The sequence below is a fragment of the Streptomyces sp. NPDC040405 genome (assembly GCF_055595765.1).
Window position 1 is genome coordinate 707,111 of record NZ_JBVIVI010000003.1, and the last position, 55,816, is coordinate 762,926.

A 55,816-nucleotide genomic window follows, 5' to 3' on the forward strand; every position below is an offset into this window, starting at 1 on the left:
CGAGCGGACGGGATCGGGGCGGACGGGGCGGCTAGCGGCCCCGGTCGAGCTGGCCGCGCGCGTAACGGCGCAGTCTTTCGTAGCCCAGGAGCATGCCCTGCGTATCGAGGGTCACCCGGTACGAGGCCATGATGGTCATGGTGTCCGGCACCCGCTCCAGCTCCACCACTTCCACATCGGCCAGCCATCCGTCCTGTGTCGGCTGCAGCGCGGATACGGACTCCGGAGCGGTGCCCAGCAACTCGCCGAGCTGCTGGGCCGCGCCACGCATCGCCTGGGCCGCGGGAACCCGGCGCGGCCGGTCGTTCGTCTCCGGGGTGTCCGGATCATTGCTCGTCATGGTCCTACCGTGCCAAGTCGGCGGAGGCTGTGGAGTGCGGATCGCCAAAGCGCCCGACCGGCAGATCCTCCAGCAAGGTGGCGAGCGCGCCGGTGACGAGCGCGCACACCTCGTCCGGATCGGCCTCGGCGAGCGATTCCTTGCCCACCACCACCCGCATCAGGCCGATGCCCAGCAGCCAGGAAAGCGCCAGGTCCGCGCGGAGTCCGCGGTCCTCGGAGCTGCTCAGGGTGGCCAGCACCCGGGCGTAGTCGTCCCCTATCTCGCGCGCCGCGGTACCGATCTCGTCGCCGCTGCCGACGGAGCGCAGCAAAGTGGCCAGCGCACGGTCCTGCCTGGCCCGGTCGCCGCGGCCGAGCATGCCGCGCAGCGCGGTCTCGAACAGCTCCCCGGGCGGGGTGGTGTGCAGCTGTTCCTGGCCATCGTGCGCCACCACCTCCCCGAACAGGGCCTTCTTCGAGCCGAAGTAGCGGAACAGCAGCGCCTGGTTGACCCCGGCGCGCTCCGCGATGTCGCGTACGGTGGCCCGTTCGTACCCCCGTTCGGCGAACAGGGCCGACGCCGCCTCCAGCAGCATCCGCCGGGTGCCCCGCGCGTCCCGCCGAGGTGTTTGCGGTGTGGTTCCACCCATCATCCACTCCTGTCGTCGGCCGACCGCCCCACCCCTCGCCACCTGTTCGTTCCGTCGGAGCGTCAGAACACCGGCCGAGAGGCGCCGTTGACCGTATCAAGGGGACCGCCCTAGCTTTGTAAGCACGTGCTTACGCCAGGGAGGTCACGATGACCACAGCGGAGACGACACCTATCGCCTATCCCTTCAACGACCCCGCGGGCCTGGATCTGTCCGCGGCCTACGAGGAAGCGCGCCACCGCCCCGGACTGCTCCGGGTGCGCCTGCGGTACGGCGAACCCGCCTGGCTGGCCACCCGGTACGCCGACGCCCGGCTGGTCCTCGGCGACCGGCGGTTCAGCCGCGCGGAGGCCCTGAAGCGGGACACACCGCGGCAGGGCGAGGGACAGATGGACGGCGGCATCCTGAGCATGGACCCGCCCGACCACACCCGGCTGCGCACCCTCGTGGCCAAGGCGTTCACCGTCCACCAGGTGGAGAAACTCCGGCCGTACGTCAGCGAGTTGACGCACTCGCTGCTGGACGAGCTGGAGGCCGCCGGACCGCCCGCCGACCTCGTGGACCGCTACGCCCTGCCCATCCCGGTCGCCGTCATCTGCCGGCTGCTGGGCGTGCCGGAGGAGGACCGGCCGAAGTTCCGGGTGTGGAGCGACGCCGCCCTGTCCACCAGCTCGCTGACCGCGGCGCAGTGGGAGGGCAACCGCGAGGAACTGCGCGCGTACATGGCCCGGTTGGTGCGGGAACACCGGGAAGCCCCGCGCGACGACATCATGACCTCCCTGATCGAGGCGCGGGACCAGGGCGACCGGCTCTCCGAGCTGGAACTCGTCGATCTGTGCGTCGGCATCCTCGTCGCCGGGCACGAGACCACGGCCACCCAGATCCCCAACTTCGTGATGGCGCTGCTCGACCACCCCGACGAGTTACGCCGACTGCGCGAGGAGCCCGAGCTGATCAAGGGCACCGTCGAGGAGCTGATGCGGTTCGTCCCGCTCGGCGTCGGCGCCTCCCAGGCCCGCTACGCCACCGAGGACATCGAGGTGGGCGGCACCCTGGTACGGGCCGGGGAACCCGTCCTGGTGGCCGTCGGCTCGGCCAACCGCGACGCCCTGCGCTTCGACGAACCGGGCAGGCTGAACGTCGCCCGCCCCGCCACCCAGCACCTGGGATTCGGCCACGGGGTGCACCACTGCCTGGGCGCGCCACTGGCCCGTCTGGAGCTGCAGGAGGCCCTCGGCGCGCTCGTCGGCCGCTTCCCGAACCTGCACCTGGCCGGGGACGTGGTGTGGAAGGACCAGATGCTGGTTCGGGGGCCGCGGGTCATGCCGGTGGGGTGGTGAGCCGGATGACGTGGAAGGCCGAGGTCGACGGCGGCCGGTGCATGGCGTCCGGCATGTGCGCCGGGATCGCGCCCGATCTGTTCGTCCTCGACGACGAGCGGGCGCGTCCGCTGAGCGGGGAGGTTCCGGAGGAAGAACGTGTGCTGGACGTGGCGGATTCCTGTCCGGCGATGGCCATCACCATCGTCGACGCGGCCGCGACGGTGGTCGGGCCGCGTCCCTGAGGGCTTACGGAGCGGAGGGCGGCGGGGAGGACGCGGCGGGCGGAGTGGTGACCCCGCCGGCCCCGCTCGCCGCCCCCGCCCCCAGCCCGGCACCGTTCACCACGTTCGGGTCGAGGCTCTGTTCGCCCCCGTTGTCCGCCGTGCTCACGGAGTTGGGCGGGGCCGTGGGCTTGGACGTGCCGACGATGAACGTGGGCTCGCCCGGGGCGGGCTGGGGCGGCTTGGTGAAGTCCGGACCCTGGGTCGGGGTGGTGGTGATCTGAGAGACGGCGGAGTCGAAGTTGACCATCCCCGTCTTCTCCATCTGGGTGATGTGGTCGAGCACGGTGTTGTTGGCCTGGACCGCGAGCCTGCGCACCAGCGAGTTCTTGGTGGTCTGCCGGATCTTGGCGATGGAGCTGAAGATCTGGCCGTGGGTAACGCGCAGGATGTTCGCGTAGTACGTGTCGAAGTCCTTGCCGGTCTTCGCGTTCATCGTGTCGATGAAGCCCTGCTGTTGTGGCGTGGGCTTGTTGGGCAGGACGATGCCGAGCTTGGGGGCGACGTCCCGGCTGATGGCGTCCAGCAGCTGATGGCCGTCGAGCAGGTGCTTGCCGGCGGTCTTGATCTGCTCGGTCGTCCCCTTCTGGAGCCCGATTTTTCCGGCCGGGTACTCCCACAGCCCGGCCAGCCGCACCTTGACCACGAAGTCCCTGTCGGCCCCGCTGAGCGGTCCGAACTGATTGTTCTGCATCTTCGAGAGGTTCGTGGCTGATTCCTGCGTCAGCCCCGTCATCACGGGGGAGACGATCACGGCGAGGGTGACCACTACCGAGCCGATGAGCAGTGAGGTGCCTGTCACAAAGTACCGTGATCGCATGGAGCCTCCTGGCGGGGACCGCTTGTCGTTGTACGGAGCAGTTGTCGCGTAGAGCCGGCGTCAGTTGATGGCCGACACCGGTGAATACGGACCGTTCACTTCCGTCGCTCAAACATCTTGCCGGTTTTTACCCGCTCTTGGGTGGACGCGCCCTGACCTGTGAGGTCGCTACGATCTCGGCGTGGCCCTCTTCCGCATCGAGCGTCCCTCGCCCCATTCCGCCGACGAGACCTGGCGGCGGCTGACCCAGTGGCAGCGGCACGGCGCGTACGTGCCGTTGAGCACCGTCGCCGTGCGGACCGAGGGGCCGACGCGGGTGGGGACGGTGGTGGTGGCACGCACCGGGGTGGGCCGGGCCGGGTTCGACGACCCCATGGAAGTGGTGCGCTGGGAGCCACCGGGCGGCGGACGGCCGGGATGCTGCCGACTGGAGAAGCGCGGCTCCGTGGTGCTGGGCTGGGCCGAGATCGAGGTCTGGGCCCGCGGGGAGCGGTCGTGCGTGGTCTGGCGGGAGGAGGCGCGGGTGGCGGGGCTGCCGCGGGTGCTGGACGCGCCGACCGCCCGGGCCGGGCGCCGGATCTTCGGCCGGGTGCTGCGCGGACTGCTGGAGGAGTGAGCCCCGGCCGGTTACCCCGCGCGCGTGGCGAAGGCGTCCGCGCGGATATGGGTCAGCGGAGTGGCGGCCACCCGGTACCGCCCGTTGGGCACCCGGCTCGACTTGGTGACGCGGACGGTGAGCGGGCCCGCCCACTCGTACCCGTGTTCCTCCGCGTGCCGCATCAGGCTGTCCGTCAGGGTCTGGCCCGCCTGCTTGCCGTGCCGGGACAGCTCCTCGTACACCTCGTCGGCCAGTTCGACGTCGTAGGCGTTGGGCACGACCACCCGGCTCGAACTGCACACCACCGCCTGGCTGTCGCATTCCTCTCGGAGGGCGCCCAGCAGTTCCACCGGCTCGGTGTGGAACACCTTGGCGAGCAGTGCGTCCTCGAAGCGCTCTATGGCTCGTTCGATCCGGGTGAATGTGTCCATGCTCACGCGGGTGCCCGAAAAGCAGCGGATGTATGTGCACGACTACGGTCGGCACATACATCCGCGCCCTGGGTGAGCATGGGGGAAAGTGCTCAGCCGGCGGCGCGGCTGAGCAGGGTCTTGACCCCGGTGGCGGTCAGCGTGACCGCTTCCGGGGCACCCGCGTCGATGGTCAGGGAAAGCTCCTCGGAGGGCCAGCCCTGAGCCAGCGCGCCCAGCGGCACCTGGTGGTAACGCTCGATCTGCGGCAGCGCCTGGTGCATGCGCTCCGGGGTGGTGAAGACGGGCACCAGCTGGGCGCCGTCCTCCTGCTGGAACACCGGCAGGGTCACCGCCTGCGGGTCGGTGTTCTCGGCACTCTCGGCGGCGGGAAGCAGTACCTCACTGCCGGCGAGGGTGTTCAGCGCGGACTCGTCGGCACGGTCCGCGGCCAGCTCGCTGAGGGCGTGCTGGGTGGCGGTAACGGCGTTGTCGTCGGGAAGAGCAGTCATGATTCCGTCCAAGATCGGTATGTGCGAGTGGCCGTGCCCGGGAGCGGGCGTCCTGGCCACGGCTGGCTCGAATACCCGGTTGTACGGCACTCACACATCCCGTGGCGGAGAGTTTTCGATGTACCGCTCAGGTTCCGCGATACGCCGTGTAGTTCCGGAAGAGCAGATAGGTGTCGAGGATGTCGGAGGACGCGCTCTCGACAGACCGGTAGATGCCCCACTTGGGCCGCTGGTAGTCGCCCTGGTCCGGCATCTTCACGTTCGACATGCTGCCCTGCACCGCGACCGGGGCGCCGGAACCGGTGCCGTTACGGGCCGTGAACGTGGCCTTGCCGCTGGACCCGATGGTCAGCTTCCACTCGATGGTGATCCACTTGTTGCGCAGCGGCGAGAGATCGGTGGCGGCGATGTCCGGCGAGCCGGAGTTGGCGTACGCCCGGGCCCGCAGCGTCTCCTTGCCGCCACTGCGGCCGAGGTCCAGCGTGAGGTACGGGCCGCCGTTGTCGACCGGGGTCTTGGTCTGGAAGATGTGCGTGAATTTGCTGGTGCCGTGCAGCGAGGACGGCATGTACATCTCGTACGAGAGGGTCCAGGTCTCCCCGTCCCGCATCTTCAGCTTCGTACCGCCCTGCACCATCCCCTTGGACTCGGTGCGCTGGCGGTCGCCGCCGCCGGTGGTGTCCCGGTCGTCCTTCCAGATGTTGAAGCGGTAGTGGTCGCCGCCTTCGATCACGACATAGTCCCGGTCGGGGTGCTGATTGCCGCGGTCGGCCTCGATGCCCTCGAAGGCTTTGAGTCCGACGCCGGACGGGCTGGGGTTCCAGACCAGTTGCGGCGCCCGGGCGGCCGCGGCGGCCGGGGAGGCGCCCGACGTCAGCTGCCCGAGGAGGGGCACGCCGACGGCCGTGGCGGTCATGGAGCCGAGTAACGTCCGACGACTGAAACCGCGTGGAGCAGAGTCTTCTGCCATGTGAGGTCCCTGTGGAGGAGGTCGGAGGAGCAGGGAAAGCGTCGATCCCGCCGGTATGCGCGGGCGTGGCGCGTACATACGATGGACTGGACCATTGGGGTCGTCAAGGCTCGCGACACGGTTATTCATCCCATGTCTTGGTAACGACCTCGGCGGCCGCTCCCGGAAGGGGAGCGGCCGCCGAGGCCGGAAACGCGCGCCGCGGACGCGAAACTGAGTGAATGTCAGATCGTGGCGGCGTCGATGACGAAGCGGTAGCGGACATCGCTGGAGAGCACCCGCTCGAACGCCGTGTTGATCTCCTCGGCCCGGATGGTCTCGATCTCGGCCCCCACCCCGTGCTCGGCGCAGAAGTCGAGCATCTCCTGCGTCTCGGCGATGCCGCCGATGAACGAACCGGCGAGGGTACGGCGGCCCATGACCACCGAGAAGAGGTTGAGCGAGATGGGCTCCTCCGGCAGGCCCACGTTCACCAGCGCGCCGTCCGTCTTCAGCAGCTTCAGGTACGCGCCGAAGTCCAGCGGCGCGGACACCGTGGACAGGATGATGTCGAAGCTCTCGTCCAGCTCCTCGAAGGTCTTCGGGTCGCTGGTCGCGTAGTAGTGGTCGGCGCCGAGCCGCAGCCCGTCGTCCTTCTTGCGCAGCGACTGGCTCAGTACGGTGACCTCGGCGCCCATCGCGTGCGCGAGCTTGACGGCGACGTGGCCGAGGCCGCCCATGCCGAGGACGGCGACCTTGCTGCCCGGCCCGGCGTTCCAGTGGCGCAGCGGGGAGTACGTGGTGACGCCCGCGCACAGCAGCGGGGCGGCCACGTCCAGCGGCAGCGCGTCCGGGATGCGCACGACGTAGTTCTCGTCGACGACGATGCCCGCGGAGTAGCCGCCGTAGGTGGTCTCGCCGTACTTGTCGGTGGCGGCGTACGTGGCGGTGTTGCCCTCGGCGCAGTACTGCTCCAGACCCTTGCGGCAGTTCTCGCAGCGGCGGCAGGAGTCCACGAAGCAGCCGACGCCCACCCGGTCGCCGACGGCGTACCGGGTGACACCGGACCCGACCTCGGTGACAACACCCGCGATCTCATGGCCCGGCACCAGCGGGAAGGGCACCTCGCTCCAGCCCTCGCGGACCTGGTGGATGTCCGAGTGGCAGATGCCCGAGTACTTGATGTCGATGACCACGTCGAACTCGCCGGCCGGGCGGCGCTCGATCGTGGTGCGCTCCAGCGGGGCCTTGGGGGCAGGTGCGGCGTACGCGGCAACGGTACTCATGGGGCGTATCTCTCCTTGCAGTGGTTCCGTGCCCGGCCGCCTTTGATTCCTTGGCCGAACACGATGGCAAGGGTGCCAAGGTGAGGCAGGAGTGGCCAAAAGTGCTATGAACCTGCGAGGATGGTGGCTAGCGGGGGAGGAACGCCCCGAGCGGGCCGCCGGTGGCGCCGACGACCCGCCGGGAAGCAGGAGAACGTCCCCGGTCAGACGGCTCCGCTCGGGCCCGTGGCGACCGGATCGGTGGCGTCGGCCGCGGCGTTCAGATCGCGGTTCAGGGTCTCCGGGGTCATCAGGGTCGTGAGGAGGCTCACCGCCGCGACCACCGACATATAGACCGCGACCGGTATCCAGGAGCCGGTGAACGCGGTGAGCAGGGCGCTGCAGAGCAACGGTGCGACGCCACCGCCGATCACCGACGAGAACTCCCGGCCCAGGGCGACCCCGGCGTAGCGGTAGCGGTTTCCGAACAGCTCGGGGAAGTAGCTCATGTGCACGCCGACCAGTCCCTGGCAGGCCAGGATGAAGCCGACCGCGACCGCCACCACGATGGCCACCTTCGAGCCGGAGTTCAGCGCGATGAACGTCGGGGCGGGCAGCAGCACCATGGCGCTGAGGATCAACGTACACACCGGGCGCCGTCCGATGCGGTCCGACAGGGTGCCGAACGCGATGGCCGCCACGCCGCCGCACAGGGAGCCCAGCAGCAGCACCTCGGGCACGAAGCTCTTCTCGACGCCCACGCTGGACACCAGGTAGGAGGCCATGAACACCTGGTAGGTGTACGACTGCGTGCTGACCCCGAAGTTCATGAGGATCACCAGCAGCAGGGGCTTGCGGCCGTGCTTGAAGACCTCCTTGACCGGTGAGGCGGGCCGCTCGTGCTGGGCCTTCAGCTCCTGGAACACCGGGCTCTCGTGCAGCTTGCGGCGCATGATCATGGCGGCCGCGGTCACCAGGATGCTGCTGGCGAAGACCACCCGCCAGCCCCAGGACATCAGGGCGTCATCGGGGAGTTGCTGGGCGAGCATCCAGGCCACCGCGCCCAGCGCGGTGCCGAGCGCCGCCCCCGTCATGACCAGGGATGACAACCTGCCGCGCCGCCCTGGGGCGGCCGTTTCGGTGAGCAAGGTGGCGCCTCCGGCCTGCTCGGCGCCCGCGCCGAAGCCCTGGGCCATGCGGCAGATCAGCAGCAGGATCGGGGCGAGGATGCCCACCGTTCCGTACGTCGGGAGCAGACCGATGGCGAGGGTGGAGCCGCCCATCAGGAAGAGGGTGGCGATCAGTACCCACTTGCGGCCCAGGCGGTCCCCGAAACGGGAGAAGAAGAGCCCGCCCAGCGGCCGGGCGGCGAAGCCGACGGCGTAGGTGCTGAAGCTGGCGAGCAGGCCCACGGACGCCGAGACATTGGGGAAGAACAGATCGCTGAAGATCAGCGCCGAGGCGGTGCCGTAGATGACGAAGTCGTACTGTTCGAGCGCGGTGCCGACCAGACCGGCCCAGGCCGCGCGGCGTACCGCTTGTGGGTCGGCGGGCGGCTCACCGGGCGGGGCGGTGGCGGGTGGCGGGGGAGTGGCGGTGTTGCTCTCCATGATCCATGCCTCCTTGAACGGATCGGTTCCGGAGCGGAATCGGGCAGGGCGAAGCAGGGGCAGTGGCGGGGACGGGGGACGAAGGGGGAGGGGACGGGGGTTTCAGGGGGCCCTGAACGGGCCTTACCGGGAGCCGCAGGCGTCGGCCGCCGCCGCGGCGGGGCCGTGCCGGACGATGAGGTCGATGAGTTCGGCGATCCGGGCGACGAAGGCCGGATGGTCCGTCAGGCCGTCGCCGAGCAGCCCGCTCTCCAATACGGCCTCGACGAACGCGGTACGGGGCCCGGCGGGCGCGCGCCGGGCGAGATCGGCGAGCGGTTCGCGCGCCGGATCGGCCATGGCGGCCGCCTGGGGCCCGGGTGAGAAGCCGGACGGCGGTGCCACACAGCACAGATACGCGGCCACGGTCAGCGCCAGATGGTGGGGCATCCGCCCGGCCCGCAGATGGAGCAGGGCCGGTTCCGGCACCCGCTGGCGGAGCTTGACCGAGCCGTCCGAGCCGACCTGCCGGGTGCGGTGGCCCAGCGCGGTGTTGGCCCAGCGGTCGAACAACTGCCGTATGTAGTCCTCCAGTTGGATGTCGGCGGGCACGGTGAGGCTCGGCAGATAGTCGTCGTGGAGCACCTGGCGCGCGGCCTCGGCGACGAACGGCCGGGCGATGGCGTCCGGGATGGTCTCCCGCCCGTCCAGCGCGCCGAGATAGGCGATGAGCGAATGGGTGCCGTTGAGCAGCCGCAGCTTCAGCAGCTCGTACGGTTCCACATCGTCCGTGAACAGCGCCCCGCCGTGTTCCCAGCGCGGGCGGCCCGCGGCGAAGCGGTCCTCCATGACCCACATGGAGAAGGGTTCGGCCGGTACGGGGACGGCGTCGCGCACCCCGAGGCGGTCGGCGACCGCGTCACGGTACACATCGGTGGTGGCGGGGACGATCCGGTCGACCATGGAGCTGGGGAACGTCACCGAACGCGTCAGCCACGGCAGCAGCTCCTCGCGTTCCGCCGCCGGAAGCGCCTCGGCGAACTCGTGCACCAGCCGCCGGGTCTGGGATCCGTTGCCCACCAGGTTGTCGCAGCTGAGGACCGTCAGCGGCCGGGCATGGGTGCGTACGCGGCGCTGCAGCCCGCGCACGATCCGCCCGATGGTGGTCCGGGGCGGGCCGTCACCGCGCAGATCGGCCCGTACCGCCGGGGAGTCGAGATCGAGTCCATGGGTGCGCGGGGAGAAGGTGTAGCCGTGCTCGGTTACGGTGAGGGTGACGATGGCCGTGCCGGGCGCGGCCAGCGCGTCCTGGACCTCTTCCGGCTGTTCCGCGGCCACCAGCGCCCCGGTGTGCACCGCGGGCACGGTGACCCGTGTGCCGGAGGGGGAGATCTCCACCACCGCGTAGCGCAGTTGCTGCTCGCGCAGCGCCCGGGCCACCGTGGCCGAGCGGCCCGCGACCCCGAGAATGCCCCAGGGGCCGTCGGTGTGGTCCAGCGCGGCCGCGGTGTGCACGGCCTGGTGGGCGCGGTGGAAGTTGCCGAGCCCCAGATGCACGATGCCGGTCTCGGTGGGCGGCCGCCTCGGTGTGAGGACGGACGCGGTGGTGGTGCGGTCGAGGCGCGGCAGACGCGCCGGGGTGGCCAATGCCGAGGGCTGCCTGGTCATTCGGGGAGTCCTCACCAATCCGTCATCGAGCCGTCGCGCCGTCGCGCGACCGGCAGGTAGGCGGGTTCGTACGGGAAGCGGGCGGCGACCGTTTCGTCCACCTCGACGCCGAGGCCGGGCCGGTCGCCCGGGTGCAGATGGCCGTCGGCGTAGGACCACGCGTGCCCGAACACCTCGTGCACGACGGGCTCGTAGCCCATGTACTCCTGGATGGCGAAGTTCGGCGTGGCCAGTCCCACGTGCAGCGACGCGGCCAGCGCCACCGGGGACACGTCCGAGGGGCCGTGCGGGCCGAGCTGTATCTGCCAGATCTCGGCGAGGGCCGCGATCCGCCGCAGATGGCTGATCCCGCCCGCGTGGCTCACACAGGTCCGTACGTAGTCGATCAGCTGCTCGGTGATCAGCGACTGGCATTCCCAGACGGTGTTGAACACCTCGCCGATCGCCAGCGGCACGGTGGTGTGCTGCCGCACATGCCGCAGCACCTGCTGGTTCTCCGCGGGGGTGACGTCCTCCAGCCAGAACAGGTCCACTTCCTCCAGCGCGCGGCCGAGCCGGGCGGCCTGGCCGGGGGTGAGGCGGTGGTGTACGTCGTGCAGCAGCTTCAGCTCGGGCCCGACATGGTCCCGTACGGAGGCCAGGACCTTCGGCGCGTGGCGGAGGTAGGCGTCGGTGTCCCACACCTCCTCCACCGGGGCGGCGCCGCGCCCGGCCGGTTCGTACCCCAGGCCGCCACGGCTCACCCCGTACACCGTGTCCAGACCGGGGACACCGCTCTGCGCCCGCACCGCGCGGAAGCCCTCCTCGCGCCGGGCGTCGATCGAGTCCAGCAGCTGCGGCACGTCCCAGCCGGTGGCATGGGTGTAGGTGAGGATCCGGTCGCGGACGGCGCCGCCCAGCAGTTGGTAGACGGGCTGGCCGGTGGTCTTGCCCTTGATGTCCCACAGCGCCATGTCCACCGCGCCGATGGACGTCATCGTCACCGGGCCGCGCCGCCAGTAGACCCCGCGGTAGAGGTACTGCCAGGTGTCCTCGATCCGCGCCGGGTCGCGGCCGATGAGCAGCGGCGCCACATGCTCCCGTAGATACGAGGCGACGGCCAGCTCACGGCCGTTGAGCGTGGCGTCGCCCCAGCCCACGAGCCCTTCGGCGGTGGTGATCTTGAGCGTGACGAAGTTACGGCCGGGGCTGGTCACCAGCACCTCGGCGGCGGCGATGGTGTCGGTGCGGGGCGTCGCGCTCATCGGGCCACCGCCACCACGTTGCGCAGCGGCTCGCCCGCGGCCAGCCGGCCGATGTTGGCGGTGATGTCGGCGGCGCGGCGGCTGAAGGTCTGGCGGGTGAGGCCGGAGGAGTGCGGAGTCATCAGTACGTTGTCCAGCGATTCGAAGGGATGCTTGCCGGGGGCGCCGGTGTGTCCGCCCGCCGGGTACCGGTACCAGACGTCGAGCGCCGCGGCCCCGATGGTGTGGGTGCTCAATGCCTCGTACAGCGCGTCCTCGTCCACGACGGGACCGCGTCCGACATGGACCAGCACCGCGGACGGGCCCATCCGGGACAGCTCGGCCTCGCCGATGAGCCCGGTGGTCTCCGGTGTGAGCGGCGCCGACACCACGACCACGTCGGAGGTGTCCAGCAGCGCGCCGAGGTCGTCGATGGTCCCGGCCCAGGCCAGCCCCTCGGCCGCCGCGTCCACCTCGCCCCGCCGGGTGACCGCCGCCCCGCGGGCGCCGAATGCCCGGAACCCCTGCCAGCAGCGGGCCCCGATGTGGCCGAAGCCGACGAAGCCGACGGTGGCCGCGGACAGCGAGTCCATCCAGGGGGAGTGCGGATCGTGTGCGGGGGAGTCCCACACCCCGCGGCGCAGCGCCTGATGCTGGCGCAGAAAGCCACGGCGCAGCAGGATCGCGGCCGATACGGCGTATTCGGCGATCGCCTCCTCGTGGTGGAAGGTGTTGGCCAGTTGGGTCCCGGGCGGCAGCGCGGGCAGGTCGATCTTGTCCGTCCCCGCACCGGCCGTGTGGACCAGCCGGAGCCGGGTGGCGAGGGCGGCCGTACGGGCGGTGCACTGCCCCGCCACCAGCACGTCCGCGTGCGGCACCGCGGCGTCGACCGCCTCGGCGTCCCGGGGATCGGGCCAGCTGACGACCGTACCCGCCGGAAGGGCGGCCTCGAACTCGGCGCGCAGCGGATGGAGATTGGCGTCGGCGACCACCACGGTCAGTGGCTCGGTGGTCATGGGGTGTCCTTCCCCGCCGCCACCGCGGCACCCTCGAGGACGGAGTGTGCCGGGCCGGTGGACCCGCGCACGATGAGCTGGGTGGGCAGCCGCAGGGTGCGGGGCATCTGCCGCTCGCCGCCGAGGACCTGCCCCAGCAGCTCGTGGCTGAGCGCCCCGGCCCGGGCCATCGGCACCGCGATGCTGGTCAGGGACGGCTGTGCCACTTCGGCGAAGGGGATGTCGTCGACGCCGATGACGCTCAGCCGCTCGGGAACGCTCAGCCCCAGCGCCCGGGCGCCGGAGATCACGCCCAGGGCCATCAGGTCGTTGTGCGTGATCACGGCGGACGCCCCGGATGCCATGACGCTCGCCGCGGCGGCCGTGCCGCCCGCCACCGTCTCCGACTGCCAGCCCAGCAACTCCAGCTCCAGCCCGGCGCGTTCGGTCTCGGACCGGATCAGCGCGACCCGGTGGGAGTTGGACCAGGAGCGCTGCATGCCCTGTACGTAGGCGATCCGCCGATGGCCGAGCGCGGCCAGGTATTCCACGGCCTGGCGCATCCCGTGGGCGGCGTCGGCGATCACACAGTCGGCGCCCGCGGTCTCCCGGTTGACCAGCACGACGGGGGTCCGTCCGCACAGGTCCAGGACCTCGTCCGCCTCCAGCCGGGGCGAGCACACGATCAGCCCGTCCGCCTGCCCCGTCATGTGCGCGATCACCTCGCGCTCCCGGTCCGGGCTCAGATCGGTGTCGGCGAGCACGACGGTCTGCCGGCGGCGCCAGCCCTCGCCCTGGGCGGCCTTCACGAAGGCCCCGAAGACCGGGTTGGCGATGTCGGGGACGACGACGGCGACGGTGGCGGTCTCCGTGTCGGCGGGGGCCTCGGCGGCACGTGCCACCGGGGGTTCGTATCCCAGCTCTTGTGCGACGGTCAGGATCTTGCGCAAGGTCTGCGGTCCGAGCCGGTCCGGGTTGCTGAACGCCCGGGAGGCCGTGGACAGCGCCACATTGGCGCTCTTGGCGACCTCGGTGAGGGTGGGGGCCATGGCGGCCCGCTACCGGTACGAGAAGGGGGTGCGGGTGAACGACATAGTGCATGGTGTTCACCGTTGTGCAACCTTGTCAACGCTTGCCGAAGTATTGGCAAGGCCCCGGTCCGGTGGTCTGAATCTTCCACCGGACCGGGGCCGTGAGGCTCTGCCTCAGCCGAGGTCGACCAGCAGATCACCGCCCTCCACCTGCTGGATGGTGTTGATGGCCACCCGGGAGACCCGGCCGGCCTTCGGCGCGGCGATGGTGGCCTCCATCTTCATCGCCTCGATGGTGGCCACGGTGGCGCCCGCCTCGACCTGGTCGCCCTCGGCGACGGTCAGCGTCACCACCCCGGCGAACGGCGCGGCCACATGGCCCGGCTTGCTCTTGTCGGCCTTCTCGGTGGCGGGGATGTCGGAGGCCGCGGAGGTGTCCCGGACCTGGATCGGGCGCAGCTGGCCGTTCAGGGTGGACATCACCGTACGCATGCCACGTTCGTCGGCCTCGCCGATGGCCTCCAGCTCGATGAGCAGCCGCACCCCGGGCTCGAGGTCCACCGCGTACTCCTTCCCCGGGCGGATCCCGTAGAAGAAGTCCTTGCTGTCCAGCACGCTGGTGTCGCCGAACGTCTCCCGGTGGGTCTCGAACTCCTTCGTCGGGCCGGGGAACAGCAGCCGGTTCAGGGTCCGGCGCCGGTCGTCGGCGAGGTGCTGCCGGTCCTCGGCGGACAGCTCCTCCGTCGTGGGCCTCGCCTCCGCGCGGCCCTCCAGCGCCTTGGTGCGGAAGGGCTCCGGCCAGCCGCCGGGCGGGTTGCCCAGCTCGCCGCGGAGGAAGCCGATCACCGAGTCCGGGATGTCGAACTTGTTGGGCTCGGCCTTGAAGTCCTCCGGCGACACCCCGGCGCCCACCAGGTGCAGCGCGAGGTCGCCGACGACCTTCGAGGACGGGGTGACCTTGACCAGGTGGCCGAGCATGCGGTCGGCGGCGGCGTACATCGCCTCGATGTCCTCGAACCGGTCGCCGAGGCCGAGCGCGATGGCCTGGGTGCGCAGGTTGGACAGCTGGCCGCCGGGGATCTCGTGGTGGTACACGCGCCCGGTCGGGGAGGCGAGGCCCGCCTCGAAGGGGGCGTAGACCTTGCGCACGCTCTCCCAGTACGGCTCCAGCCCGCCGATCGCCTCCAGATCGAGCCCGGTGGGCCGCTCGGAGTGGTCGGTGGCGGCCACGATCGCCGACAGCGAGGGCTGCGAGGTGGTGCCCGCCATGGAGGCCACCGCCCCGTCCACCGCGTCCGCACCGGCCTGGATCGCGGCCAGATAGGTGGCGAGCTGTCCGCCCGCGGTGTCATGGGTGTGGATGTGCACCGGCAGGTCGAACTCCCGGCGCAGGGCGGACACCAGCTTCGCGGCGGCCGGGGCGCGCAGCAGCCCCGCCATGTCCTTGATGGCCAGCACATGCGCGCCCGCGTCCACGATCTGCTCGGCGAGCCGCAGATAGTAGTCCAGCGTGTACAGCTTCTCCGACGGATCGGACAGGTCGCTGGTGTAGCACAGCGCCACTTCGGCGACCGCGGTACCGGTGTCGCGCACCGCCTCGATGGCGGGCCGCATCTGCCCGATGTCGTTGAGCGCGTCGAAGATCCGGAAGATGTCGATGCCGGTGGCGGTGGCCTCGTGGACGAAGGCGTCCGTCACCTCGGTCGGGTACGGGGTGTATCCGACGGTGTTGCGCCCGCGCAGCAGCATCTGGAGGCAGATGTTGGGCACCGCCTCGCGCAGCGCGGCCAGCCGCTCCCACGGGTCCTCGGCGAGGAACCGCAGCGCCACGTCGTAGGTGGCGCCGCCCCAGCACTCCAGCGACAGCAGCTCCGGCACGGTGTGCGCCACCGCCGGGGCCACGGCGAGGAGGTCCTTGGTGCGGACGCGGGTGGCCAGCAGCGACTGGTGTGCGTCCCGGAAGGTGGTGTCGGTGACGCCGATCCGCGGCGACTCGCGCAGCCACCGCGCGAAACCCTCCGGGCCCAGCTCGGTGAGGGTCTGCTTGGACCCGGCGGGCGGCGCCGTGTCGGGCACCCGCGGCAGCTTCCCGGCCGCCTCGATCAGCTGGGGCCGCGGGCCGTGCGGCTTGTTGACGGTGACGTCGGCGAGATAGGTGAGCAGCTTGGTGCCGCGGTCGGCGGAGTGCCGCGCGGTCAGCAGATGCGGCCGCTGCTCGATGAACGACGTGGTGACGCGCCCGGCCTGGAAGTCCGGATCGTCCAGCACGGCCTGGAGGAACGGAACGTTGGTGGACACCCCGCGAATACGGAACTCCGCCACCGCGCGCCGGGCCCGCCCGATGGCGTGGTCGAAGTCGCGGCCCCGGCAGGTCAGCTTCACCAGCATCGAGTCGAAGTGGGCGCTGATCTCGGCACCGGCGTGGGTGGTGCCGCCGTCGAGGCGGATGCCCGAGCCGCCCGGCGAGCGGTAGGCGCTGATCATGCCGATGTCCGGGCGGAAGCCGTTGGCCGGGTCCTCGGTGGTGATCCGGCACTGCAGCGCGGCGCCGCGCAGATAGACGGTGTCCTGCGACAGACCGAGGTCCGGCAGGGTCTCCCCGCCCGCGATCCGCATCTGGGACTGCACGAGGTCGACATCGGTGATCTCCTCGGTCACCGTGTGCTCGACCTGGATCCGCGGGTTCATCTCGATGAAGACATGGTTGCCGTCACGGTCCAGCAGGAATTCCACCGTGCCCGCGTTGCGGTAGCCGATCTCCCGGGCGAACTTCACCGCGTCCCCGCAGATCCGCTCCCGCAGCTCCGGGTCGAGGTGGGGCGCGGGCGCCATCTCGATGACCTTCTGGTGGCGGCGCTGGAGCGAACAGTCCCGCTCGAACAGGTGCATGACATTGCCCTCGCCATCGGCGAGGATCTGCACCTCGATATGGCGGGGCTCGACGACCGCCTTCTCCAGGAAGACCGTCGGATCGCCGAACGCCGACTCGGCCTCGCGGGCCGCCGCCTCGATCGACTCGCGCAGCAGCCGGGGCTCCTCGACCCGCCGCATCCCGCGCCCGCCACCGCCCGCGACGGCCTTGACGAACACCGGGAAGCCCAGCTCCTCCGCCGCCCGCACCAGCTCGTCCACATCCGAGGAGGGCTCCGAGGAGCCGAGCACCGGCACCCCCGCGGCCCGCGCGGCGGCCACCGCCCGCGCCTTGTTGCCGGTCAGCTCCAGGGTCTCCGCGCTCGGCCCGACGAACGTGATCCCCGCTTCCTCGCACGCCCGTGCGAGGTCGGGGTTCTCGGACAGAAAACCGTATCCGGGGTAAACGGCGTCGGCCCCGGCCCGCCGCGCCGCGCCGACGATCTCCTCGACGGACAGATAGGCCCGTACCGGATGGCCCGGCTCACCGATCTCGTACGCCTCATCGGCCTTGAGCCGGTGCAGCGAGTTGCGGTCCTCGTGCGGAAACACCGCGACGGTTCTCGACCCCAGCTCATAGCCGGCGCGGAACGCTCGGATGGCGATCTCTCCACGGTTGGCGACCAGCACCTTGCGGAACATGTCCCAATCCCTTCTTACTGCCCGTCCTACTGCCCGGTACGAACACAGGTTGCCCGCGACACTACTGCTGCCCAGCGCGCCGGAGGGCACCCTTGTGATCCAGTTCGCACCTCGGGCATGGTGCCCGGGGGACCGAACGGCGTTCCCCGGGAGATTCCGCAGGCCGCCGCCGAGGAGGATCATCGTGAGTGCCCCGTCGTCCGCACCCCATCAGGCCCCGCCCTATCCCAGGCAGCGCGCCAACTACGTCGACCCCCCGCCCACGCTGATCACCGGCCCCGCCGTCAGCCCGCTCCGGTTCGTCGGCGGCAGTACGGGATGGCTGGTCACCGGATACCAGGAGGCCCGGGAGGTGCTGCGGGACCCGCGCTTCAGCGCCGAGCGGTGGCGCGGCGACGACACGGTGCGGCCCATCTCGCAGACCGTCCGGGACAACCGCGGCAACGGTCCGGGGTCGTTTCTGGCCATGGACGCCCCCGAACACAGTCACTATCGCGGGTTACTCACCCGCTACTTCACCGTACGGCGGATGCGCGCCCTCGAACCCCGTATCGACGGCATCGTCACCGACTGTCTGGACGCCCTGGAGGGCGCCGGAAAACCGGCCGATCTGGTGGAACACTTCGCGCTGCCGGTCCCCTCGCTGGTGATCTGCGAAATGCTCGGCGTGCCCTACGCGGAGCGCGAGACCTTCCAGCGGGCCAGCGCGCAGATCCTGGTCCAGGATCAGTCCGGCGGCCAGTTCGACCAGGGAATGCGCACGATCACCACGTTCCTCGGCGAACTGACCGCCGCCAAGCGGCGCGCTCCCCAGGACGATCTGATCTCGTATCTCACCTCCGTCGGCGAGCTGTCCGACGTCGAGATCATCAACATGGCGGCGCTGCTGCTGATCGCCGGTCACGAGACCACCACCAACATGCTCAGCCTCGGCACCTTCACCCTGCTCCAGAACCCCGAGCAGATGCGGCGGCTGCGCGAGGACGACGCGCTGGTGCCCGGCGCGGTCGAGGAGCTGCTGCGCTACCTGAGCATCGTCAACGCCTTCCCGGTCCGGATCGCGCTGGAGGACGTCGAGATCGGCGGCGTCACCGTCACGGCGGGCCAGAGCGTCGCGGTCTCGGTCCCGGCCGCGAACCGGGACCCCGCGCTGGTGGACGATCCCCAGGCGCTCGACGTCGGCCGCCCCCGCAGCAGCCACCTGGCGTTCGGATACGGCATCCACCAGTGCCTCGGCGCGAACCTGGCCCGGATCGAGCTGGCGGCGGGCTACCGCGGACTGCTCGGCCGGTTCCCCGACCTCGCGCTCGCGGTGGCGCCGGAGGAGGTGCCGATGCGCAGCGACATGGTCATCTACGGGGCCCACGAGCTGCCCGTCACCTGGTGACCGGCGGCCTCGGTTGACAAAATGTGTTGCCGCACCGGCAAATGGGGGCATGGCAGACGACGACATTCCCGAGGTGCTGGACGCCGTCGGCCCGCGGCTGCGGGCGTTGCGGCGGGAGCGTGGAGCCACCCTGGCCCAGCTGAGCGAGATCACCGGGATCTCGCTCTCCACCCTCTCGCGGCTGGAATCCGGGCACCGCAAGCCCACTCTGGAACTGCTGCTGCCGCTGGCCAAGGCCCATGGCGTCCAGCTGGACGAGCTGGTCGGCGCGCCGCCCACCGGCGACCCCCGTATCCATCCACGGCCCTTCACCCGGCACGGGCAGACGTTCGTACCGCTGACCCGCTATCTCGGCGGGCTGCACGCCTACAAGCAGATCCTGCCCGGCCGGACGTCGGGCGCCGACGCCCGGCCCTCGCAGGCGGTGCACGAGGGCTACGAGTGGCTGTACGTGCTCTCCGGCACGCTGCGCCTCGCCCTCGGCGAGCACGATCTGACGCTCACCGCGGGTGAGGCCGCCGAGTTCGACACCCGTACGCCCCATGGCTTCGCCAGCGCGAGCGCACAGCCCGTCGAGTTCCTCAGCCTCTTCGGCGCCCAGGGCGAGCGCATGCATGTGCGCGCCCGCCCCGCCGACCGCTGAGGCCACGCCGCTCACCCGGCGTAGACGTCCTCCACGAAGCGGCCCTCGGCCATCAGGGAGTCCAGCCAGCGCTGCGCCGCGGCCTCGTCGGCGCCGGGGGTGTGGGCCGCGTACACCGACCGGAACGCCTCCCGCACACCGGGAGCCATCCGGGCGCCGTCGCCGCACACGTACACCGCGGCGCCCTCCGCCAGCAGCCGCCAGACCTCGTCGCCGTCGGCGGCGATGCGGTGCTGCACGAACAGGTGGCCGTCGACCGGGGCCTGGCTGAACGCCGGGCGCATGGACACGGCACCGGCGGCCTCGGCGGCACGCAGCTCCTCGGCGTGCAGATAGTCGGCGTCCGGCGCGTCGCAGCCGAAGTAGCACAGCGCCGGGGCGAGCGGGGTGCCGGACTCCACGAGCGCCCGCCGGTCGGCGATGGCGCCGCGGAAGGGGGCGAGACCGGTACCGGCGGACACCATGATGACCGGCCGGTCCGGCGCGTGGCCGATGCGGAACGCGTCCCGGCAGGGCTGGATCCGGGCCAGCACGGTGTCCCCGGGCCGCACCGCGTTCAGGTGGCCGGAGCCGGTGCCCTGGAAGCCGCTCGCCTCGTCGCGCAGCAGCGACACCATCAGCTCGACATGGCGCGGTGAGACGGCGGGGGAGGACGAGACCGAGTAGTGGCGCGGCCGCAGCGGCGGCAGCAGCTCCAGCAGCACCGGCCAGGTCAGCGTCTCGCGCAGCGCAGGGTTGGCCTCGATCAGGTCCAGCAGGGTGGCTTCCCCGGGGGTCTGCGCGGCGAGCGCCGCCTTCTCCGGCGGGCAGGGGTTCAGCTCGGCGAGCAGGGACAGCTGCCCGGAGTCCGGACGGTGGTTCAGCTCCACGTGGTGCGTCAGCAGCTCCGTTACGCTCACCGGCCGGTCCACCGCCAGACCGCCACGGCGGCCCGGGCGCGCGGGCACGATGCTGAGCACCGTCTCCGGGGCGGCGTGCAGCAGCTTGGCTGCCCGCGTCACCAGCGCGGGGTCGTTTGCCGGGAGCACGGTGAGATGGTCGGCGGTGCGGTACGTGACCCCCTCGGGCAGGGCCAGCCGGACGAACCGCTTGACGCGCGGGTACGACGGGTCGCTGAGGCTTTCGGTCGCGGTGACCTCCATCGCCACCATGCCGTGCTGCCGCGCCGATGCGTCCAGCGGCCCGCCGGTGACCTCGGTGACGGTGTACGCCGGGCCGTCGTCCGCCGCGTTGCCCGGGGCCGCGCCCACGGTGGCGGGGTCGCCGTGGCGCTCCAGCAGGGCGGTGCGCAGCCGTTCGCGGAAGTCCCGCACCGTGCCGCTGAGATCGCCCGAGGCGTCGGCCGCGGCCCGGTCGACGATCCGGGTGGCGCCGAGAGCGGCCAGCCGCTCGTCGATCAGGGTCGGCACGCGCTGGTAGGTGGCGGCCCAGTTGCGGTCGCCGACCCCGAGCACCGCGTAGCTCACGCCGTCCGCCGCGCCCGGCCCGGCCGTCTCCAGCCAGGCCAGGAAGGCGGCGGCGTCGTCGGTGGGCTGCCCGTTGTAGGAGGCGGCGGTGATGACCACCGGACGGTCGGTGGGCAGCCCGCCCGCGTAGGCGTCGAGCGGGGCGACCTCGGTGGCGCAGCCCAGTTCGTCGGCGTCGGCGGCCAGGTCCTCGGCGAAGGATCGGCAGGTGCCGAAGTTGGTGCCGTACAGCAGCAGCGCACCGGTGTCCTGGTGGACCCGGTTGGGCAGCGAGGCGTCGCGGGCGGGCGCGTTCTCGGCCACCGCGGCGGCCGCCGCCACCGCCCGCTCCTGCGGGGTACGGGGGATCAGCCGCAGGGTGAGGCCCTCGGGCTTGAGGGTGAGCGACTCCTTGACGTGGAGTCGGTAGTCCGCGTGGTCGATCAGCCGGTAGCGGTGGACCAGCATCGCGAGCAGCATAGTGGCCTCGTGCAGCGCGAACTGCCGCCCGATGCAGGCCCGCTCACCGGTGCCGAACGGCTTGTACGCGTGCACCGGACGCGCCGCCTCGGCCTCCGGGTCGAAGCGCGACGGGTCGAACAGCTCCGGGTTGTCGCCCCACACCTCGGCGCGGTGCAGCATCGGGGTGAGCACGATGGCCGCGTCCCCGGCCCGCATCGGAACGCGCCCGCCGAGCATCGTGTCCTCGCGCGCCTGCCGGGAGAAGGCGGCCGCGGTCGGCCACAGCCGCAGCGCCTCGTTCAGCACCTGGCGGGTGTAGCGCAACAGCCCCACCTGCTCGAACGTCGGCTCCGGGTCCCCGTCGGCACCGAACAGCGCGTCCGCCTCCCGCTGCACCCGGCGCAGCTCGCCCGGGTTCTTGGCGAGGTAGTGCAGCGCGAAGGACAGCGCGCCCGAGGTGGTCTCGTGACCCGCGATCAGGAAGGTGATCACCTGGTCCCGGATGTTGGCGTGGTCCAGCGGGGTGCCGTCGGACGGATGCGTGGCGCCGAGCATCAGCCCCAGCAGATCGTCCGTGCCCGACTCGCCCGCGGCGACCCGGGCCTGGATCACCTCGTCGACGACGGACGTGAGATACGCCGTATCGGCGCGGAACGCCTCGTCCTGCTCGCTGTAGTCCACGTCCGGGCGGCGCGCGATCTTGCGCATGCTCCACTCCAGGCAGCGCACCATGGCACTGACGAACGGATGCGGCTCCGCGCGGTCGAACGAGCCGAAGTCGTACCCGAACCCGGCCAGCCCGATGGTGTCCAGCGTCATCCGCGTCATGTCGTCGGTCACCGCGACCGGCTCGCCGCTCACCGCGCGGGCGTCCCAGGCGTCGATCACCCGCCGCGCCACCTGGAGCATCACCGGGTGGTACGTGCGCATCGAGCCGAGCGCGAAGGCGGGCATCAGGATGTCATGCGCCTTCGCCCAGTTCGGCTCGTCGTTGTACGCCGTGAACAGCCCGTCGTGGGTGAACTCCCGGACGTTCTCCAGCGACTGGTTGACGTACTTGGCGAACCGCTCGTCGTCGCAGAGCTCCGCCACCAGGTCGGGGTCGCTGACGAACATGATGTCGGTGCCGTGCAACCGGCGCCGCAGCACCGGGCCATGGGCCCGTGTCAGCTCCATGGCCTGCTGGATCGGGGTGTTGTTCGTCTGCTGGGAGATGTCGACGAGCGGAACGCCGTCGGCGCCGCTGCCGTCGGCGGTCTCGGCCGGAAGGAGGGGGGTCTCGGTCATGACGATGCGATGCCTTCCATGCGGGGGATGTCTCCAGCCTCGCCCCGCCGCCCCGGGTCGCCCGCCCGTCGCACTACATGTTTTTGTAGTCCCGGATGGTGTGATCGACTTGCGCACGCGGCGTTCGCGGTGTCAACAGCAGATACGTACGAGAGCGAGGCCCGGCATGGACGAGCCCGAGGTGCCGGAAGAGGCCAGGAGGATCCTCGGCGGCGAGGACTGGGTCGTCTGGCGCAACCGCTCCCTGCTGCTCTTCGACCGGGTCCCGGTGCCGTGCTCGGTGTGCCGCACGGACGGCGAGATCCTGATGGCCAACCCGGCGATGGCGGCCGAGTGGGGCGTCACCCCGGGGCAGCTGTCCGGGCGCAACGTGCTGGAGCTGTTCCACCCCAGCGCGGCCACCCAGGTGCACCGCATCGTGGAGGCGGTCCGGCTCGGCCGCCGGTCCCGCTATCCGATCGAGGTGCGGTGGCAGTCGCCGGACGGGACGCGGCGGCACGGCGAACTGACCGCCGACACCGTGAGCGACACCGACAGCCCGATGTGGCTGCTGGTGCTGCTGCGGGTGCTCGGCGAGGAACCCCGGCAGCGGGACGGCGGGGAGGCGTACGCCACGCCCGCCGAACCGGAGCGGCCCGGCCCCGTCGAGGCCCGGATCCTGGCGCTCGCGGCGGGCGGCCACACCACCGCGCAGATGGCCCGGCAGACCGGCCTCACCGCCGACGGCGTCAACTACCACCTCACCCGGCTCTCCCGGCGCTGGGGCGTCGGCAACCGCGCGGAGCTGGTGGCCCGGGCCTACGTACTCGGCGTGCTGGCCCCGGGTGTCTGGCCGCCGGAGCCCTCCTGAGGGCGGCTCAGCCGCGAAACGAAAGGCTCAGCCGCGAATGGTCACGCCGTGGTGCGTACGCAGCCGCCGCAGCTCCCACAGCGACAGGGCGGTCACCGACAGCGGGCCGCCGAACGTGGCGCACAGCTGGGCGGCCAGCGGCCCGTTGGGCAGCCCGTCCGGCAGCAGGTTCAAGAGCGCGATCAGCCACACCAGCACCGTGGTGAGCACGGGTGGCAGCGCGGCGTGCACATAGGCGGTGTTGAAGGCGCTGCGCGCGACGTACGCGGAGGACAGGAAGAGGAACACCAGCATCCACGGCAGACCCACCATCAGCGGCAGGCCGACCGCGAACAGCGTCACGCCGTGCAGCCCGTGCAGCAGCGTCGTCTGGCCCACCACATAGAGGAAGGCGCCGAAGGCCGCCAGGATCAGTACGTACCAGCCCACCGTCTTGAGCGGGCCGCTCAGCCGGGAGCGCAGCACCGGGCGCCGGTGCGCGGGCGCGTAGAGGATGAAGCCGAGCACGACCAGCGGTCCGGTGAGCAGGAGCAGGAACGGGGTCAAGAAGAGATTGGCGGCACTGTCGGTCGCCGCACCGCTCCAGCCGTCCTCCGCCCCGTACACGTAGACGAGCGCCAGGCTCGCGAGAATGCCGAGAACGGAGCGGGTGAGCTGGACCTTGTCGACGAGATGGTCCCGGACCCGCCCGCCGCCCTCCTTGTCGAACAGCCGCTTCGCCACCCGGTTCGCCGACCGGACCAGCGGGATGAGCGGCGAGAGCAGCCACCACCGACGGCGGCGCACCGGGACCGGCCGGTACGGGCCGTTCGGCTGCGGCGGCACACCGTACGGCGCGGGCGGCGGCGGTCCGTAGTACGGGTTCTGCGGCGGCGGCGCGTACGGATTCGGTGGGGGTGGCGGTGGGCCCCACTGTTGGCCACCCTGTCCAGGATTGTTCGGCGGCTGCCATCCCCCCGTAGCCACGTGCACCCCTCCCTCGTTCTGTGCTGTGGCGGCGAATTCTAGCCATACTTCGTGGCCGCAGTCTGGCGAGGGGCAGTGCAATATGACATGCTACCGCCATGACCGGTACGAGTTTCCGACCCGGCATTCCCCGCCCCCCGGATGTGCTCGTCATCGGGGCGGGCATCATCGGCGCGGCCTGCGCGTATTACTGCACGTCAGCGGGGCTGCGTGTCACCGTGATCGAGCGCGGCGCGATCGGCGGCGGGACCACGGGCGCGGGCGAGGGCAACATCCTGGTGTCCGACAAGGAGACCGGCCCCGAACTGGATCTGGCGCTGCTGTCCTCCCGGCTGTGGCGGGAAATCCGGGACGAGCTCGGGGCCGCCGCCGTGGAGTACGAGGCCAAGGGCGGTGTGGTGGTGGCCGGTTCGGAGGCCACCGCGGAGGGACTGCGGTCACTCACCGAGCGTCAGCGCGCGGCCGGGGTGGAGGCGGTGGACGTCCCGGCGGATGAACTGTTCGAGCTGGAGCCGAACCTGACCCGCGAGGTGGCGGGCGGTGCCCACTACCCACAGGACGCACAGGTCCAGCCCGTGCTGGCCGCCGCCCATCTGCTGCGCCACGCGCGCGCCCGGGGCGCGACCGTGCACAGCGGGGTGAACGTGACCGGCTTCCTCCGGGACCGGCGCGGCGCCGTCACCGGGGTACGCACCGACTCGGTCACCCTGCCCACCCTGCCCGCCCGATGGGTCGTCAACGCGGCGGGCAGCTGGGCCGGGCAGCTCGCCGACCTGGCCGGGGCGCCGCTGCCGGTGTTACCCCGCAAGGGGTTCATCCTGGTCACCGAGCCGCTGCCGCGCGTCGTACGGCACAAGGTCTACACCGCCGAGTACGTGGCCAACGTCGCCAGCGACGACGCTGCTCTGGAGACCTCGGTGGTGGTCGAGGGCACCCGGGCGGGCACCGTCCTGATCGGCGCCAGCCGGGAGCGCGTGGGATTCGACCGCACCGTGGCGCTGCCCGTGCTGCGGATCCTCGCGGACCAGGCCATCGGCCTCTTCCCGTTCCTCTCCGACGTCGCGCTGCTCCGCGGCTATCTGGGCTTCCGCCCCTACTGCCCCGACCATCTGCCGGTGATCGGGCCCGACCCCCGCGCCCCGGGCCTCGTCCACGCCTGCGGCCACGAGGGTGCCGGGATCGGCCTGGCCCCCGCCACCGGGCAGCTGCTCGCGCAGGCGCTCTCCGGCCGGATACCGGACCTGCCCCTCACACCGTTTCGCCCGCAGCGATTCGAGGAGGCCGCCGCGTGAACCGGACCCCGTTCACCTTCCGCTTCGACGGCCGGACGGTTCGGGCCGAGCCCGGCCAGAGCATCGCGGCCGCCCTCATCGCCGACGGGCAGCGCTCCTGGCGCCGCACCCGCGAAGGCGACCGTCCGCGGGGGATGTTCTGCGGCATCGGCGCGTGCTTCGACTGCCTGGTGACCGTCAACGGGCGCCCCAACCACCGCGCGTGCCTGGTCGAGGCCGCGCCGGGGGACGTGGTGGAGACGCAGGAGGGAGCGGGCCGTGCCGACCTCGCCTGCTGAACCCGCGACCGTTCCGTACGACATCGCGGTGCTCGGCGCCGGGCCCGCCGGGCTGTCCGCGGCCACCGCCGCGGCGGCCCACGGGGCCCGGGTCGCGCTGCTGGACGCGGGCCCTCGCCCCGGTGGCCAGTACTGGCGGCACCGCCCCGCCGACGACGGCGCCGCGCACCACGACTGGCCCCTCTTCCAGCGGCTGCGCACGGCCGTGCACGCCCACCGCGCCCGGCTCGACCACCTGCCCGGCCACGCCGTCTGGCACATCGAGCGCACCGCCGACGGCTTCACCGCCCACGCCCTGAGCGACGGCACGTCCCGCGAGGTGCGGAGCCGCATCGTCGTCGTGGCCACTGGGGCGTACGACCGTCAGCTGCCCTTCCCCGGCTGGACCCTGCCCGGCGTCTACACCGCCGGTGGTGTGCAGGCCCTGCTCAAGGGGCACGGCGTCGTCGCGGGCAGGCGCATCGCCGTCGCCGGGACCGGGCCCTTCCTGCTGCCGGTGGCCGCGGGCCTGGCCGAGGCGGGGGCCACGGTGCTCGGGGTCTTCGAGGCCGGGCGGCCCACCGCCTTCGCCCGCCACCCGCTCACCACCCTGCGCGGCGCCGCCAAACTCGCCGAGGCCGCCCACTACCTGCGGACCCTGCGGCGCCACCGGATCCCGTACCGCACCCGCACCACGGTGGTCCGGGCCGAGGGGACGGACACCGTCACCGGGGCGGTGGTGGCACGGCTCGACGACCGGTGGCGGATCGTGCCCGGCACCCAACGGCGGCTGGACTGCGACACCGTGGCCGTGGGCTACGGCTTCACCCCGCAGACCGAGATTCCGCTCCAGCTCGGCTGCGCGACGCACCGGGATGACGACGGCAGCCTCATCGCCCGCGTGGACACCCGGCAGCGCGCCACCGTGCCCGGCGTCTACGTGGCGGGCGAGGCATGCGGCGTCGGGGGCGCGCAATTGGCCTGCGCCGAGGGCGAGTTGGCGGGGCTGCACGCGGCGTACGCCCTCACCGGCACCTACCCCGACCCGCGCCGCATCGCCCGGCTGCTGCGCCTCCGGGCCGCCCGGCGCGGCTTCGCCGCCGCGCTGCACGAGGCGTTTCCGGTCCGGCCCGGCTGGCGGGAGTGGCTGACGGAGGACACCGTCGTCTGCCGCTGCGAGGAGGTCACCGCCGGTGCCATCCGCCATGCGGTGAAGGATCTGGGGGCCACCGGTCCACGGGCGGTGAAGCTGTGCGCGCGCCCCGGCATGGGCCTGTGCCAGGGCCGGGTGTGCGGCTATGCCACCGCCGCTCTGACCGCCGCCCACGCCGGGCGGGATGTCACCGAGGAGGACCTGCGCGGGATGGCGAGCAGACCCATCGCCCAGCCGGTGCCGCTGGGATTGCTGAAGAGCGGAACCATGCCACACCACGACGAGGAGGGCGCATGAACGCACAGGCCAAGTCATGGCACGGGGTGCTCGTCGCGACGGCGCTGCCGCTGCGCGAGGAGGCGACCGGCAGGCCCGCGGTCGACTTCGACGGCTATGCCGAACACGTCACCTGGCTCGCGGCCAACGGCTGCCACGGCGTCGTCCCCAACGGCTCCCTGGGCGAGTACCAGACCCTGACCGCCGAGGAGCGGGCCCGCGTGCTCACCACCGCGATCGAGGCCGCCCCCGAGGGCTTCACCGTGATGCCCGGAGTGGCCGCCTACGGTGCGGACGAGGCGCGGCGCTGGGCCGAGCAGGCGGCCGAGGCGGGCGCCCCGGCCGTGATGCTGCTCCCGCCCAACGCCTACCGTGCCGACGAGCGCGCGGTGCTGGACCACTACCGGGAGGTGGCCAGGGCCGGGCTGCCCGTCGTGGCGTACAACAACCCCATCGACACCAAGGTCGACCTGGTGCCCGAGCTGCTGGCGGAGCTGTACCACGAGGGGCTGATCGTGGCGGTGAAGGAGTTCACCGGCGACGTCCGCCGCGGCTACCGGATCCACGAGCTGGCCCCCGGGCTCGATGTGCTGTGCGGCAGCGACGACGTGGCTTTGGAACTGGCCGTGGCCGGGTCGCCCGGCTGGATCGCGGGCTACCCCAACGCCTTCCCGCGCGCCTGCGCCGAGCTGTGGCGGACCGCCACCGAGGGCGATCTCACCACCGCGCTGCCGCTCTACCGCACCCTGCACCCGCTGCTGCGCTGGGACGCCAGGACCGAGTTCGTCCAGGCGATCAAGCTCAGCATGGACATCGCCGGGCGCTACGGCGGACCCTGCCGCCACCCGCGCGTACCGCTCACCCCCGAACACGCCGACACGGTGCGCAAGGCCACCGAGAAGGCCCTCGCGGAAGGGCTCGACTGAACCCATGCGCAGCGACCGGGTCTTCCACGCCGTCGACTCGCACACCGAGGGGATGCCGACCCGTGTCATCACGGGCGGCGCCAGGGTGATTCCCGGCGCCACCATGTTCGACCGGCGCCGGTACTTCATGGCACACCTCGACCACATCCGCCGGTTCCTCATGAACGAGCCGCGCGGCCATTCGGCGATGAGCGGGGCGATCCTCCAGCCGCCGACCCGCCCCGACGCCGACTGGGGCGTGCTCTTCATCGAGACCTCCGGCTGTCTGCCGATGTGCGGACACGGCACCATCGGCGTCGCCACCGTCCTGGTGGAAACCGGCATGGTGGAGGTCCAGGAACCCGTCACCACCATCCGGCTGGACACCCCCGCCGGGCTGGTCGTGGTGGACGTGGCCGTCGAGGCGGGCGCGGCGCGCGGGGTGACGCTGCGCAACGTGCCCTCGTTCGTCCTCGCCCTGGACCGCACCGTGAAGACCGCGACCTTCGGCGACGTCGGCTACGACATGGCCTTCGGCGGCAACTTCTACGCCATCGTGGAACTCGACGGCCTCGGGATCCCCTTCGACCGGGCCCACAAGAACCGCATCATGGAGGCCGGACTGACCATCATGGCCGCCATCAACGAGCAGGCCCGCCCGGTCCATCCCGACAACCCCGAGATCAGCGGCTGCCACCATGTGTACATGGCGGCCCCCGGGTCGGACGCGGCCCACTCCCGGCACGCGATGGTCATCCACCCGGGGATGTTCGACCGCTCACCCTGCGGCACCGGCACCAGCGCCCGCATGGCCCAGCTGCACACCCGCGGACTGCTGCCGCTGCACACCGACTTCCGCAACGAATCGTTCATCGGCACCCACTTCACCGGCCGACTGGTCGAGGAGACCACGGTCGGCGGACGGCCCGCGGTGGTGCCCACCGTCACCGGGCGCGCCTGGGTGACCGGCACCGCCCAGTATCTGCGTGACCCCGACGACCCGTTCCCCGAAGGCTTCGAGCTGTGAAGAGCCGACCATGAAGACCCCGAAGACCCCGCCCGTGAAATCCCCGGCCATGAAGACCATCGACGCGGCCGCGGTCGCCGCCGCCCTGCCCCCGCACACCGCCGTCCGGGCCCTCCAGCAGGCGCTACGGGACGGGCTCGACCCCGAGGCCGACCCGCCGCGCAACGTGGTGCCGGTGGACCACGGCCAGCTGCTGCTGATGCCCGCCGAGGGCCGTAGCGCCCGGGGCCGTGGCTACGCGGGCGTCAAGATCGCCACCGTCGCACCGGACAACCCGGCGCGCGGACTTCCCCGCATCCAGGGGCGGTATCTGCTGCTGGACGCCGAAACCCTCACCCCGCTCGCCCTGCTGGACGGTATCGCGCTCACCAGCCTCCGCACCGCCGCGGTGTCCGCCGCGGCGGCCGACCTGCTCGCCCCGCCCGACGCGTCCCGGCTGGTGCTCTTCGGCGGCGGCCCGCAGGCCCACAGCCATCTGGCCGCGCTGCGCGCGATCCGCCCCCTCACCGAGGTCACCGTCGTCGGCCGCACCCCGGAGCGGGCACGCCAGCTGGTCGAGGGCTTCCCGGAAACCGCCGGGGTCCGCCTCACGGCCGGTGAGCCGGACGCGGTCGCGGACGCCGATCTGATCGCCTGCTGCACCACGGCCCGCACGCCACTGTTCGACGGGACCCTGCTGCCCCCGCACGCCACCGTGATGGCCGTGGGATCCCATGAACCCGGTGCCAGGGAGGTCGACGACCACACCGTCCGCCACGCCACGGTGGTGGTCGAGTCCCGCGCCGCCGCCACTCGGGAGGCGGGCGACCTCGTCCAGCTCATCGACCGCGGCCTGCTCGACCCCGCCCAACTGCTGCCCCTCGCCGACCTGGTACGCGGCCCCCGGGGCGACGCGGCGGTGGCCCCGGGGCGCCCCCGATTGTTCAAGAGCGTGGGAATGGCGTGGGAAGATCTCGTGATCGCCGGTGCCGTCCATGAGGCCAGCGAGGCCGCTGAGGCCGATGAACCCGGTGAGAGCGACAGATGAAGGAGACCGACCGCATGACCGTGGACGACGGGGTCACCGCGCGCCTGCCCTCGCTCCGCGGCCGCAGCAGCCTCCGCGAGGAGATCGCCGAAACCCTCCGCGGCGCGGTGATCTCCGGCGAGCTGAAGCCCGGCGTGGTGTACTCCGCCCCGAGCCTGGCCGAACACTTCGGGGTGTCCGCGACCCCGGTACGCGAGGCCATGCTCGACCTCACCAAGGAGGGGCTGGTCGAGATCGCCCGCAACAAGGGCTTCCGGGTCACCCACCTCTCAGCGGCTGAGCTGGACGATCTCACCCACCTGCGCGCGCTCATAGAGATCCCGGTGATCCGGCAGATCACCGAGGCGGGCGTCGCCCCCGAGGTCATCGCGCGGCTGCGGCCGCTGGCGGCGGGCATCGAGGACGCCGCGAACCGCCGCGACTTCATCGCCCACGTCACCATCGACATGGAATTCCACCTCACCCTGCTGGAACAGGCCGGGAACAGCAGGCTGGTGGAGATCGTGCGCTCCCTGCGCACCAGCTCCCGGCTCTACGGCCTGCGCACGCTGACCGAAGGCAGCGCCCTGTTCGACTCCTCCCACGAACACGCCGAACTCCTCGACCTCATCGAGGCGGGCGACGCGGACGGCGCGGAGGCCCTGATGCGCCGCCACCTGGGCCACGTCCGCGGCATCTGGGCCGGGGAGAACGCCCCCGACCCGGCCCCCGAGAGCCACCCCGCCCGCCAGGCCGGCGACCGGTGAGCGGGTTACGCGAGGCCGAGGAGATCTATCGGCGGATGGCGTACGACACCTTCGCCCGGGACCTCAAGATGGGGTTCAACCTGGGCTTCTGCCGTACGTTCGCGGTCCCCGAGATCGCCCGGGTGCTCGCCTCCACCGGCCGGATGACCCAGCACACCCGGGTACGCGCCAAGGCCACCGGCGCGATGATGTACCGGCTCTTCGAACACGGGCTGGACAGCGAGCAGGGCGCCGAGACCATCGCGGCGCTGGACCGGCTGCACGCCCCGTTCGCCATCGGCGACGACGCCTTCCGCTATGTCCTCGCCTGCTTCGACCTCGCGCCCATGCGCTGGTGCGCGGCCCACGCGTGGCGCGCCCCCACCGACGCCGAGCGGACCGCCTCGCACACCCTCTACCTCGGCCTCGCCGACCGCATGGGGATACCCGAAGTGCCTGCCAGCTGGCGGGAGTTCGAGGCGTGGACGCGGGCTTACGAGCACGCACACTTCGCCCTCAGCCCGCAGGGCCGGGCGCTGTGGCAGGCCACCCGCGGCATGCTGGCCGACCGGGTGCCCGGGGCGCTCGGCCCACTCGCGGGGGCGGCCGCGGACAGCCTGCTCGACGACCCGGCGCGGGACGCCCTCGGCGCCCGGCGGCCCCCGGCCCTGGTCCGCGGCGCCACCCGGACCGCGCTGCGGGCGCGGGCGTGGCGCGGTCGGCGGGCGCGGGCCCGGGGCGCTTGGAGCCCGTGACCCAGGGGTCTTAGAGCCCGTGGACGATGTCCGCGGTCGCCGGGTACAGGTCGCGGTAGCGGGCGTACAGCGCGTCGTAGCGTGCCGTGGTGGCCGGGTCGGGACGCACCTGGACGGCGGGCGGATTCCACCGCGCGATGGAGGCATCCCCGACGGCCGACGCGGCGAGGAACGCCGAACCGAGGCTCGCGCCGATGGTGTGCGTGGGGATGTCCTGGGTCAGCCCGGTGATGTCGGAGACGATCTGCGTCCACAGATGCCCCTGGGCGCCACCGCCCACGGCCACCACCCGGTCGATGCGGCCACCGGCGGCGCGGATCGCCTCCACGTTGTGGCGGACGCCAAAACCGGTGGCCTCCAGCGCGGCGCGGTAGAGATCGCCGCGGGTGTGCGCGAGGGTGAGGCCCGCGAGGACCCCGCGGGCCGCAGGATCGGCGATCGGGGTGCGTTCCCCGTCGAAGTACGGCAGCATCAGCAGCCCGTGCGCACCCGGGCCCGACGTCTCCGCCTCGGCCAGCAGTTCGGGGATGGACGGGTCCCCGAACAGCGAGCGCAGCCAGTCGGTGATGGCGCCCGAGGACGCCATGCCACCGGCCAGGTTGCGGGTTCCCGGAAGCGCGCCGACGGTGCCCCACAGGGCGGGGAAGGTGACGCGCTCCTCGACCGTGTTGATGAGGAACATCGTCGAGCCGTACATCAGCATCAGGTCACCGGCGTTGTGCGCGTCGCCACTGACCGCCTCCGCCCAGGCGTCGATGGTGCCGACCGTCACCGGGGTGCCCGCCGTCAGCCCCGTCGCCTCCGCCGCCCGCGGGGAGACCCGGCCCGCGGTGTCCCCGGACCAGGCGAGCGGGGGCAGGTCGATCCGCCCGGCCAGCCCGTCCGACCAGGGGCGGTACCAGTCGAGGGCGCCGGTGTCGTAGAGCGGGGTGCACTGGCTGGCCGAGTGGTGGTCCAGTACGTATTCCCCGGTGAGCCGGTGCACCAGCCAGGAGCTGGGCATGAACAGCCGCCGGGCGCGGGCGAAGACGCCGGGCTCGTGCCGCGCCAGCCAGGCGAGCTTGGGGCCGACGGCCTGCGTGGAGAGCACCGAACCGCAGCGGCGCAGGATCTCCTCGCGGCCCAGCTCGCCCTCCAGCTCGCGGATCTGCTCGGTGGCGCGGGTGTCGATCCCGTACAGCAGGGCCGGGCGCAGCGGCACACCGGCGTCGTCCGTGAGCGCGACACACGGCCCCATCCCGCTGACGCCGACCGCCTCGACGGTCACATCGGCCGACCCGAGCAGGTCCCGCACCAGGGTGATGAACTCCCGCCACCACACCTCCGGATCCATCTCCACCCAGCCCGGGTGCGGCCGGTCCACGGAGTGCCGTACGACGGACTGGGCGAGCACCGTGCCATCGGTCGCCACCAGCACACCCTTGGAGCTGGATGTCCCGATGTCCACGCCCACCACGGCGCGTCGCGGACCGCCGCGCGAGGCCATCAGACGGCCTCGATCGCCACGTCGCCGCACAGATGCACGGCCACTCCCAGCCGTTCGAAGGCCGCCGCCTTGGCGGCCAGTGCGCGGTCGGCGGTGGCGGCGTCGGGCGCGTACACCACCTGGATGTGGTTGGCCTTGTGCCGGGCCATGAACTGGTCGCGGCTCACCCCGTCGAGGACCGCGTGCATGACCGGCCACTCCGGGTTGGTGGCCGCCCGGCGCCGTAGCGTCTCCTCCTCGGGCAGCTCCACTGCCCGGCCGCGGCCGATGTCCAGCTGCAGCGCGCCATCCGCGATGTACAGCCGGGACCAGACGATCTCGCCGGGCCGGGACACCCCGGACAGGGTGCCGCCACCGGCCGGGAAGTACACCGGGTTCTGCCGCAGCGAGACGGCCTCGGCGTAGCCCCCGGCGAGGTGGGAGGCCGGAATGGAGCCGGAGATCTCGAAGACCCAGACGAACCGGCCGTCGTAACTCTCGCCCCAGCGGACGTCGTGCAGCGTGGTGGCCGGGTCGAGGCCCATCGCCGTCCAGATACGGCTGCTGAGCAGCGCGTCCACCGCCACGCCCTCGTCCACCTCGTTGAAGTGGGGGAGGGGACGGTCCTCCCACAGCACCCGGGAGCCGTCGCGGCTGCGCACCGGGGGACGCTCGGCGTTGTTCAGCAGCCCCTCGGCGAGGTCGGACGCCGCCACCAGGTCCTTCAGCCCCTGCTGGTACTGGATGCCGACCGCGTCAAGACCGAAGTCGTCGCTGATCCGCAGCGCGGCGATGTACATCGCGAACTGCTGGCGCAGCTGTTCGTCGGTCAGTTCGGTGGCCTCGTCCGTACCGGTCTCGAAGCGCATGCCCCGCTCCGTGAGCCATGCGCGCACCGCGCTGGTCTCCGCCTCCGGCACCGTGGCCATCTCGGCGTACAGCGCGCTCTGCGACAGGCGCTCCTTGTAGATGCCGAGCGGGTTGAGCAGTTCGTCGTCGATGATGGCGTTGTACATGCCCATGCAGCCCTCGTCGAAGACCCCGATGATGGCCTTGTCCGCCATCAGCTGGTCGGCGACGGCATGTCCCAGCTCGCGCTCGGGAGTGGCGGGAAGCGGCGGCAACGGCCGTACGTGCGAGGCGTCATGGGGCACGGTGCCGGTGTCCACCCAGCTCCGCAAGCCCTCCGTGAACCAGTCGTCGGTGAAGTCCACGCTCCACAGCGTGGCGTACTCCTTGCCCATCTTGGTCAGGCCCGCGTTCACCCCGAGCAGCCCCACCAGGCCCGGCCACGTCCCGTCGAAGTTGGCCACGGTCAGGATGGGCCCACGGTGGGTGCGCAGCCCGGCCAGCACATGGTGGCTGTACTGCCACACCGCCTCGGCGACCACCAGGGGCGCGTCGGAGGGGATCGACCGGAAGACGGTCAGCCCCATGCGCTGGCTGTCGATGAAGCCATGGCCCTTGGCCGGGTCCACCTCATGCGCCCGGCGCACCGTCCAGCCGAGCTTCCCGAAGGCATCGCCCAGCGCGGCTTCCATCGCCTCCTGGACCGGCCACCCCGCGGCGTTGGCGGAGGGGCGCAGATCGCCGCTGGCCACCAGCCAGACCGTGGCGGGCTCCACGGTCGGCCTCGGCGTACTGACCGGCACGGTGTACGGCATGGCGCCACCACATTCCCTGCGTCATCGGATGGGCACCGCGACGGCGGCCGCGGGTGCCCGCAGGCTCTCAGAAATCGATTTCTCGGGCAAGGGTCCGGGCTCTGGTGGTGATGTCGCGCCGGGAGGTGGCTACCGTGTGTGAGGTGACACCAACGCCGACGATCAAAACCGTTGCCGAGGCGGCGGGGGTCTCCCCGGCCTCCGTCTCCCGGGCCCTCAACGGCAATCCGTCCATCGCACCGGAGATCGTCGAGCGGGTGATGCGAGCCGCCGACGCGGTGGGCTACCGGCCGAACGGGATCGCCCGGAGCCTGCGCACCCGCACCACCAAGGTCATCGCGCTGCTCATCCCCGACATCGGCAACCCGTTCTTCACCGCGGTCGCGCGCGGTGTCACCGACGCCGCCGAGGCGGAGGGCTACACGGTCCTGCTCTGCAACACCGACGAGGACCCCGAGAAGGAGCGCCGCCACCTCGAAGTGGCCGAGCAGGCCCGGGTGGCCGGGGTGGTGCTGTCCCCGCAGGGCCGGGACACCGACATCTCACGGCTGCGCCAGAGCCGGATCCCGGTCGTGGTGATCGACCGCCCGCTGCGCGAGAAGACCGATGCGGTCGTGGTGCCCTCCTTCGCGGGCGCCCGGGCCGCCACCCGCCATCTCATCGAGCAGGGCTGGTCGCGCCCGGCCTGTGTCACCGGCCCGGCGTCCGCCGACACCGCCCGGGCCCGGCTGCGCGGCTACCGCGCCGCCGTCCGGGAGCACCCCGGCATGCCGGAGACCGTCGCGCACGCCGACTTCCGGCAGGACGGTGCGATGGTCGCCGCCCGGGAGCTGCTGGCCCGGGCCGATCCGCCCGACGCGTTCTTCGTCGCCAACGCCCCGATGGCGCTCGGCACCCTGGCCGCACTCGCCGAACGGGAGGTGCGCGTCGGCTCCGACGTCGGCTTCGTCTCCTTCGACGACGCCCCCTGGGCGCCGTACATGACGCCGCCCATCTCGGTGGTCGCCCAGCCCGCCCATCCGCTGGGGGAGCGCGCGGCGCGGCTGCTGCTGGAGTCGCTCCGGGCCCCCGCCGAGCGGCGCCCGCGCCGCGTCACGCTCTCGCCCACCCTCGTCGTACGCGCCAGCTCGCTGCGGGCGCCGCGGAGCTGAGCCGCGCGCTCAGGGCGTGGGGATCCCGGCCGGGCGGGCCGGGCGGCCGAGCCGGACCGGAACGCCCGGCGAGTACAGCACGCTGACCGGATCCCCGGGCGGGGCGGGCAGCCCGGCCGCGGTGACGAGGTCCTGTTCGCAGGAGACGAGCCGCGCCCGGTGGAGCGGCCACCGGGGGTGATGGTTCGGCAGATACGCCACCCCGCCGAAGAAGGCGTTGTGCATGCCCCACCGCGCGGTCAGGAAGTGTTCCAGCTCGGTCGGCTCCTCGACGCGTTCCCCGGGCCGCAGGGTGATCCGGCAGCGCGCGCCGCGCGGCCCCGGCCACCGCCGTGAGCTGGTGTACGTGAGGGTGTCGCCGTCGGCGCGGACGGCCATCTTCGACCACACGTAGGGCAGCCGGAAGGCGGCCCGCCCCATGACCACCGGCACCAGCCGGGAGGCGTCCAGCGAGCGGAACGCCACCCCGCGCCGACCGTGCGCGTCCACCGTGTACAGCCGCACATTGGTCTCCGGAAACGTGCCGAGGTACGGGACCCCGGGAAGCCGCAGCCAGCCCACCCGATGCATCCGGAACGCCACCAGGCCGACATAGGTGGCCCCGTCGAACGTGTCCGGCACCGTCCCGGCCGGGAGCAGCCCCGCCACCTCGGACGGGTCCATGGCCCAGTGGAGGAAGGCGAGGTCCAGCCACCCCTGGGTGAGCAGCGGGTCGGATATGGCCGCGGGGGCGTCGGGCGTGACGGGCTCGGGGGTCGTGGGGGTGAACGGCACGGCGACAGCATCGCAGACCTCCCGGCGCACCAACGCGCCGCCCGGGCAACAGGACTGCCGGGGAAGCGCGCGGTTACGTGAGGCGCGCCCTCACCGCTCCGCCTCCGGTCGGCGCAGGCCGTCGAGGATGACGCTCATCAGGGGCCGTGCCGTCGATTCCCAGTCCTCCCGGTCCAGTCGGCCGAGGTAGGCGATGAGCAGGAGGACCCCGGGGGCGTCCACGTCCGTGCGGAGGGAACCGGCCGCCTTTCCGGCGTCCAGCAGGTGGCCGAGGGCGCCTTCGATGGGGTTGTGGCTGTGGGCGACCAGGTCCTGCCATGCCGCCGGTTCGAGCGCCGCCAGGACGCCGCGCTTGATCTCGGCGTAGTCGATCACTCGGTCGAGCCAGTGGCGCAGGGCCTCCACGGGCTCGTTTTCCGTCAGCAGAGCGGAGGCGGCGGTCACGAGTTCTTCGACGTCGCGCCGGTAGACCTCGGCGAGCAGCGCTTCGCGGTTGGGGAAGTTCCGGTAGAGCGTCCCCTGCCCTACCCCGGCGCGCTTGGCGATCTCGTTGAGGTGGACGTGGTGGGACTCGGCGAGGGCGGCGCGGGCGGCCTCCACGATACGGGTCCGGTTCTGCGCGGCATCCGAACGGCGTGCTGGCGCGCTCATGGGGCTCTCCTGACGCTTTGCCTTTGACAAGTGGACACGTGTCCGGCAGGGTGAACCGCGCATCGGACACGTGTCCACTTTACTTGGAGGCAGTGGTGCTCTCTCTTCACGGCAAGATTGTCGCCCTCACCGGAGCGAGCGGCGGCATCGGTGAAGCCACGGCCCGGCTGCTCGCCCGGCGCGGCGCCGCGGTCGTCCTCGCGGCGCGCCGCGGCGAGCGCGTCGACGCCATCGCGCGGGACATCCGGGAGGAAGGGGGTCGTGCCACCGCGTGCGTCGTCGACGTCACCAAGGCCGAGGACCTGCGGCGCCTGGTCTCGGCCACCGTCGACCAGTACGGCCGTATCGATGTACTGGTGAACAACGCGGGCATCGCCCCGATCAGCCCGCTGGCCGACCTCGACACCGAAGGCTGGTCGGCCATGATCGACGTCAACCTTCGCGGCATGCTCAACTGCGTCGCCGCCGCGCTGCCGGTCTTCCGCGAGCAAGGGGCGGGCCACCTGGTGAGCATCGTTTCCGTGGCCGGTCTGTCGTCCGTGTCCCCGTCGATGGCCGTCTACGCCGCGACCAAGAACGCGGTGCGCACCCTCCACGAGGGGCTGCGCACGGAGTCCACCGACGGGGTGGTGCGCACGACGGCCATCTCGCCGGGGTACGTCCGCACCGACCTCGCCGACTCCATGGCGGACCCGCACCTCCGCGAGCTGACGCGCGAGAACATGGACGCGATGGGCATTCCGCCGGAGGCCGTCGCCCGCGCGGTGGCCTTCGCCGTCGAGCAGCCCGGCGACGTCGAGATCGGCGAGATCAGCGTTCGCCCCACCGTCCAGGCGTGACGCCGCCCGGGCGCCGTGCCGTCAGGCGGTGCTCCCCGGGCTCGTGACCGTCCCCGAACCCGGCGTCAGATCCGCCTCGCCGATGCGCTGGGCGGGCAGCGGCACCTGGCCCGGCTGACCCGGCTGGCCCGGCTGGTGGAGGACGACGGTACGCATCGGCAGCGGGATCTCGATGCCCTCGGCCTGGTAGCGCCGGTGCAGCCGCTTCATGAACTCGTGCTTGATCAGGTACTGGTCGCTGAACTCCAGCGCCCCCAGGAAGACCGAGAAGTCGATGCCGGACTCGCCGAAGGTGTGAAAGCGGATACTCGGCTCGAAATCGACCACGCCGCCCGAAACATCGGCCATCACCTTCGCGCCCACCTCGGCCGTCACCCGCTCGACATGTTCGAGATCGCTCCGGTAGCCGACCCGCACCTGCACCATCACCGACATCTCCTGTCCCGGCTGGTGATAGTTGGTGGTGATCGTGCCCGCCAGCTTGGCATTGGGGATGATCACGAGGTTGTCGGACAGCTGACGGATCGTGGTGTTACGCCAGTTGATGTCCACGACGTACCCCTCCTCCCCGCTGCTGAGCCGGATGTAGTGACCGGGCTGCACCGTCTTGGACGCCAGGATGTGCACGCCCGCGAACAGGTTGGCCAGGGTGTCCTGAAGGGCCAGCGCGACCGCCAGACCGCCCACACCCAGCGCGGTGAGCAGCGGCGCGATCGAGATGCCCAGCGTCTGGAGCAGGATCAGCATGCCCATCATCAGCACCGCGATACGGGTGATGTTGACGAAGATGGTGGCCGTGCCCGCCACTCCGGACCGGGACAGCGCCAGCGTCTGCACCAGACCGGCGACCACCCGGGCCGCGGTGACCGTGGTGGCCAGGATCAGGGCCGCGATCACCACCTGGTTGACGGTGTGACCGAGCGTACGGGTCAGCGGCAGCGCCGCCGCCGCGGACGTCACGCCGACGGCCATGGCCGCCCAAGGGGCCAGGGTGCGCAGGGTGGCGACGATGATGTCGTCTCCGCTCCACCGCGTCCTGCGCGCCCGTTCGCCCAGCCAGCGCAGCGCGATCCGGGCCAGCAGACCGGCCGCCGCGGCGGCGATCAGCGCGGCGACGACGACGATGACGTCGTGCAGCGTGAGTGCCCGGTTCACCGCTCACCTCCCGGAGTGCCGACCGCCGCCCTCGGGGCGGCGGGCCGCGTCGTCGCGGGCCCGGAGTCGTGTCTGCTGCTCACCTGGTCACCTGTTCGTGCGGGGGATGTGCCGATTGTGTCGTGGCGCGTACACACCGCCTCGACGTGACCTGCCATCTTGCCGCATCAGGTCAACCTCCTGATGACCGCCCGGCCATGACCGCGATGCCGGAATTGGTCCATCGTCAAGCAGGGAAACACACCGACAACATGGACAACATGGGCAGCGTGAGGAGCATGGATGCCATGGATGACATGGATCTCATTCCGCGCGGCCCGGCCGACGACGACCCCAACCCGCTGAACCGGCTCTCCCTCGGTCAACTGCGGCTCCGGACCAGTATGAAGTGGCGCACCTACCCGGACGACGTGCTGCCGCTGTGGGTGGCCGAGATGGACGTAACCCTCGCCGAGCCGGTGGCGCGGGCGGTCACGGACGCGATCGCGCTCGGCGACACCGGCTACCCGGTCGGTACGGCGTACGCCGAGGCGCTGGCGGGCTTCGCCCGGGAGCGCTGGGGCTGGGCCGGGCTCGCCGTGGAGCGCACGGCGATCGTGCCCGATGTGATGCTGGGCGTCGTCGAGGCGCTCAAGCTGACCAGCGGTCCGGGAGACGCGGTGGTGGTCAACTGTCCGGTCTATCCGCCCTTCTACCCCTTCGTGGAGCACCTGGACCGCCGGGTCGTGGAGGCGCCGCTGGGCGCGGACCTGCGGCTCGACCTCGCCGCGCTGGAGGACGCCTTCCGGCGCGCCGTCGCGGGCGGCCGACGGGCCGTCCATCTGCTGTGCAGCCCGCACAATCCGACCGGAACGGTGCACACCGCCGAGGAACTGGCCGCCGTCGCCGCGCTCGCCGACCGCCATGGCGTACGGGTCGTGGCCGACGAGATCCACGCACCCCTGGTGGCCCCCGGGACCGCCTTCACCCCGTATCTGAGCGTCCCCGGCGCGGAGAGCGGACTGTCGCTGATGTCGGCCTCCAAGGGATGGAACCTCGCCGGGCTCAAGGCGGCGCTGCTCATCGCGGGCCCCGCGGCCGCCGAGGACCTGGCGCGCCTCCCCGAAGAGGTCGGCCACGGCCCGAGCCATATCGGCGTCATCGCTCACACCGCCGCGCTGCGCGAGGGCGTGGACTGGCTGGACGCGCTCCTCAAGGGCCTCGACGACAACCGCGAGCTGCTCGCCGGACTGCTGGCCCGCGAGCTGCCCGGGGTCCGCTACCGGCCGGGCCCGGCGACCTTCCTCGCCTGGCTCGACTGCCGGCCCCTCGGGCTGGGCGACGACCCCGCCGCCGTCTTCCTCGACCGCGGCCGGGTGGCCCTCAACTCCGGACTGCCCTTCGGCACGGGCGGGGCGGGCCATGTCCGGCTCAACCTGGCCACGTCGCCGCGGTTGCTCGCCGAGGCGGTACGGCGGATGGCGGCCGCCCTCGCCTGAAGCCCTCCGCCTGAAGCCCTCGCCAAAAGCCCTCCGCCCGACGCACGCCCGGACCGGCCGTCAGCACCACGTGCGGGACGGCCGGTCCGGGGAACCCGTCGGCGTCAGCCGGTCAGGTCGGTGATCCACCAGGCCGCGGCGCTGCCCGGCAGCGTCCCGGGCGGGCAGGAGGTGCTGGCCAGAATGGGCGCTCCGGTGACCGGGGCCGGGACCGGGTGGTCGCTGAAGTTGATCGCGCACACCAGCCCGTCGCCGCGCATGAACGCCAGCACCTCCGGCGGCGACTCCATCCACACCAGCGGGCCCTCGCCCATCTGCGGAAGGCTGCGCCGCAGATACAGCCCCTCGCGGTACAGATGCCAGAACGAGTCGGTATCGGCCAGGGCCCGGTCGGTGGCGTGTTCGGCGAACCACTCGGGCTGCGGCAGCCACGGCTGGGCCACCGCCTCGCCGGTCGTGAAGCCGAACGGCGAGGCATGCCCCGACCACGGCAGCGGCACCCGGCAGCCGTCGCGGATGTGCTGACGGCTGCCGGTACGGCGGAAGATGGGGTCGGTCAGCACCTCGTCCGGCAGGTCGACCACCTCGGGCAGGCCCAGCTCCTCGCCCTGGTAGACGTACGCGGCACCGGGCAGGGCCAGCATCAGCAGGGCGGCGGCCCGGGCCCGGGCCGGGCCGAGGCACGACACCTCGCCGGTCGCGGGCTCGCCCGCGTACCGGGTCACGGTGCGGACCTGGTCGTGGTTGTTGAGCACCCAGGTGACGGTGGAGCCGGTGTCGGCGATGTCACGCATCGCCTCGCTGATCACCTTGCGGAAGATGTCCGGGTTCCAGGGCGCGGTGAGCAGATGGAAGAAGAAGGCCTGGTGGAGTTCGTCGGAACGCACGTACTTGGCCTGCTCCAGCGGCGTCTGCACGGAGACCTCGCCCACCAGCAGCCGGTCGTTTCCGTCGCGGGCCGTGTACTCGTCGCAGATGGCCCGCCAGCGGCGCCACTCCTCGTGGATCTCCGGCTGGTTCCAGGCAAGGGGGTTGACGGAGTCGCGGGTGCGTTCGTCGATGGTGGGGTCGTCGGAGTCGGGCAGGTCGGGGTGCTTGAACAGACCCGCCGCGACATCGATACGGAACCCGTCGACGCCCCGGTCGAGCCAGAACCGCAGCACCTCGTGGAAGTGCTCGCCGACCGACGGCTCGCGCCAGTTGAGGTCGGGCTGTTCGGGGGTGAAGAGGTGGAGGTACCACTGGCCGGGGGTGCCGTCGGGTTCGGTGACCCGGCTCCAGGCCGGGCCGCCGAACATGGCGTGCCAGTTGTTGGGCGGCAGCTCGCCGTCCGCGCCGCGGCCGTCGGCGAAGTGGAAGCGCGCCCGGGCCGGTCCGCCGGGGCCTTCGGCCAGAGCGGCCCGGAACCAGGCGTGTTCGCTGGAGCAGTGGTTGGGGACGATGTCCATGAGGACCTTCAGCCCGAGCCGGTGGGCGTCGTGCACCAGCCGGTCGAACTCGTCCAGATCGCCGAAGATCGGGTCGACGCCGAGGTAGTCGGCCACGTCGTACCCGTGGTCGTGCTGCGGCGACGGATAGAACGGGCTGAGCCAGATCCCGTCCACGCCCAGCTTCTTGAGGTACGGCAGCCCCAGCCGGGCCCCGGCGAGGTCGCCGATGCCGTCTCCGGTGCTGTCGAGGAAGCTGCGGAGGTAGATCTGGTAGATCACCGCGTCGCGCCACCAGGCGTTCGGTGAGCCCTCCGTGCGGTGCGTGGAGGGGCGGGGCGCCGTGGTGGCGGAGTTGAGGCCCGTTGCCTCGCCACTCGCCGGTATCGTCGACCGGCGCTCATCCGGGGCTGTCATGCGTCCATCCCATTGCTGGTTCGTGCTGGCTTGCTGATGCGATTGCTGTCTGTGGAGTCGGCCGGGCAGGGGCGGTCCGGCGCCAGGCGGCAGGTCGTCGCGGGTCGGCGCGATAGCCGGTACGTGTGGCGCGGCGCGGTCGGCGCTCTTCAGGTCCCCGGGCCGGTGCTCAGATGCCGCGCGGGGCGGGGGCCTTGTCGTGGAAGGCCGGGCGCCCGGGGGTCGTATGGCTGACGGTGGTGGTGCTGAGGGCCCGGCGGCCGGGAGCTTTACGGCTCGGGGCCGGGCGGCCGGGTGTCGCGGCCGGGGCGGGGGCGGCGTACGGTCCCCCGGCGAGCATGCGGTGCCTCTGACTGCTCACGGACAGGCCCTCTCGTGCGGCACATCACCGTTGATGTATCGATAAAGCACAGTGTCATAGGATGGGGGTGAGCGGCAAGCGATCACGAGAAGCCGGAGCAAACCGGGAGAGCGGATGGCGACGCTGAAGGATGTGGCCCGCACGGCGGGCGTCTCGGTGATGAGCGTCTCCAACGTCCTCAACGACACCGGCCGCTTCTCCGCCACCATGCGCGAACGCGTGCTCCAGGCCGCGGAGGAGGTCGGTTACGCGGGCCCCGACCCGGCCGCCGCGTCGCTCCGGCGCGGCCGCACCGGCACCGTCGGGGTCGTGCTGCCGCTTCCGCTGGAGACGGCCTTCGCCGATCCGGCCGCCACCGCCTTCCTGGAGGGCGTGGCCCGCGAGTTCCAGCGGCGCCGCACCACCATGACCCTGCTCGCCCTGCCGCCCGCCGTCGGACCGCTCGCCCGGCACGCCACCGCTCCCGTCCAGCAGGTGGCCGACGCCCCGCTCGCGGCGCTGGAGAAGGCGGTGATCGACGCCGCGCTGCTGTACAGCGTGGAGGAGGACCACCCCGGTCTCGACATCCTGGTCAAGCGCGAACTTCCGGTGCTGGCCGTGGACTCGCCCGGCCATGACACCGGCCGGGACCGCTTCGGCGACGCCTGGGCGGGATTCGTCACCGTCGACGACTTCGGCGGCGCCCGGCGCGCCGCCCGCCATCTGGTCGGCCTCGGCCACCGGCGGGCCGTGATCCTGGTCGACAGGCTCGCCGTGCAGCCACGGCTCGGCCCGGCCACCTGGCCCCAGGCGCTCGCCACCACCAGCGCGATCCTGCGCCGTCGGCTGCTGGGCTACCGCGACGCCTGGGCCGAGGCGGGGCTGCCGTTCACGGATCTCACCGTCATCGAATGCGGCAGGAACGACATCGCGGCGATCCGCACGGCCGTCCACACCCTGCTCACCGCGCCGGGCCCGCGCCCCACCGCGCTGCTCGCCGTCTCCGACACCCTCGCGCTCGGCGCGTGCGCGGCCGTAAGGGACTACGGTCTCGCCGTGCCCGGTGACCTGGCCGTCATCGGCTACGACGACATTCCCGCGGCGGCCACCGCCGTCGTCCCCCTCACCACGGTCCATCAGCCCACCGTGGAGAAGGGCGAATCGGCGGCCCGGCTGCTCCTCGACCACACTGACCAGCACAGCGAGCACCGCTCCGACCATCGCGCCGACCACCGGTCCGACCAGGGCGCAGCCACCGTCCCGCCCGCCCCCGTGGCCGGGGCGGCGCCGCCGGAGCTGCCCACCCGTCTCGTCATCCGCGCCAGCACACCGGCCTGACCCGGGGAAACGTCTCCTCGACGCGCCGTACGTAGTCACCGAGGGCCCGCCGGGGGACCCATCCCCGCCCCCGGGCCCTGGCGGTGTCGAGGACGACGGTGTGCGCGAGCTGGTCCACCGCGTAGCGGGTCAGCACCGGCCGGGCGGTCGGGCGGCGGCGCGCGGCGGCCTCCAGCCCCCGGGCCGCCGCCATGGCGAGGGGGCGCGGCAGATGGCCGATGCGGACCTGTCGGCCGTGCGCGCGCAGCACCTCGCGTATCGCCCGGTCGCGGCGGTACGGGGCGGCGTCGGCGATGTTGTACGCGCCCGGCGGCCAGCCCGCGGCGGCGGCCACACAGGCGTCGGCGAGGTTTTCGACCGCCGTGAGGCTGAGCGTCACATCCGGCCCCGGCAGCAGCAGGAGCCCGCCGCGGATCCGCTCCAGCAGCCGGGGCACCAGATACGGGTCGCCCGCCCCGTACACGGCCCGTGGCCGCAGCACGACCGCACCGGCCGCCAGCGCCAGCCGTTCACCCGCCGCCTTCGTCCGGCCGTACGCGTTCAGCTGGCCGGAGACGGGATGGTCCTCGCCCACCAGGCGCCGGCCGGGCCGCGGGTCGTACACGCTGGCGCTGCTCACCCACACCACCGGACGTCCGCCCGCCGCCCGCAGCAGCCGGGCCGCGCCCTCGACATTGACGGCCCGCATCTCCTCCTCGGCCGCCGACCCCGCCACGGGATCCCCGACGGCCGCCGCGCAGTGCACCACCAGGTCCGCCCCGGTGAGATCGGGCACCTCCCGCGCGGCGTCCCACCGCACATGCCGCCCCACCGGCCCGCCGCGCCGCCCCACGCACAGCACCTCGGCCCCCGCGGCGGCGACCGCCCGCGCGATGTACGCGCCGCAGAAGCCGCTCGCCCCGGTGACGGCGACCCTGAGCCCGCCGAGGCCGGTCACGGGCGCCTCCGCGCGCGGACTGTCAGCTCCCGCCAGCCGGGGAGCGCGGCATGGCGGTCCGCGCGGGCGCGGACGACGGCCGGACGGTACGGGGACAGCGCGGCGAGCGTGTCCTGGAGCTGCGCCCGGGCCAGCGGCGCGCCCGGGCAGGCGTGCGGGCCCGCGCCGAAGACGAGTTGGGAGACGGCCGGTTCGACCGGGCAGCGGGCGTCGGGGCCCGCGCGATGGGCCCGTACGGCGTGCCGCGCGACCAGGAAGATCCGGTCGCCGCGCCGGACCGGCACCCCCGTCACGGTGGCATCGGCGGCGGCGACCCGCGGCAGGACGGGGGACGGGGCCACCACGCGCAGGAGTTCGGCCACCAGCGCCGGGCGGAGCCCGTCGTCCGCGGCGTCCTGCCACAGCCCGGCGTCGGCGCACCAGGCCGCCGCGCGGGGGAGCGCGGCGACCGTGGTGGTGACGGCGGCGGTGGCCAGCATCGCGCGCAGCGCACCGTCGTCCCGCCCCTCGGCGGCCAGCAGGACCTGAAGACGCCGCGCCGCTGCCGTCGCGCCGCCCTCGCGCCCGGGGCGCCGCGGGCCCGGCAGATGGTCCCGTACGGCCGCCGCCGCGGCGCCCGCGGCGGCCGACGCCACGGCCCGCGGATCCGCGTCGAGGCCCAGCAGCGCGCACACCGTGGCCCCCGCCACTTCGCGCGCCACCGCCACCAGATCCACCGTGCCGCCGGGCTCCGTGAGCGGGCCGAGCCGCCGGTCGAGAACGGCGCGCCACACCGGGCGCAGCCGCTCCACCCCGGCCGCACCGAGGCCGTCGGCGAGCCCCCGCCGCGTCGCGCGGTGGCCGCCGCCCTCCTGGTCGAACAGCAGCCCCCGCGCCCCGGGCCCGGACAGCGCGGCGCGCGCCGCGCCACCGGTCGAGCCCTCGGCCGTACGGTCCAGCGGGACCCGGGTGAGTACGTGCCGACAGGCGTCGGCGTCGTGGACCAGGACCGTGGAGCCGAGACGCACGGCCGGGCGGGCGCGGGTGGCGGCGAGCACGGCGAGGAGAACCGGGTGCGCCGCCCGGTAGACGCGACCGTCCCGGCGGCGGGCCCGCCGGTAGGCCCGTTTCGACGGAGACATGCCCGGTGGCGTCATGCCCGGCGGAGTCATGACGGGCTGTCCGACCGGCGGGCGCCCCGGGTGCCGTCCGCCCGGCGGCGTGGCCGGCGGCGGCGTACGGGGCCGGGCGCGGCATGGCCGTCCCACTGGGCCGCCGCCAGCCGGACCGCCTCCGCGCGGTCCGGTTTGCGGGAGCGGCCGGTGAGCGGGATGTCGGTGAGGAGCACCGCGTCGGGGCGGGCGGAGCCCATCCGCTCCAGCGGTCCGGCCAGCAGGGCGCGCACCCGGCGCGGGTCGGCGCCGGGGCTCGGCTGGACGAGCGCCACGAGCCGTTCGTCCCCTTCGCCGTCCGGGACGCCGACGAGGAGGGCCAGTTCGACGCCGGGGACGTGCAGCGACGGCTCGTACAGCCCCGGGTAGATGTTCTCGGCACCGCGCAGCACCATGTTCTTCAGCCGCCCCTCCAGAACGATCCGGCCGCCCTCCCAGCGGGCCCGGTCGCCGGTCCGCACCCAGGGGTCGGGAGCCTCGCCCAGATAGCGGTGGCGCGCGGCGGGCCCGGACAGCAGCAGTTCGCCCTGTCCCGGGGCCATGCCGTCGACCCGGGCCCGGACCCCCGGCAGCGGTGCCCCGGCCAGATCGCCGGTCCCGCCGAAGGCCGCCTTCTCGGCCGCTTCGACGACGGCGGCCGGGAACAGTTCGGTGAGCGCGTACACCCCCCACGCCTCGTCCGCCCCCGCCCGCTTGACCCGGGCCAGCAGCTCCGCCCCGGCCGGTGCCGAGCCGGTCCAGACCCGGCCGGTGAAGCGGGCCGAGGCGGCGAGCGCGGCCCGCAGCTGCGGCGGCGTCAGATAGGTGGCCTGCGGGGCCAGCCGGCCGAGCTGCCGGGCCAGGACGCGCGGCGCGCGGGCGGGCAGCGCGACCGGGGCGCCCCGCGCCAGCGAGGGCAGCAGTACGAAGAAGGTGCCGCCGAGCACGGGCGTGTCCGGCCGGGGCTGGACCAGTTCGGCCACCGACCGCATCCCGGCGGCGAGCCCGGCCCGGGAGTGCACCACGGCCCGCGGCCGGGACGTCGTACCGGAGGTGAAGACGATGACCGCGTCCGCCGCGGCGTCGTCGCCCTCGGTGGGCAGCGCCACCCGCGACGCGGACAGGTCCAGCGGCGGCGCGCACCCCGGCAGCCGCCGCCCCAGCGTGGCCACCGGCCCGAGCGTGGCGAGATCGGGCAGCGCGAGCCGGGCCCGCCGGGCCAGCGGGCGGGCCCACCCCGCCACGGCCTGCGCCGCGGCGTCGGCGAGGACGAGGGCGGGCCGGGCCAGCGCGAGCCGGGCGCTGAGCACATCGGGGCCCACGGACGGGTCCAGGACGGCGGCCCGCAGCCCCAGCCGGTGGGCGGCGAGCATCGCGGCGAGCGCCCGCGGCCCGGGCCGTATCGCCAGGCCCACCGTGTCCCCGGCGATCAGGCCATGGGCCCGCAGCCCGGCCGTGTACGCCTCGGCGAGGTCCGCCACCTCCCCGCGGGTGGCGTGCACCCGGGGCGCGCCCGTGCGGGTGCAGCCCAGGACGGCGGGGCGGTGCGGATGGGTCCGCAGCGTGTGTGTGAGACGGTCGAGCATCAGCGCGGGTCCTCCCCGTGGTGCCCGCTGCCCTTGTCGAGGTACCAGCGGGCGGTGCCGACGACGCCGTAGGCGCGCAGCCGTCGCGTGGAGTTCTCCACGATCATCCCTTCGCAGCGGGCGATGGCGGTGGTGTGGCGGCGCACCCGGTTCAGGAACGCCCGGTCGGTGGGGGAGGGGCGCCGCGGCATGCCACCGGCGGCGAGGTACAGCCCGGCGGTGATGGCCATGTTGTTGCCCGCGTGCATCCGGTACGGCGTCAGATACCCGTGCGCCCTGCGGTGCGCGGGCCGCAGCCGCCCGAAGAGGGCCGCGAGGAACACCAGGGCGCGGAAGGCGGCCCGGCCGAGCGGCCCGTGCTCGTCGCGGCGTGCGGTGAGCGCGCCGCAGGCCATGCCCCGTTCGGTGGCCCCCAGCGCGGCCCGCGCGGCGGCCGTCCAGCCGGGCCGGGGCAGACAGTCGGCGTCGGTGCGGGCGATGATCTCGGCGCCGTGCCCGATCGCGTACCGGAACCCGGTGTCCACGGCGCAGCCCACGCCCTTCGCCGGCTCCGTCAGCAGCAGGACGGGGAAGGCGGCGCGCCGGGCGAAGCGGCGGACGATGTCCGCGGTGGCGTCGGTGGAGGCGTTGTCGACGACCAGCAGGGTGAAGTCGCGGTCGTGCTGTGCGGCGAGCGCGGCGAGCGTGGCGCCGATCCGGGCGGCCTCCTGATGGGCCGGAACCACGACCCACATCCGGGTCATGACGCCTCCCATACGAGCGTCATGACGCTGACGCCGCCCCCGAGACCGACGAACAGCACCCGGTCGCCCGGCGTCAGCCGCCCGTGCACCCGGTCCAGCTGCACCCCGAGCGACGCGCTGGCCACATTGCCCAACTCGCCGACGGTGACGACGAGCTTGTCCCGGGGCACCCCGGTCATCTCGATGAACCGCTCCAGATACGGCACCGTCACCTGGTGGACGAGCACCCGCGCGAAGTCCCGCCACTCCAGACCGGTCCGGTGCCGCATCCGGTCCAGGACGGACACGCCCACCTTCTCGAACACGGTGCGCAGCTGGGCGCCGTCGCCGTGGAAGTACGTCTGCTCCTCGTCGCGCGGATGCCGGGAGCCACCGCCGAAGATGCCACCGGCGGCCCAGTGTTCGGAGTGGGTCCGGCTGTCCACGTCGAGGATGCCGCCGCGGTCCACTGGCTCGATCACCACCGCCGCACCCGCGTCGCCGAAGGTGTAACCGGCGAAGGCGTCCCGGAACGCGGCAGGGCCTCTGGGGGCGCGGCGCACGGCCCGGCTCGGGGTCTCGCCGGTGACCACCAGCGCCCGGGTGGCACGCCCGGCGAGGATCATCGCGCGTGCCATGTCGATGCCGTTGACGAAGCTGTTGCAGGCGTTGGTGACGTCCAGCGCATGGGCCCGGGAGCCGAGTGCGGCCTGCACCACGTGTGCGGTGGCGGGTTCGGCCATGTCGCGGGTCGCGGAGGCGAAGAGCAGCAGGTCGATGTCGAGCGGGTCGAGCCCGGCGCGGTCCAGGGCCCGCCGGGCGGCGCCGATCGCGAGCGTCGAGGCGTACTCCCCGTCCGCCGCGATCCGCCGCGCGCCGATTCCCGTCGCCCGTTCGAACACCCCTCGCGGCAGCGGAAGTCCGCTGCCGCGTGCCACCTCACCGCGCAGCTCCTCGGAGGAGAGCCGCCGCCGCGGCAGCCAGGAGCCGACGGAGGTGATCCCCACCCGAGGGAGACGTGCGGGCATGGCCGGTGAACTGGGCATGGGGTCAGCATCATCGGCGTGACCGGCGGCGACATGAGTACGCGTACTCAAAAGCCGCCCCCGGGACCGGGGCGTTCGGCGCGCGCGGGACGGTCCCCGTTGATCCCGATTGATCCCCGCAGATTCCCGTACAACCATCCTGGGACTCCACATGTCTCCTAGACGACGCAAAAAGCGTTCTAGGGTTACAAGGGGGAAATATGAAGATTTCGCGCTATGTTGCCGCGACCGCGGTCCTGGCGTCCGCCGTCGCGGGCACCGTGGTCCTGGCCCCGTCCGCCTCGGCGGCGGTCAAGGCTTCGTACAACGGGGCCTGCGGCAGCGGGTACAAGGTGGTGAACTCGGCGCCGATCGGCACCCAGGGCACCGTCTTCCTGACGTACAACTCCGCCAAGGGCAAGAACTGTGTGGTCACCGTCCGGAACACGGCGGGGGCGGCGAAGAACATGTTCGCGTACCTCTACGTCAACGGCACGGACCAGGGGCAGGAGGACAGCGGCCTGTACAAGTCCTACGCCGGTCCCATCTACGACTACGGGCGCGGCAAGTGCGTTGACTGGGCCGGGGGCATCGACAACCAGTCGACCTGGACCTACGGGTCGAACTGCGCGTCCCTCACGCAGCACCGGGTGACCAAGGGCTGGTAGTCCGCACAGCCCTGCTCACGCATCACCACCCGACGGGTCGCCGCCGCTGCCACTCAGCGGCGGCGACGCCGTGTCACGAACACCCCGGCGGCCGTCAGTACCGCGGCGGCCGAACCGCCCGCGACCAGCGGCATCGCGGCGCCGCCGTCGCCGGTCTCCTCGGCGCGTTCGGCGGGGTCAGTGCGGTCGGCGCGCGCCGGTGCGTCGCTCTTCTTCGCCCCGGCGGAGAGCACGATGTCCGAGCAGGAGTAATACGTGTCCGCGGTGCTGGAGTTGCGCCAGATCGTGTACAGGAGCTGACGGCCACTACGGTCCGACGGCAGCTTCGCCTTGAGATGGTACGCGCCGTCGGTCAGCGCCGGGTCCTTCACCTTCGCGAACGGTTTGGCGTCGAGATCGGACCACTTCAGCGGCCGCGTCGGATCGTAGCCCCGCTTGGTCAGATACAGCTCGAAGGTCCCCGTATGCGGAATCGTGGAGCTGTAGTCGAGCGTGAGATCGGCGCCGGGAGCGAGCCGCGTCGAGGGCCAGTCCGCACGCGGCAGGTCCAGCCCCCGGTATCCGTCGAGGCCCGCGCTGCACAGCTTTCCGTCCGGGATCCGCTGCCGGTCCCGTCCGTTCACATCGGCGATGCGCAGGTTGTCCCACTCCTCGAACGCCGCGCCCCCGGCCGCCTTCGCCGCCTGGCAGGCCGCCGACCGCGCCTCCCGCCCGCCCTCCGGCGAGCAGGCCACCGTACGGCTGACCGGATCCACCGGTGCCCCATGGGCCAGGGCGGGGCCCGCGGCCACCGCGGTGAGCAGCAGCGAGGCGGTTCCGGCGAAGGCGGCCGAGGCGGCGAGGCGATACGCGGTCATGCCGGGGAGTACGGGCGGGAGGGGCGGTGCGTTCAACGGCCGCCGGTGGTGGGTTACTTCCCCAGCGTGCGCGCGAAGAGCCCCAGCAGCTCCCGCCAGTGCCGGTCCTCCGCCGCGGCGTCGTACATGGCGGTGTCGACCTGGGTGAACCCGTGGTGGGCGCCCTCGTACACCTCGCTGCCGTAGCGCACCCCGGCCGCGTCCATCGCCTGCTCCAGCACGGCGATCTGGTCCGCCGGGATCGACGGGTCCTGGTCGGCGTGGCCGAAGTACAGCTCCGCCGACACCCGGTCGACGAGCCGGTGCGGGCTGTCCGGGGCGTCCGTCACCAGATGGCCGCCGTGGAAGCTGGCCGCGGCCGCGACCCGCTCGGGCAGGGCCGCCGCGGTGCGTACCGCCAGCACCCCGCCCATGCAGTAGCCGACGCTGCCCACGGGGCCGTCTGCCACCAGGGGAGAGGCGGCCAGCCAGTCGAGGTACGCACCGGCGTCCCGCATCGCCACCTCGGGCGTGTGCGCCCGCATCAGCGGGCCGAGCTTCTCGAAGATGTCCGACCGCTGCGAGGGGTCGATGAACTCCGGCAGATCCACCACGGGCGCCCGCCCGGCGCGGTAGAGGACGTTGGGCACCAGCACGGTGTAGCCGTGCCCGGCGAGGCGCTTCGCCGCCTCCTCGACCGAGGCGCGCAGCCCGAAGGCGTCGGGGTACAGCAGGACGCCGGGATGCGGATTCCCGTCGTCGGGATGGGCCAGGTAGGCGTCGGCAACCCCGTCGGGGGTGGGGATGTCCAGGGAGGTGCCGTGCGCGGAAGCCATTGCCGCACCTTTCTCTCTCGTCGTCCGCACCGGCCACCACAGTCGGCGCGGCCCCACCGTACCGCCGTGCTCCCGGCGCGCCGCGGACCGGCTCCGGCGGCCCGGCGGAGATGACACCGAGGGGATCTGACGGCGACGGCGGCGAAGGGAATTGTCCGAAGACACCGACCAGGCGGTATGCCGATGATGCAATAGCGGTGGAGCCCTGGACCCTGAGCGGACCGGGCCTCATGATGCCGCGTTGAGCGGCACATCGCACGTCAAAGGTGGAGGAACGTCATGCACCCAGTCACCGGCTCCCGCGCCGTCGGCCCCGCCGCCGGTCGCTCCGCCAGCCGACTGTCTGCCGACAGGGCCCGGGCGCTGCCCCGGATGCCCGCCGCCCGCCCGCCCATACGCTCGCGGGCCGACCCCGAGGCCATCGCGCTGCTGCACCGGACCGCCCGCGTCCTCATCGACGAACTGCCCCGGCTGACCGACGAGGTGGTCGCCCTGATGCAGGAGCGGGAACCCGTCTACCGCGCCGCGGCCATCGATCCGCACGAGCTGTGGCGGGATGTCAACGACTCGCTGTCCAACAACGTCCGCTCCCTGCTGTACCCGAAGGAGACCCGGGAACCGGCCCGCTCCGTCTCCTGGCGGATCGGCGCCGACCGCGCGGCCCAGGGCCTGCCGCTGGACGCGCTGCTGCACGGCTTCCGCATCGGGTGCACCGTCGTCTGGGACGAACTGGTCGAGACCGCCTCGCGCGAGGACCCGGTGGGCGCCCGGGGGCTGGTGCATGTGGCGACCGACGTCTGGAACTTCGTCGACGAGCACTGCACGCTCGTCTCCGAGGCGTACCACGAGGTCGGACGGCAGCTCGCCTGGCACCGCGAGAACCGGTTCCGGATCATCATCGAGGCGCTGCTGGAGGGCACCGCCCGGGTGAGCGACTTTCCCGAGGCGGAGGAGGTGCTGGGCCTGCCCGAGCAGGGGCGTTACGCCGTCGTCGCGCTCGACCACCAGGGCTCCGGCCCCGGCGTGCCGCGCCCGCCGGAGATCGAGGGCGGTGGCCGCACGGTGTGGCACACGGGCGAGTCCACCGCCTACGCGATCGTCCTCCTGGGGGACGTCCACCCCCAGGAGGTGGCGCGGGAGCTCACCGTCCCGCCCGGCGCCCGCGCCGGAGTCAGCCCCGCCGTCACCGGCCTGGCCTCCGTGAACGTCGCCCGCCTGCTCGCCGATACGGCGCTGCGGGCATGCCCCGCCGCGGGCCGGGCGGCGCTGCTGGAGGAGCACTACCCGGAGGCCCTGGTGGTGTCCTCTCCGGACCTGGCCACCGCGCTCGCCGACCGCATGCTCGGCCCGGTCCTGGCGCTCGAAGCCGCCGACCGGGACGTGCTGCTGACGACCCTGACGGCCTGGCTGGAGGCCGACGGCTCGGCGCGCGAGGCGGGACGGGCGCTGTTCTGCCACCGCAACACCGTGCTCAACCGGCTGCGCCGCTACGAGCAGCTGACGGGGCGTACGCTGCACCGCCCGCGCGACGTCGTCGAGTTGTCGCTCGCCCTCGCGGCGTACGGGCTGCTGTCCCTCTGAGGTCGCTCCGGCCGGAGCCGTGGGGCTGCGGTATGGACCTTTGCGGCCGGGAACGCCGGTAGCGGCCCCTCGCGGCCACGAAGAGTGTGGGCGTGCACAACGGCCGTCAGTGGATCATGTGCTTCTGCCACGCGGTCTCCCGACGGGCTGTACGGCGGTCCCGGTGAGCTGCTGTCGTGGCGGTCCCGTCCCACCCGTACCGGACGGATCCGCCACGAGGAGCACGACATGTCCGATCACGCATGGGGGCAGGCCACACAGCCGCGCCCGGTGCGCACCGCCGAGGTCATGCCACCGCGGCCGCCGGAGGCGATGGGCCCGCCCCCCGGCCCGCACCCCGACTCCCGTCCGCACCCCGACTCCCGCCCCGACCACCGCGGGGAGCGCCGTGCGCGGCGCTCGCCGTGGCGGCGGCCGTGGCCATGGACCGCGCGGGCCGCCTGCGCCGCGCTGGCCTGTCATCTGGCCGCCGTGGTGGTCAACTGCACCGCGGGCGGAGGGATCGGCATCGGGGCGGGCGGCGGTTTCACGGTGGGCGCCCTGCTGGTGGGCGCCGACGCGGCGGTCCTGGTCACCGTCCTGGTACGGGCCGAACGGCGGGCCCCCGCCGAGGACGCCCAGGAGAGAGAGCGATGAGCGGCGACTTCGAGCCGAGAACCCTGGCGTTCGTGCTGTTCGCCTGCTTCGTCGCCGTGTCGTTCCTGCTGTGCATCCTGGCGGCCACCGACAGCGACGACCCGTCCGAGTTCTACGTCGGCACCGGTGCGCTCGGCCCGATGCAGAACGGCCTGGCCATCGCGGGCGACTACATCTCGGCCGCCACCGTCCTCAGCACCACCGGCACCATCGCCATCGCCGGATTCGACGGTGTCCTCATCACCATGTCCACCGTGGTGTCGATCCTGCTGTTCATGCTGCTGATGGCCGGGCCCCTGTGCGGGCGCGGCCGGTACACCCTGGGCGACGTGCTGTCCGAGCGGCTGAGCGAGCGCCCGGCCCGTATCGGCACCGCCGTTCTGGTGCTGGTGGTCACCATGCCGCTGCTCACCGTCCAGCTCAACGGCGCGGGCGACATGATGTCCCTGCTGATCGGCATCCCCGGCAGCGCGTCGGTCACCGGCTGCACCATCTTCATCGGCTCCCTCATGGTCTGCTACGCCGCCCTCGGCGGGATGAAGGGCACCGGTTTCATCCAGATCCTCAAGACCGTCATCCTGCTCGGCGCGTTCATCCTGCTCGCCGTGCTGGTTATCAAGCGTTTCGACTGGAACCCGGCGAGCCTCTTCGGCGCTGCGGCCGACAAGAGCGGCTACGGCGACGCCTTCTGGGAGTCCGGCCGCCAGTTCGGCGAGTCGGCAACCGGCAAGCTGGAGGTCATCAGCATCCAGCTCACGCTGGCCGTGGGCGCGGCCTGTCTGCCGCACATCACCATGCGGCTCCACCCGATCCGCGGCGCGCGGGCCGCCCGCGCCGCCACGACCTGGGCCGTCGGCGCGGTCGCCGTGCTGGGCGGGCTGATCGTCATCGTCGGCGCCGGTGCCACGGCCATCGTCGGCCTCCCGGCGCTGCGTGCCGCCGACCCCACCGGCACCAACTCCCTGCTGCTGCTCACCCGCGCGCTCGACCCGGGGGCCGAGGCGGCCCACCGCAGCCTGCTGTTCACCCTCGTCGCCTGCGCGGTCGTCATCACCACGCTCGCGGCCGTCGCGGGGCTCACCCTCGCCGCCGCGGCCTCCCTCGCCCATGACGTGCTGGCCAAGGTCATGCTCCCGGAACGGTTCTCCCCGGCCCGTGAACTGGCAGCGGCCCGCGCGGCGATCGTGGGCGTCGGCGTGGTGGCCGTCGCCCTCGCGATGGTGACTCAAGCCTGGAACCGGCAGATCCTGATCTCCTTCACCTTCACCGCCGCCGCCTCCGCGCTCCTCCCGGTCCTGCTGTACGGGACGATGTGGCGCGGCTTCACGGTGACCGGCATGCGCTGGGCGATGTACGGCGGCCTCGGCCTCACCCTCCTCACGATCGTCTTCTCCCCGGCGGTCTCGGGCGGCGCCCTCGCGGTCTTTCCCGACCGCGACTTCCACTGGTTCCCGCTGCGCAACCCGGGCCTGATCACCATCCCGACGGGCTTCCTGCTGGGCTGGGCAGGCTCCCGC

General features: G+C 72.6%; 51 protein-coding genes (1 of these 51 only partly in view). 22 read left to right on the top strand and 29 right to left on the bottom strand.

Features of this window, described 5'->3' with window-relative positions; all coding sequences use genetic code 11:
- Positions 1-31 precede the first annotated feature (31 nt).
- Both ACZ59A_RS16690 and ACZ59A_RS16695 read right to left on the bottom strand, forming a co-directional pair.
- Positions 32-340, bottom strand: a complete 309-nt coding sequence (locus tag ACZ59A_RS16690; protein ID WP_470959124.1) for a gas vesicle protein GvpO — start codon at positions 338-340, stop codon at positions 32-34.
- A 4-nt stretch (positions 341-344) separates the two neighbouring features.
- Entirely contained in the window at positions 345-971 is a 627-nt protein-coding gene (locus ACZ59A_RS16695; protein ID WP_470959127.1) for a TetR/AcrR family transcriptional regulator, read from the bottom strand.
- Between the two features lie 149 nt (positions 972-1,120).
- Here ACZ59A_RS16695 and ACZ59A_RS16700 point away from each other — a divergent pair, with 149 nt between their 5' ends.
- Positions 1,121-2,311, top strand: coding sequence for a cytochrome P450 (locus tag ACZ59A_RS16700; RefSeq protein ID WP_470959130.1), 1,191 nt, complete (start codon positions 1,121-1,123; stop codon positions 2,309-2,311).
- 5 nt (positions 2,312-2,316) lie between these two features.
- Positions 2,317-2,535 (top strand): ferredoxin, encoded by a 219-nt coding sequence (locus tag ACZ59A_RS16705; protein WP_468045474.1) that lies wholly within the window; start codon positions 2,317-2,319, stop codon positions 2,533-2,535.
- A 4-nt stretch (positions 2,536-2,539) separates the two neighbouring features.
- Here ACZ59A_RS16705 and ACZ59A_RS16710 read toward each other — a convergent pair whose 3' ends face one another.
- On the bottom strand, positions 2,540-3,394 hold the full coding sequence (locus tag ACZ59A_RS16710) for a DUF4142 domain-containing protein (RefSeq protein WP_468045476.1): 855 nt from the start codon (positions 3,392-3,394) through the stop codon (positions 2,540-2,542).
- A gap of 181 nt (positions 3,395-3,575) precedes the next feature.
- On the opposite strand from ACZ59A_RS16710, the gene ACZ59A_RS16715 reads away from it, so the two are divergent.
- Positions 3,576-4,010 (top strand): SRPBCC family protein, encoded by a 435-nt coding sequence (locus ACZ59A_RS16715; RefSeq protein WP_470959134.1) that lies wholly within the window; start codon positions 3,576-3,578, stop codon positions 4,008-4,010.
- 11 nt (positions 4,011-4,021) lie between these two features.
- On the opposite strand, the gene ACZ59A_RS16720 is transcribed toward ACZ59A_RS16715, so the two are convergent.
- The 10 genes from ACZ59A_RS16720 to ACZ59A_RS16765 all read right to left on the bottom strand — a co-directional run bounded on the left by ACZ59A_RS16720 (position 4,022) and on the right by ACZ59A_RS16765 (position 17,186).
- A complete protein-coding gene (locus tag ACZ59A_RS16720) occupies positions 4,022-4,423 on the bottom strand; it encodes a DUF3662 domain-containing protein (protein WP_470959137.1) in 402 nt (133 codons plus the stop codon).
- A 92-nt stretch (positions 4,424-4,515) separates the two neighbouring features.
- A complete protein-coding gene (locus ACZ59A_RS16725) occupies positions 4,516-4,914 on the bottom strand; it encodes an SseB family protein (RefSeq protein ID WP_398291880.1) in 399 nt (132 codons plus the stop codon).
- A 127-nt stretch (positions 4,915-5,041) separates the two neighbouring features.
- Positions 5,042-5,830 (bottom strand): hypothetical protein, encoded by a 789-nt coding sequence (locus tag ACZ59A_RS16730; RefSeq protein WP_470959140.1) that lies wholly within the window; start codon positions 5,828-5,830, stop codon positions 5,042-5,044.
- Positions 5,831-6,108: 278 nt separating this feature from the next.
- Positions 6,109-7,149 (bottom strand): NAD(P)-dependent alcohol dehydrogenase, encoded by a 1,041-nt coding sequence (locus tag ACZ59A_RS16735; RefSeq protein WP_470959142.1) that lies wholly within the window; start codon positions 7,147-7,149, stop codon positions 6,109-6,111.
- A 203-nt stretch (positions 7,150-7,352) separates the two neighbouring features.
- Positions 7,353-8,738 (bottom strand): MFS transporter, encoded by a 1,386-nt coding sequence (locus ACZ59A_RS16740; RefSeq protein WP_470959145.1) that lies wholly within the window; start codon positions 8,736-8,738, stop codon positions 7,353-7,355.
- 123 nt (positions 8,739-8,861) lie between these two features.
- Positions 8,862-10,385: a mannitol dehydrogenase family protein gene (locus ACZ59A_RS16745; RefSeq protein WP_470959149.1), complete on the bottom strand. Its 1,524-nt coding sequence runs from the start codon at positions 10,383-10,385 to the stop codon at positions 8,862-8,864.
- A gap of 11 nt (positions 10,386-10,396) precedes the next feature.
- Positions 10,397-11,629: a D-mannonate dehydratase ManD gene (manD, locus tag ACZ59A_RS16750; RefSeq protein ID WP_470959152.1), complete on the bottom strand. Its 1,233-nt coding sequence runs from the start codon at positions 11,627-11,629 to the stop codon at positions 10,397-10,399.
- Positions 11,626-12,624, bottom strand: coding sequence for a 2-hydroxyacid dehydrogenase (locus tag ACZ59A_RS16755; RefSeq protein ID WP_470959155.1), 999 nt, complete (start codon positions 12,622-12,624; stop codon positions 11,626-11,628). Before ACZ59A_RS16755 ends, manD begins: the two co-directional genes overlap by 4 nt.
- Positions 12,621-13,652, bottom strand: coding sequence for a LacI family DNA-binding transcriptional regulator (locus tag ACZ59A_RS16760; RefSeq protein WP_470959158.1), 1,032 nt, complete (start codon positions 13,650-13,652; stop codon positions 12,621-12,623). The genes ACZ59A_RS16755 and ACZ59A_RS16760 overlap by 4 nt, the downstream gene beginning before the upstream one ends.
- 156 nt (positions 13,653-13,808) lie before the next feature.
- Entirely contained in the window at positions 13,809-17,186 is a 3,378-nt protein-coding gene (locus tag ACZ59A_RS16765) for a pyruvate carboxylase (RefSeq protein ID WP_470959161.1), read from the bottom strand.
- Between the two features lie 184 nt (positions 17,187-17,370).
- Here ACZ59A_RS16765 and ACZ59A_RS16770 point away from each other — a divergent pair, with 184 nt between their 5' ends.
- Entirely contained in the window at positions 17,371-18,573 is a 1,203-nt protein-coding gene (locus ACZ59A_RS16770) for a cytochrome P450 (protein WP_468045498.1), read from the top strand.
- Positions 18,574-18,622: 49 nt separating this feature from the next.
- The gene (locus ACZ59A_RS16775) at positions 18,623-19,216 is read left to right on the top strand and encodes a helix-turn-helix domain-containing protein (RefSeq protein WP_470959164.1); all 594 of its coding nucleotides are present in this window, start codon (positions 18,623-18,625) and stop codon (positions 19,214-19,216) included.
- Positions 19,217-19,227: 11 nt separating this feature from the next.
- On the opposite strand, the gene ACZ59A_RS16780 is transcribed toward ACZ59A_RS16775, so the two are convergent.
- A complete protein-coding gene (locus ACZ59A_RS16780; protein WP_470959167.1) occupies positions 19,228-22,410 on the bottom strand; it encodes a cytochrome P450 in 3,183 nt (1,060 codons plus the stop codon).
- 166 nt (positions 22,411-22,576) lie between these two features.
- On the opposite strand from ACZ59A_RS16780, the gene ACZ59A_RS16785 reads away from it, so the two are divergent.
- Positions 22,577-23,260 (top strand): helix-turn-helix transcriptional regulator, encoded by a 684-nt coding sequence (locus ACZ59A_RS16785; RefSeq protein ID WP_470959170.1) that lies wholly within the window; start codon positions 22,577-22,579, stop codon positions 23,258-23,260.
- A 27-nt stretch (positions 23,261-23,287) separates the two neighbouring features.
- Here the strand turns inward: ACZ59A_RS16785 and ACZ59A_RS16790 are convergent, their stop codons facing one another.
- Complete coding sequence (locus ACZ59A_RS16790) at positions 23,288-24,226, bottom strand: hypothetical protein (protein WP_470959173.1); 939 nt, start codon at positions 24,224-24,226, stop codon at positions 23,288-23,290.
- A gap of 98 nt (positions 24,227-24,324) precedes the next feature.
- Here ACZ59A_RS16790 and ACZ59A_RS16795 point away from each other — a divergent pair, with 98 nt between their 5' ends.
- The 8 genes from ACZ59A_RS16795 to ACZ59A_RS16830 are packed head-to-tail and all read left to right on the top strand — an operon-like array spanning position 24,325 to position 31,643.
- Positions 24,325-25,518, top strand: coding sequence for an NAD(P)/FAD-dependent oxidoreductase (locus tag ACZ59A_RS16795; RefSeq protein ID WP_470959176.1), 1,194 nt, complete (start codon positions 24,325-24,327; stop codon positions 25,516-25,518).
- Positions 25,515-25,796, top strand: coding sequence for a (2Fe-2S)-binding protein (locus tag ACZ59A_RS16800; protein ID WP_470959179.1), 282 nt, complete (start codon positions 25,515-25,517; stop codon positions 25,794-25,796). Before ACZ59A_RS16795 ends, ACZ59A_RS16800 begins: the two co-directional genes overlap by 4 nt.
- Complete coding sequence (locus ACZ59A_RS16805) at positions 25,777-27,225, top strand: FAD-dependent oxidoreductase (protein ID WP_470959182.1); 1,449 nt, start codon at positions 25,777-25,779, stop codon at positions 27,223-27,225. Before ACZ59A_RS16800 ends, ACZ59A_RS16805 begins: the two co-directional genes overlap by 20 nt.
- Positions 27,222-28,130 (top strand): dihydrodipicolinate synthase family protein, encoded by a 909-nt coding sequence (locus ACZ59A_RS16810; protein WP_470959185.1) that lies wholly within the window; start codon positions 27,222-27,224, stop codon positions 28,128-28,130. The genes ACZ59A_RS16805 and ACZ59A_RS16810 overlap by 4 nt, the downstream gene beginning before the upstream one ends.
- Before the next feature lie 4 nt (positions 28,131-28,134).
- Positions 28,135-29,136, top strand: a complete 1,002-nt coding sequence (locus ACZ59A_RS16815) for a proline racemase family protein (RefSeq protein ID WP_470959188.1) — start codon at positions 28,135-28,137, stop codon at positions 29,134-29,136.
- Positions 29,137-29,146: 10 nt separating this feature from the next.
- Complete coding sequence (locus ACZ59A_RS16820) at positions 29,147-30,163, top strand: ornithine cyclodeaminase family protein (protein ID WP_470959191.1); 1,017 nt, start codon at positions 29,147-29,149, stop codon at positions 30,161-30,163.
- A 14-nt stretch (positions 30,164-30,177) separates the two neighbouring features.
- Entirely contained in the window at positions 30,178-30,909 is a 732-nt protein-coding gene (locus tag ACZ59A_RS16825) for a GntR family transcriptional regulator (RefSeq protein WP_470959194.1), read from the top strand.
- The gene (locus tag ACZ59A_RS16830; RefSeq protein ID WP_470959197.1) at positions 30,906-31,643 is read left to right on the top strand and encodes an oxygenase MpaB family protein; all 738 of its coding nucleotides are present in this window, start codon (positions 30,906-30,908) and stop codon (positions 31,641-31,643) included. Before ACZ59A_RS16825 ends, ACZ59A_RS16830 begins: the two co-directional genes overlap by 4 nt.
- 10 nt (positions 31,644-31,653) lie before the next feature.
- On the opposite strand, the gene ACZ59A_RS16835 is transcribed toward ACZ59A_RS16830, so the two are convergent.
- Positions 31,654-33,129: an FGGY-family carbohydrate kinase gene (locus ACZ59A_RS16835; protein ID WP_470959200.1), complete on the bottom strand. Its 1,476-nt coding sequence runs from the start codon at positions 33,127-33,129 to the stop codon at positions 31,654-31,656.
- On the bottom strand, positions 33,129-34,772 hold the full coding sequence (locus ACZ59A_RS16840) for a fucose isomerase (protein WP_470959203.1): 1,644 nt from the start codon (positions 34,770-34,772) through the stop codon (positions 33,129-33,131). Before ACZ59A_RS16840 ends, ACZ59A_RS16835 begins: the two co-directional genes overlap by 1 nt.
- 143 nt (positions 34,773-34,915) lie before the next feature.
- On the opposite strand from ACZ59A_RS16840, the gene ACZ59A_RS16845 reads away from it, so the two are divergent.
- Entirely contained in the window at positions 34,916-35,923 is a 1,008-nt protein-coding gene (locus tag ACZ59A_RS16845) for a LacI family DNA-binding transcriptional regulator (RefSeq protein ID WP_470959206.1), read from the top strand.
- A gap of 9 nt (positions 35,924-35,932) precedes the next feature.
- Here ACZ59A_RS16845 and ACZ59A_RS16850 read toward each other — a convergent pair whose 3' ends face one another.
- Together ACZ59A_RS16850 and ACZ59A_RS16855 are read right to left on the bottom strand one after the other, a co-directional pair.
- Positions 35,933-36,697, bottom strand: a complete 765-nt coding sequence (locus tag ACZ59A_RS16850) for a YqjF family protein (RefSeq protein ID WP_470959209.1) — start codon at positions 36,695-36,697, stop codon at positions 35,933-35,935.
- Positions 36,698-36,787: 90 nt separating this feature from the next.
- Positions 36,788-37,348 (bottom strand): TetR/AcrR family transcriptional regulator, encoded by a 561-nt coding sequence (locus ACZ59A_RS16855; RefSeq protein ID WP_470959212.1) that lies wholly within the window; start codon positions 37,346-37,348, stop codon positions 36,788-36,790.
- Between the two features lie 95 nt (positions 37,349-37,443).
- On the opposite strand from ACZ59A_RS16855, the gene ACZ59A_RS16860 reads away from it, so the two are divergent.
- Positions 37,444-38,187 (top strand): SDR family oxidoreductase, encoded by a 744-nt coding sequence (locus ACZ59A_RS16860; protein WP_470959693.1) that lies wholly within the window; start codon positions 37,444-37,446, stop codon positions 38,185-38,187.
- 21 nt (positions 38,188-38,208) lie between these two features.
- Here the strand turns inward: ACZ59A_RS16860 and ACZ59A_RS16865 are convergent, their stop codons facing one another.
- Entirely contained in the window at positions 38,209-39,342 is a 1,134-nt protein-coding gene (locus ACZ59A_RS16865; RefSeq protein ID WP_470959215.1) for a mechanosensitive ion channel family protein, read from the bottom strand.
- Positions 39,343-39,638: 296 nt separating this feature from the next.
- On the opposite strand from ACZ59A_RS16865, the gene ACZ59A_RS16870 reads away from it, so the two are divergent.
- Positions 39,639-40,820: a MalY/PatB family protein gene (locus tag ACZ59A_RS16870; protein WP_470959694.1), complete on the top strand. Its 1,182-nt coding sequence runs from the start codon at positions 39,639-39,641 to the stop codon at positions 40,818-40,820.
- A gap of 104 nt (positions 40,821-40,924) precedes the next feature.
- Here the strand turns inward: ACZ59A_RS16870 and ACZ59A_RS16875 are convergent, their stop codons facing one another.
- Both ACZ59A_RS16875 and ACZ59A_RS16880 read right to left on the bottom strand, forming a co-directional pair.
- Positions 40,925-42,664, bottom strand: coding sequence for a glycoside hydrolase family 13 protein (locus ACZ59A_RS16875; RefSeq protein WP_470959218.1), 1,740 nt, complete (start codon positions 42,662-42,664; stop codon positions 40,925-40,927).
- A gap of 169 nt (positions 42,665-42,833) precedes the next feature.
- Complete coding sequence (locus tag ACZ59A_RS16880) at positions 42,834-43,025, bottom strand: hypothetical protein (RefSeq protein WP_470959221.1); 192 nt, start codon at positions 43,023-43,025, stop codon at positions 42,834-42,836.
- Between the two features lie 114 nt (positions 43,026-43,139).
- On the opposite strand from ACZ59A_RS16880, the gene ACZ59A_RS16885 reads away from it, so the two are divergent.
- Complete coding sequence (locus tag ACZ59A_RS16885; protein ID WP_470959224.1) at positions 43,140-44,342, top strand: LacI family DNA-binding transcriptional regulator; 1,203 nt, start codon at positions 43,140-43,142, stop codon at positions 44,340-44,342.
- Here the strand turns inward: ACZ59A_RS16885 and ACZ59A_RS16890 are convergent.
- Genes ACZ59A_RS16890 through ACZ59A_RS16910 form a run of 5 tightly spaced genes read right to left on the bottom strand, consistent with a single transcriptional unit; the run spans position 44,317 to position 49,763 of the window.
- A complete protein-coding gene (locus ACZ59A_RS16890) occupies positions 44,317-45,279 on the bottom strand; it encodes an NAD-dependent epimerase/dehydratase family protein (RefSeq protein ID WP_470959227.1) in 963 nt (320 codons plus the stop codon). The genes ACZ59A_RS16885 and ACZ59A_RS16890 overlap by 26 nt on opposite strands.
- Positions 45,276-46,400 (bottom strand): cytochrome P450 family protein, encoded by a 1,125-nt coding sequence (locus tag ACZ59A_RS16895; RefSeq protein WP_470959230.1) that lies wholly within the window; start codon positions 46,398-46,400, stop codon positions 45,276-45,278. The genes ACZ59A_RS16890 and ACZ59A_RS16895 overlap by 4 nt, the downstream gene beginning before the upstream one ends.
- Before the next feature lie 26 nt (positions 46,401-46,426).
- Positions 46,427-47,995 (bottom strand): class I adenylate-forming enzyme family protein, encoded by a 1,569-nt coding sequence (locus ACZ59A_RS16900; protein WP_470959233.1) that lies wholly within the window; start codon positions 47,993-47,995, stop codon positions 46,427-46,429.
- Positions 47,995-48,738 carry a glycosyltransferase family A protein gene (locus ACZ59A_RS16905; RefSeq protein WP_470959236.1) on the bottom strand — a complete coding sequence of 248 codons (744 nt, stop codon included), beginning with the start codon at positions 48,736-48,738 and terminating at the stop codon, positions 47,995-47,997. The genes ACZ59A_RS16900 and ACZ59A_RS16905 overlap by 1 nt, the downstream gene beginning before the upstream one ends.
- Positions 48,735-49,763, bottom strand: a complete 1,029-nt coding sequence (locus ACZ59A_RS16910) for a 3-oxoacyl-ACP synthase III family protein (RefSeq protein WP_470959239.1) — start codon at positions 49,761-49,763, stop codon at positions 48,735-48,737. The genes ACZ59A_RS16905 and ACZ59A_RS16910 overlap by 4 nt, the downstream gene beginning before the upstream one ends.
- Positions 49,764-49,963: 200 nt before the next feature.
- On the opposite strand from ACZ59A_RS16910, the gene ACZ59A_RS16915 reads away from it, so the two are divergent.
- On the top strand, positions 49,964-50,410 hold the full coding sequence (locus ACZ59A_RS16915; protein WP_468045553.1) for a spore-associated protein A: 447 nt from the start codon (positions 49,964-49,966) through the stop codon (positions 50,408-50,410).
- Between the two features lie 53 nt (positions 50,411-50,463).
- Here the strand turns inward: ACZ59A_RS16915 and ACZ59A_RS16920 are convergent, their stop codons facing one another.
- Entirely contained in the window at positions 50,464-51,267 is an 804-nt protein-coding gene (locus ACZ59A_RS16920; RefSeq protein ID WP_470959242.1) for a lytic polysaccharide monooxygenase auxiliary activity family 9 protein, read from the bottom strand.
- 53 nt (positions 51,268-51,320) lie between these two features.
- Positions 51,321-52,082, bottom strand: coding sequence for a dienelactone hydrolase family protein (locus ACZ59A_RS16925; RefSeq protein WP_470959245.1), 762 nt, complete (start codon positions 52,080-52,082; stop codon positions 51,321-51,323).
- Positions 52,083-52,361: 279 nt separating this feature from the next.
- Between ACZ59A_RS16925 and ACZ59A_RS16930 the strand changes: the two genes are divergently transcribed.
- The 3 genes from ACZ59A_RS16930 to ACZ59A_RS16940 all read left to right on the top strand — a co-directional run.
- A complete protein-coding gene (locus tag ACZ59A_RS16930) occupies positions 52,362-53,663 on the top strand; it encodes a PucR family transcriptional regulator (RefSeq protein WP_470959248.1) in 1,302 nt (433 codons plus the stop codon).
- 228 nt (positions 53,664-53,891) lie between these two features.
- The gene (locus ACZ59A_RS16935) at positions 53,892-54,299 is read left to right on the top strand and encodes a hypothetical protein (protein ID WP_470959251.1); all 408 of its coding nucleotides are present in this window, start codon (positions 53,892-53,894) and stop codon (positions 54,297-54,299) included.
- Positions 54,296-55,816, top strand: partial view of a sodium/solute symporter gene (locus ACZ59A_RS16940; protein WP_470959254.1) — the 5' portion only. 144 nt of this gene lie beyond the right edge of the window; the window shows 1,521 of its 1,665 coding nt (coding positions 1-1,521); the start codon lies at positions 54,296-54,298; the stop codon falls past the right edge of the window. Before ACZ59A_RS16935 ends, ACZ59A_RS16940 begins: the two co-directional genes overlap by 4 nt.

What these genes read in the sequence shown, in the direction of transcription:
- ACZ59A_RS16690 (WP_470959124.1), bottom strand. Translation starts at nt 340, where the DNA reads ATGACGAGCAATGATCCGGACACCCCGGAGACGAACGACCGGCCGCGC.
- ACZ59A_RS16695 (WP_470959127.1), bottom strand. Translation starts at nt 971, where the DNA reads ATGGGTGGAACCACACCGCAAACACCTCGGCGGGACGCGCGGGGCACC.
- ACZ59A_RS16700 (WP_470959130.1), top strand. Translation starts at nt 1,121, where the DNA reads ATGACCACAGCGGAGACGACACCTATCGCCTATCCCTTCAACGACCCC.
- ACZ59A_RS16705 (WP_468045474.1), top strand. Translation starts at nt 2,317, where the DNA reads ATGACGTGGAAGGCCGAGGTCGACGGCGGCCGGTGCATGGCGTCCGGC.
- ACZ59A_RS16710 (WP_468045476.1), bottom strand. Translation starts at nt 3,394, where the DNA reads ATGCGATCACGGTACTTTGTGACAGGCACCTCACTGCTCATCGGCTCG.
- ACZ59A_RS16720 (WP_470959137.1), bottom strand. Translation starts at nt 4,423, where the DNA reads ATGGACACATTCACCCGGATCGAACGAGCCATAGAGCGCTTCGAGGAC.
- ACZ59A_RS16725 (WP_398291880.1), bottom strand. Translation starts at nt 4,914, where the DNA reads ATGACTGCTCTTCCCGACGACAACGCCGTTACCGCCACCCAGCACGCC.
- ACZ59A_RS16730 (WP_470959140.1), bottom strand. Translation starts at nt 5,830, where the DNA reads ATGACCGCCACGGCCGTCGGCGTGCCCCTCCTCGGGCAGCTGACGTCG.
- ACZ59A_RS16735 (WP_470959142.1), bottom strand. Translation starts at nt 7,149, where the DNA reads ATGAGTACCGTTGCCGCGTACGCCGCACCTGCCCCCAAGGCCCCGCTG.
- ACZ59A_RS16740 (WP_470959145.1), bottom strand. Translation starts at nt 8,738, where the DNA reads ATGGAGAGCAACACCGCCACTCCCCCGCCACCCGCCACCGCCCCGCCC.
- ACZ59A_RS16745 (WP_470959149.1), bottom strand. Translation starts at nt 10,385, where the DNA reads ATGACCAGGCAGCCCTCGGCATTGGCCACCCCGGCGCGTCTGCCGCGC.
- manD (WP_470959152.1), bottom strand. Translation starts at nt 11,629, where the DNA reads ATGAGCGCGACGCCCCGCACCGACACCATCGCCGCCGCCGAGGTGCTG.
- ACZ59A_RS16755 (WP_470959155.1), bottom strand. Translation starts at nt 12,624, where the DNA reads ATGACCACCGAGCCACTGACCGTGGTGGTCGCCGACGCCAATCTCCAT.
- ACZ59A_RS16760 (WP_470959158.1), bottom strand. Translation starts at nt 13,652, where the DNA reads ATGGCCCCCACCCTCACCGAGGTCGCCAAGAGCGCCAATGTGGCGCTG.
- ACZ59A_RS16765 (WP_470959161.1), bottom strand. Translation starts at nt 17,186, where the DNA reads ATGTTCCGCAAGGTGCTGGTCGCCAACCGTGGAGAGATCGCCATCCGA.
- ACZ59A_RS16775 (WP_470959164.1), top strand. Translation starts at nt 18,623, where the DNA reads ATGGCAGACGACGACATTCCCGAGGTGCTGGACGCCGTCGGCCCGCGG.
- ACZ59A_RS16780 (WP_470959167.1), bottom strand. Translation starts at nt 22,410, where the DNA reads ATGACCGAGACCCCCCTCCTTCCGGCCGAGACCGCCGACGGCAGCGGC.
- ACZ59A_RS16785 (WP_470959170.1), top strand. Translation starts at nt 22,577, where the DNA reads ATGGACGAGCCCGAGGTGCCGGAAGAGGCCAGGAGGATCCTCGGCGGC.
- ACZ59A_RS16795 (WP_470959176.1), top strand. Translation starts at nt 24,325, where the DNA reads ATGACCGGTACGAGTTTCCGACCCGGCATTCCCCGCCCCCCGGATGTG.
- ACZ59A_RS16810 (WP_470959185.1), top strand. Translation starts at nt 27,222, where the DNA reads ATGAACGCACAGGCCAAGTCATGGCACGGGGTGCTCGTCGCGACGGCG.
- ACZ59A_RS16815 (WP_470959188.1), top strand. Translation starts at nt 28,135, where the DNA reads ATGCGCAGCGACCGGGTCTTCCACGCCGTCGACTCGCACACCGAGGGG.
- ACZ59A_RS16820 (WP_470959191.1), top strand. Translation starts at nt 29,147, where the DNA reads ATGAAGACCCCGAAGACCCCGCCCGTGAAATCCCCGGCCATGAAGACC.
- ACZ59A_RS16825 (WP_470959194.1), top strand. Translation starts at nt 30,178, where the DNA reads ATGACCGTGGACGACGGGGTCACCGCGCGCCTGCCCTCGCTCCGCGGC.
- ACZ59A_RS16835 (WP_470959200.1), bottom strand. Translation starts at nt 33,129, where the DNA reads ATGGCCTCGCGCGGCGGTCCGCGACGCGCCGTGGTGGGCGTGGACATC.
- ACZ59A_RS16840 (WP_470959203.1), bottom strand. Translation starts at nt 34,772, where the DNA reads ATGCCGTACACCGTGCCGGTCAGTACGCCGAGGCCGACCGTGGAGCCC.
- ACZ59A_RS16855 (WP_470959212.1), bottom strand. Translation starts at nt 37,348, where the DNA reads ATGAGCGCGCCAGCACGCCGTTCGGATGCCGCGCAGAACCGGACCCGT.
- ACZ59A_RS16870 (WP_470959694.1), top strand. Translation starts at nt 39,639, where the DNA reads ATGGATCTCATTCCGCGCGGCCCGGCCGACGACGACCCCAACCCGCTG.
- ACZ59A_RS16875 (WP_470959218.1), bottom strand. Translation starts at nt 42,664, where the DNA reads ATGACAGCCCCGGATGAGCGCCGGTCGACGATACCGGCGAGTGGCGAG.
- ACZ59A_RS16885 (WP_470959224.1), top strand. Translation starts at nt 43,140, where the DNA reads ATGGCGACGCTGAAGGATGTGGCCCGCACGGCGGGCGTCTCGGTGATG.
- ACZ59A_RS16895 (WP_470959230.1), bottom strand. Translation starts at nt 46,400, where the DNA reads ATGTCTCCGTCGAAACGGGCCTACCGGCGGGCCCGCCGCCGGGACGGT.
- ACZ59A_RS16900 (WP_470959233.1), bottom strand. Translation starts at nt 47,995, where the DNA reads ATGCTCGACCGTCTCACACACACGCTGCGGACCCATCCGCACCGCCCC.
- ACZ59A_RS16905 (WP_470959236.1), bottom strand. Translation starts at nt 48,738, where the DNA reads ATGACCCGGATGTGGGTCGTGGTTCCGGCCCATCAGGAGGCCGCCCGG.
- ACZ59A_RS16910 (WP_470959239.1), bottom strand. Translation starts at nt 49,763, where the DNA reads ATGCCCAGTTCACCGGCCATGCCCGCACGTCTCCCTCGGGTGGGGATC.
- ACZ59A_RS16915 (WP_468045553.1), top strand. Translation starts at nt 49,964, where the DNA reads ATGAAGATTTCGCGCTATGTTGCCGCGACCGCGGTCCTGGCGTCCGCC.
- ACZ59A_RS16920 (WP_470959242.1), bottom strand. Translation starts at nt 51,267, where the DNA reads ATGACCGCGTATCGCCTCGCCGCCTCGGCCGCCTTCGCCGGAACCGCC.
- ACZ59A_RS16925 (WP_470959245.1), bottom strand. Translation starts at nt 52,082, where the DNA reads ATGGCTTCCGCGCACGGCACCTCCCTGGACATCCCCACCCCCGACGGG.
- ACZ59A_RS16930 (WP_470959248.1), top strand. Translation starts at nt 52,362, where the DNA reads ATGCACCCAGTCACCGGCTCCCGCGCCGTCGGCCCCGCCGCCGGTCGC.
- ACZ59A_RS16935 (WP_470959251.1), top strand. Translation starts at nt 53,892, where the DNA reads ATGTCCGATCACGCATGGGGGCAGGCCACACAGCCGCGCCCGGTGCGC.